Here is a 54,964-nt window from a genome sequence, read left to right as displayed (position 1 = left end):
CTTGCCGCGGGCAGCCCCACGGTGTTGCGCGGCAACGCCTCGGAGGTGCTCAGCGTCGCCGGGGTCCAGAGCGCCACTCGCGGAGTCGACAGCGCCATTGCGTCGGACGATGCCTTACACGCGGCGCAGGCACTGGCGGCGCATCTCGGCGCAGTCGTCTGCGTCAGCGGCGTCACCGACCACATCCTCGCGCCCGATGGCCGCCATGCGCGCCTGTCCAACGGGCATGTCTGGATGACGCGCGTGACCGGCGTAGGCTGCTCGGCCAGCGCGCTGACCGGCGCGTTCTGTGCGGTACAGGCCGACGCATTCCACGCCACCACGGCGGCGATGGCCTACCTCGGCGTGGTCGGCGAGGTCGCCGCCGAGCAGGTGCGGGCACAGGGCCGCGGCGTCGGCCAGATGCAGATCGCCCTGCTCGACGGTCTGCAACTGCTCGACGCCCAGACCTTCAAAGCCCGGCTGAGGCTGCACCACGATGAATGAGCCACGCCCGCGCTGGCCGCTTGCCGTGCTGCGGCTGCACCTGGTCACCGATGCCGCGCTGTGCGGCCCGCGCGGGGTGCAGGCCGTGGCCGCCGAGGCAGTGCGCGGCGGCGCCACCTGCGTGCAATTGCGCGAAAAGCATCTGGACACGCGGCTTTTCGTCGAACGCGCCCGCGCGCTGAAAAGCCTGCTGGCACCGCTGGGCGTGCCGCTGATCATCAACGACCGGCTCGATGTGGCGCTGGCCGCGGGTGCGGACGGCGTGCATGTCGGCCAAAGCGATATGCCGCCCGAGGAAGTGCGCCGCTGGATGCCGCAGGCCCTGATCGGCCTGTCGGTCGAAAACCCCGAGCAGGTGCGCGCGGCCGCCGGGCTGCCGGTGGATTACCTCGGCGTCAGCCCGGTGTTTGCCACACCGAGCAAGTCCGACGCCGCACCCGCGCTGGGCCTCGATGGTCTGCGCGCACTGCGGGCGCTGACCGGGCTGCCGCTCGTCGCCATCGGCGGCATCGATCTCGACAACGCCGCACAGGTGATGCGCGCGGGCGCCGATGGCCTGGCCGTGGTGCGGGCGCTGTGCGCCGCGCCCGACCCCGCCGCCACGGCCCGCGCGCTGCGCCAATTCACCGACCGACCCGCTCTCCGATGACCCCGAAAGAACCTCAGCCTGACATCGTCCCGACGGCGCGCTACGCCCGCGTGCTGAGCATCGCCGGCTCCGACAGCGGCGGCGGCGCCGGCATCCAGGCCGACCTCAAGACCATCGCCGCGCTGGGCTGCTATGGCATGACCGCCATCACCGCCATCACCGCGCAGAACACGCTGGGCGTGCGCGCCATTCACGCACTGCCGCCGGAGCTGCTCGCGCAGCAGATCGACGCGGTGGTCGAAGACATCGGCGTGGATGCGGTGAAAATCGGCATGCTGCACGACGAAGGCGTGGTGCAGGTGGTGGCCAACGCCATCCGCCGCCACCGCTTCGCCCAGGTGGTACTCGACCCGGTCATGGTCGCCAGCAGCGGCGACAAGCTGATCACCGCATCCACCGTGGACCGGCTCGTCGATACGCTTTTCCCCCTGGCCACACTGATCACCCCCAACCTCGACGAAACGGCCTGGCTGCTGCGATTGAACGCCATAGACGCCGACGCGCTGGAGGGCGCGGCGAATCGACTGCATGATCTGGGCGCGCACGCCGTGCTGCTCAAGGGAGGCCACCTGTGCGGCCCGCAACTCACCGACCTGCTGCGTCTGCCCGACGGCCGCCTGCTGCGCTGGGAAGCGACCCGCATCCCCACGCGCAACACCCACGGCACCGGCTGCAGCCTGTCTTCGGCGATTGCCTGCCATCTCGCCCTGGGCGCGCCGCTGGCCGAGGCCGTGGCGCTGGGCCGCGACTACGTGCGCCAGGCGCTGCGCGCCGGGGCCGACATGCAGCTCGGCCACGGTCACGGCCCGCTCGATCACGGCCACGCGCCACGGGCGACCCGGCGGCTACCGCTTTAAGCTGTTCCGGGCCGTCTCGCAAAACCGGCTGGAGCCATGCGCTCTCACTGCGGTCCTGTGCTCGTGCGGGCGCATGATCGACCCCACAGTAAGTTATCTCGATTTATTGATATACATCAATCTATGCGATTCACAAACGCTTAGCCTCATCTCGAGTCAAACTTGGCTCAGAACTTTTTTGGGAGTTTGCCATGATGTCCACGAAACCCTTTTTAAGCGCTCTATCTCTGAGCATCCTGCTTGCAGGTGGAGGGCTGGCAGCAGGCTCGGCCTATGCCCAAACTCAAAAACAGGAAACCATTTACGGCAGCCAGTTGATGACGCAAAAGGAACGTCAGGAATATCGACTCAAGATGCGCGAGGCGAAAACCGCCGAGCAGCGCGAACAGATCCGGGCGGAACATCACAAGCTGATGCAGGAACGCGCCAAGGAGCGCGGCGTCCAGCTACCCGAAGTGCCCCCCGCGCAAGGCATGCATCAGGGGATGGGTCCAGGTGGAGGCATGGGCCCCGGTGGTGGAGGGATGGGACCTGGCGGTGGAGGGATGGGGCCAGGCGGCGCAGCGAAACCCTGAATCAGCCAACATTCAAGCACCCGCGACTCTCCGATAGACCTGCGCAAACCGCCCCTGCTCGACCACGCCGTAATCCCCCGGCGCGTATTGCAGCAACCAGTCGCCGGGCTTGCCATGCAGCAGATCGCCGCCTGCGCTGCGGGCCATGCGGAACGCGTGCGGCATTTGCCGCGCAAGTACCGGGATGGGCCGGTTGACGTAGGTACCATCCTGCCCCATCGATATCGCCTCGAGGGGTTGGTAGCGGGCTTCGAAACGGGCGCGCGACACACTCCAGCGGTCGCCGGTGGCGCTGGTGACGATGGCGTCGCCCGCGCCATAGCGATTCGGTCCTTCCCGGCTGCGCAGTTCACCAGCAGCCGTGGCAAACCGTACCTGTACGGTCTCGTGCTTGATGTAGGCAGCCGCCAAAGGGTCGTGGCGCAGATCCACATCGCCCGGCAGGAACGGCTGCGCATCTTGAGCAGACTTGCGGGTCGCATCACTTGCCATCGAGCACCTCCCAGCGTTCCAGCGCGTGAAGCAGTTCTTCATCGATCTGCGCGTAACGCTCCTGCATCTCGCTGATATTTGCAGCAACCGATGCATAAGTTGCCGGATCGGCCAATTGATCGGACAGCGCTTTCTGTTCCGCCTCGAGCGCGGCGATGCGGCCGGGCAGTTCCTGCAGCTCGCGCTGTTCCTTGTAGCTCAGTTTGCGCCTGGCCGGGGCCGTGGGAGGAGTCGCCTGTGCGGGCGCCGCTGCGGACTGCGATGCCCCACGCTTGCCTGCACTGCCTGCAGCCGACTTGTTCAACTGCGACTGCAAGGCGCGGGCGCGCTGCGACTGGGTGAGCCAGTCGGTCACGCCGCCTTCATACTCGCGCCAGCGGCCCGGGTCGCCCGCGGTGGATTCGCTGACGATCGTGCTGGTGACCACATTGTCGAGAAAGCGCCGGTCATGGCTGACCAGAAACACGGTGCCGGGAAAGTCCTGCAGCAACTGCTCCAGCAGTTCGAGGGTGTCGATGTCCAGATCGTTGGTCGGCTCGTCGAGCACCAGCACATTGGCCGGGCGGGCGAACAGGCGGGCAAGCAGCAGGCGGTTGCGCTCACCACCCGAGAGCGACTTGACGGGCGAGTTCGCCCGCGCAGGCGAGAACAGGAAATCGCCCAGATAGCTCATCACATGCTTGCGCTGCCCGGCCACTTCGACCCATTCGCTGCCCGGGCTGATGGTGTCGGCCAGCGTCGCCTCGGGGTTGAGCGCAGCGCGCATCTGGTCGAAATACGCCACCTGCAGGCGCGTGCCCTGCCTGACCGTCCCGCCATCGGGTTCGATCTCGCCCAGAATGAGCTTGAGCAGCGTGGTCTTGCCCGCGCCGTTGGGTCCGATGAGACCCACCTTGTCGCCACGCAGGATGGTGGCGGAGAAATCGCGCACCAGCACACGTTCGCCATAGGCTTTGTTCACACCTTGCAGCTCGGCCACGATCTTGCCGCTGGACTGCCCGCCATCCACATCGAGCTTGACTCGCCCGAGCGATTCACGCCGCGCCGCCCGCTGGCTGCGCAGCGCCTCCAACCGGCTGATGCGGCTCACGCTGCGGGTGCGCCGCGCTTCCACGCCCTTGCGGATCCACGCCTCCTCCTGCGCCAAGAGCTTGTCGGCGCGCGCGTTCATCACCGCCTCATCGGCGAGTTCCTGCTCCTTGCGCGCCTCATAAGCCGCGAAATTACCGGGATAACTCCGTAACTTGCCGCGATCGAGTTCGACAATGCGGGTCGCCACATCATCGAGAAACGCCCGGTCATGGGTGATGAGAATCAGGCTGCCGCGAAAACCGGTGAGCAATTCCTCCAGCCAGGCGATGGCGTCGAGGTCGAGGTGATTGGTCGGCTCGTCGAGCAGCAGCATATCGGGCGCGGCCACCAGCGCCTGCGCCAGCGCCACACGCTTTTGCATCCCGCCGGACAGACTGCCCACGCGCATGGCACCGTCGAGTTGCAGGCGCTGCAGGGTTTGATCGACCCGCGCTTCCCAATTCCAGCCGTCGAGCAGTTCGATGCGGGTCTGCAGAGCGTCGAGGTCGTCGTCCGGCGCGTGTTGCTCGAAGCGGTCGCGCAGGGCGCGGGCTTCGGCCACGCCTTCGCCCACCACGTCGAACACGGTGGCATCGGCGTCGAACTCGGCTTCCTGCGGCACATACACCCGGCGCAGGCCCTGCTGCACCTGCACCAGACCGTCGTCGGGCGGCTCCAGCCCGGCCAGAATGCGCAGCAGCGACGACTTGCCCGTGCCGTTGCGACCGATCAGGCCGACGCGCTCGCCCGCCTCCAGCGCCATCGCGGCGTGATCGAGCAGGGCCACATGGCCGAAGGCGAGCGACAAATCAGAAACGGAGAGGACGGCCATGCGCAGCTCGGCTTGCGAAAGAATGGACGCACATTGTGCCAGCCGGTCGACGCTACCATGCGCCGATGGATTCCCTACGCGCTGAACTCGCCGCGCTGGCCGCGCGGCTGATCGTCGAAGACGGTCTGGACTATGGCGCTGCCAAACGCAAGGCCGCCAAACGTCTGTTGGGCGAACGCCGGGCGCACGATGCCCTCCCCGGCAATGATGAAATCGAGCAGCAGGTGCGCGAAGAACTCGCCCTGTTTCATGCCGACACCCAACCGGCGCAGTTGCTGCAGTTGCGCCGCGCCGCCCTGAGGCTGATGGAAGAGTTTGCCGCGTTCAATCCTCATCTGGCCGGCGCCGTCTGGCACGGCACGGCCAACGAACACTCTGGTTTGCACGTACTGCTGTTCACCGACGACAGCAAGGGCGTGGAGATTCACTGCATCGACCGCAGAATCGCCTTTCAGTTGGGCCAGGCCCCGCACTACGCCGGGCGCGGCCGCGTCGAGCAACTCACTCTGCACTGGCTCCTGGAGCCAGAGAAAGGCCATGACGAACGCCCGGCTGTGCTTGCCCACCTCAGCCTTTACCCGGAAAAAGACCTGCGCGGCGCCCTGCTGCCCGATGCCCAGGGGCGCACGCCCAGAGGCACTTTGCATGCGCTCAGGCAACTCCTGAACGCAAGCGCCAGTACTGGGGAAAACCCGACAAACTAATGCACTTCTGCGGCCATGCACAATGCGGGCGGTCTGATTCGTACACCCCAGCCCCATGAACAAAGTCAACATCTGGATTTCTGCCGCCATCATCCTGCTCATCGCCGCAGTGCTCGGCAATGCCTGGTTTCAGCGCGAACGCAACGTGCCCGTGACCGTTGAGAACAATGCCGTCCAGTCGTTTTTTGCTGACAAACTCGACGATCTTCAGGGAAAATCCATCGATCTATCCCAATACCGCGGCAAACCGCTGGTGATCAACTTCTGGGCGAGCTGGTGTCCGCCCTGCATTGCCGAAATGCCCGATTTTTCCGAGTTTTACCAGCAGAACAAAGACAAAGGCATAGAGATGGTCGGCATTGCGCTCGACAATCCCGCCGCGGTGCGCAGCTTTCTGAAAGAACATCCGGTGAGCTACCCCATTCTGCTCGGCGGCATGAATGGCATCGCCCTGAGCACCAGCCTGGGCAACAAGCAAGGCGGGCTGCCCTTCACCGTGGTGCTCGATGGCAAAGGGGACGTCGTGTTTCAAAAGCTGGGAAAAACCTCTCTCGACGAGCTGAAAGAAGCGGTACCCTTCGGTCACTGAACCCCCTTGCATCACGCGCTCGTTTGTCAAATCCCAACCCTGTCATTGCTTCTCCATGAGCCTGCCGCGCATCCTCGTTCTCCACGGCCCCAACCTGAACCTGCTGGGGCAGAGGGAACCGCATATTTACGGCGCGACCACGCTGAGCGACATCGATCAGTCGCTGCACACGCTGGCTGCGGAGCTGGGCGTCGAAGTGCTGACCTTCCAGAGCAACCACGAAGGCGCGCTGATCGACCGCCTGCATGCGACGCGTCTGGACGGCACGCGCTTCGTCGTGATCAATCCCGCCGCCTACACCCACACCAGCGTCGCCCTGCGCGATGCCATCGCGGCCACCGATCTGCCCTTCATCGAGGTGCATCTGAGCAATGTGTACCGCCGTGAACCGTTCCGTCATCGCTCGTACTTTTCCGATCTGGCCACGGCCGTGATCAGCGGCTGCGGCGCTCACGGCTATGCCCTGGCCCTGCGTCACATCGTGGCCATTCTTGGGAATGGTAAAAATTGATGGTCTAATGCGACACTTATCAGCGACTTAACGACAGATCATGGATTTACGCAAACTCAAGACTTTGATCGACCTGGTCTCCGAATCCAACGTCTCCGAACTGGAGATCACGGAAGCCGAAGGCACGGTCCGCATCGTCAAGGCGCAGCCGCAACCCATCGTGCAATACGCCCCCCTGCCTGCGCAGATGCCGCTGCAATACGCACCGCATCAATACGCACCGCCCGTTGCCGAGGGTGCGGCGTCCGCAGCCCCGCCCTCCCCTGCTGCGGCACCTGCGGCCGAAGAGCATGTGCTCAAGTCTCCCATGGTCGGCACCTTCTACCGCGCGCCCTCTCCTGGCGCGGCTCCTTTTGTCGAAGTAGGCGACACGGTGAAGGTCGGACAGACGCTGTGCATCATCGAGGCGATGAAAATCCTCAATGAGATCGAATGCGACAAGGACGGCGTGATCAAGGCCATTCCTGCCGAGAACGGTCAGGCGGTGGAATTCGGTCAGCCGCTGTTCATCATCGCCTGATGGAGCGGCGCGGGGCTGCAATGCCTGCTGCCCTCGCGCTTGCCGTGCCGGCCATGCCCGCTTCCGACGGGTGTCTGGCCCTTCCCGGTTCCTGAACGGACAACGCGCATGTTCAAAAAAATCCTCATTGCCAACCGTGGCGAGATTGCTCTGCGGGTGCAGCGGGCCTGCCGCGAAATGGGCATACAGACCGTGGTGGTCTATTCCGAGGCCGACCGCGACGCCAAATATGTCAAGCTCGCCGACGAGTCCGTGTGCATCGGCCCGGCTCCTTCGGCGCAAAGCTATCTGCACATGCCGGCCATCATTTCCGCCGCCGAAGTGACCGATGCCGAGGCCATTCACCCCGGCTATGGCTTTCTGTCGGAAAACGCCGACTTCGCCGAGCGGGTGGAGAAGTCCGGCTTCGCCTTCATCGGCCCGCGTCCCGATTCCATTCGTCTGATGGGCGACAAGGTCAGCGCCAAACAGTCCATGATCCGCTCGGGCGTGCCCTGCGTGCCCGGCTCGGAAGGCGCTCTGCCCGAAGACCCGCGCGAGATCACCCGCATCGCACGCTCCATCGGCTATCCGGTCATCATCAAGGCGGCCGGCGGTGGTGGAGGCCGCGGCATGCGCGTGGTGCACACCGAAGCGGCGCTGCTCAATGCCGTGGCCATGACGCGCAGCGAGGCGGGGGCGGCGTTCGGCAATCCGGCGGTGTATATGGAGAAGTTTCTGCTGCAGCCGCGGCACATCGAAATCCAGGTGCTGGCCGACACCCACGGCAACGCGCTGTGGCTGGGCGAGCGCGACTGCTCGATGCAGCGCCGCCATCAGAAGGTGCTCGAAGAGGCCCCGGCGCCCGGCATTCCGCGCCGATTGATCGACCGCATCGGCACGCGCTGCGCCGATGCCTGCAAGAAGATCGGCTATCGCGGCGCGGGCACTTTCGAGTTTCTGTATGAAAACGGCGAGTTCTACTTCATCGAGATGAACACCCGCGTACAGGTCGAACACCCCGTCACCGAACTCATCACCGGCATCGACATCGTGGTCGAGCAGATCCGCATCGCAGCGGGAGAAAAACTCACCCTGCGCCAGCGCGGTGTGCAGTTCACCGGCCATGCGATCGAATGCCGCATCAACGCCGAAGACCCCTACAAATTCACCCCCTCGCCGGGGCGCATCACCGTGTGGCACGCTCCGGGCGGCCCTGGGGTGCGGGTCGATTCGCACGCCTATGCCAATTATTTCGTCCCTCCCAACTACGATTCGATGATCGGCAAGATCATCGTGCACGGCGCCACGCGCCAACAGGCGATTGCGCGCATGCGCATCGCCCTGTCGGAAATGGTGGTGGATGGCATCCAGACCAATATCCCGCTGCACCGCGAACTGATGGCGGATGCGCGCTTCAATGAGGGCGGCACCAGCATCCACTACCTCGAGGAATACCTCGCCGCGCGGCATTCCGCCTGAGATGCCCCGATGACGTATTGCGAAGTCACCCTCCCCGTCGGCGAAGAGCAGGCCGACCTGCTCTCCGACGCCCTGATGGAACTCGGCGCCTTGAGCGTGAGCGTCGAAGACCGCTTCGGCGACACGGCGCAGGAACAGGCCTTGTACGGCGAACCGGGCATGCCGCCACCCAAGGGTGCCTGGGCGCAGTCGCTATTGCGCGCACTGTTCGAGGGTGAAGCCCAGGCCGATGCCGCGCTGGCCGCCCTGCTCGCCGAAGACCTGCTGCCCGATCTGCAAGACGTGCAACAGTCCACGGTGGAAGATCGGGATTGGGTGCGGCTGACGCAGTCGCAGTTCCAGCCGGTGTCGATTGCCGACGCGCTGTGGATCGTGCCGAGCTGGCACGAGCCGCCCGCCGCCGACGTGCCCATCATCCGCCTCGATCCCGGCCTTGCCTTCGGCACCGGCACTCACCCCACCACGCGGCTGTGTCTGGAATGGCTGGCGCGCCAAAAGCTGCGCGGACAGAGCGTGCTCGACTACGGCTGCGGCTCGGGCATTCTGGCCATCGCCGCCGCCAAGTTCGGAGCCGACCCCGTGGTCGGCGTGGACATCGACACCGACGCGGTGCAGGCCACCGAAACCAATGCGGCCGCCAACGCCGTCACCCTGCAGTCCGGCCTGCCCGACAGAGTGGCTGGTGCGCGCTTCGACATCGTCGTCGCCAACATTCTGTCTGCGCCGCTCAAGCTGCTGGCGCCAGCGATAACCGCGCATGTGCGCCCAGGAGGATGGTTGGTGCTCAGCGGCATACTGGAGCGGCAGGCCGAAGAACTGATCGCCGCCTACGCGCCCCATTGCGCGCTGCAGATCGACAAATCGCTCGATGGCTGGGTCTGTCTCGCGGGCCGCACGCACCCCTGAACGACGCATGGCACAGGCCACCCGCTGTCCCCACTGCCAGACCGCTTTCAAGGTGGTGCGCGACCAGCTCCTGCTGCGCGAAGGCTGGGTGCGCTGCGGCCATTGCGGCCAGCCGTTCAATGCTGTCGATCACCTCATCGATCCCGCCCAGGAGCCGCCGCCCGCCCCTGCCGCCGAGCCCGAGGCCCGCGCAGAACCCGCACCGCCGCCCGCGCCGTATCCAGAGCCGCGAACCGACACGGCGCCGCTGGCAGCGGGCCTGCGCTGGAGCAACATCTCACTGGACCAGCCGCCTTACCAGGGCTTCCTGCCATTGAGGGCCCAACCCTACGACTTTACGCCCAGGCCTGCCGCCGCAGACGCGCCAGTGCGCGACGACGATGCCTGGCCACAACACGCGCCTTCGCCTGAGGGCGACCGCGCCGCCCCGGCGCCGCAAGCGGACGAACCGCCCCCGCAAGCCGATCTCGATCTCGATGCCGCGCCGCTATCCGAGTTCCATCTGGAGGACGCGCTCAACTATCGATTCGAAAACACCGATCCGCTGGAGAACCTCGCGCCGGGGGGCGCAACCACGGCCCAGGCCGAACCCGAATTTCTGCGCAAGGCCCGCCGCCAGGTCTTCTGGGACGGCACGCCGGCGCGCGCCGCGCTCGGCGTCATCAGCCTGCTGCTGCTTCTGGTGCTCGCCACACAGTCCGCGCTGCACTGGCGCGACAACCTGGCGCAGCAATGGCCCGCCAGCCGCCCGTGGCTGCAACAGCTTTGCGCCATGACCACCGGCTGCGAACTGGCCGCCCCGCGCGATCTTCATGCTCTGGTCATCGATTCCTCGGCGCTCAGCCCGTCCGCCAGTGGTCTGCAGCTCAGCATATTGCTGCGCAACCGGGCCGACCGCAGCGTGGCCTGGCCCGCGCTGGAACTGACCCTGACCGATGCGCAAGGCGTGACCCTGCAACGCAAAGTGGTGCAAGCCGCGCAGTATCTCCCGACTGCGGCGGCCACCGATCAGACCCTGCGCGAGGGCCTGGCCGCCGGTCAGCAGGTGCAATTGCTGCTGCATGTCGAGATCAGCGGCCCGGCTCCAGCGGGTTACAAGCTGGTGCTGTTCTATCCGTGAACGCGGAACACGGCGTCGAGCGACGCCTGGTAGGTGTCGTTCACCATCAGCTCGTCCCAGGGCAAGGGCGGCTGCGTGGGCAGCAGATCGAGCCGGCGCTGCGCGCTGCGGGCGTCGGGCGCCCACAATCGGCGCTCCAATGCTTGATCGAGTTCGCGCAACAGCCCGTCGAGCGGCCTGCCGCCGTCGATCACGCTCTGGTTGCACACCAGCATGGCGTCGCATCCGGCCTGCAAACCCTGCAACGCGGCCTGACTGAGACTTTGCCCTTCCGCCCGCGCCGCGGCCATACCGAGGTCGTCGCTGAGGATCGCACCGGTGAAGCCGATGCGCTCGCGCAGGATGTCGCGCAGCCATACGGCGCTGAAACCGGCAGGCTGCGCATCCACCTCGGGGTAGATCACATGCGCGGGCATGACGGCGCGCAGCTCGGGTGCGAGCCATTGGTAGGGCGCTGCGTCGGCGCTCAGGATGGCCTCCAGGGAGCGCGTGTCGCGGGCCACGGCCACATGCGTATCGGCGCGAACATGACCGTGGCCGGGGAAATGCTTGGCGCAATGCGCCATGCCGGCGCGCGCCAGACCCAGCATCAGGCTCTGCGCCAGCACCGTCACCACGCGCGCGTCGGCATGAAAGGCGCGATCGCCGATCACGCTGGAGCCGCCCCAATCGAGGTCGAGCACCGGTGTGAAGCTGAAATCGACGCCGCAGGCCCGAAGCTCCGAAGCCAGGACGAATCCGCACGCGGCCGCGCGCCGCATCGCGCCGGGCGCGTCGATCATCCAATGCGCACCCAGTTCGCGCATGGCCGGAAGCGGCGTGTAGCCATCGGTGCGAAAGCGCTGCACCCGCCCGCCCTCGTGGTCGACGGCGATCAGCAGATCGGGTCGCACCGCCTTGATCTGCGCGCACAGGGCGCAGAGCTGCCCGCGGCTTTCCCAGTTGCGCGCAAACAGCACCACCCCGCCCACCAGCGGGTTGCGCAGCCGCTTACGCTCGGCAGCGCCGAGCTGCAGCCCGGCCACATCGACGATCAGCGGTGAGTGCATCGGCAAAGGCACGGATTCAGGTCTTGAGCTGAACGGTCACTTCCGCCACGACCATGGCCAGCGCGGTGTCGGCCTCGTCGGAGACCGAGACGTGAAAGCGCAGCTGGCGCGCCTCGCACCAGTCCTTGAGCGCATCGTGCAGCACGATGACCGGCTGTCCGCTGGGGCGTTTGAGAATCTCGCAATCGCGCCAGCGCATCGGGCCGTGAATACCCAGGCCGATGGATTTGGAGAACGCCTCCTTGGCGGCGAAGCGCGTGGCCAGATAGTGGATGCCGCGCAGCCGCAGCAAGGCCTTGCGCCGGTGGTATTCGACGAGCTCGTCCGCACCGAGCACGCGCTGTGCGAGCCGGTCGCCGTTGCGCTGCACGGCGGCGTCCATGCGCGAAATGGAGCAGACATCGGTACCGATGCCGTAGATCATGCAGACCTCGGCACAGCCTTCAGTGTGCGTGCGCGGCGGCAACCGCGCCGGCGATCGCTGCCCGGAAGTCGCGCACCGATTGCTTCAGCCCGACGAACACCGCGTGGCCGATGATCGCATGGCCGATGTGCAGCTCGCTCACTTCGGGCAAGGCGGCAATCGCCGGGGTGCTTTGCAGGCTCAGGCCATGACCTGCGTTGGTCTGCAGACCCAGGCTGCGCCCCAGCTTCAGTCCGGCAACGATGCGATCGAATTCACGCTGCCGCGCGGCCTCGTCACCCGCGTCGAAAGCATTGGCATAGGCGCCGGTATGCAGTTCGATACAGGGCGCACCGGCCTTGGCGCTGGCCTCGATCTGCAGAGCGCTGGGCTCGATGAACAGCGAGACGTGACAGCCACAGTCGGCCAGCCGGGCGCAGGCTGCACGCGCGCGCTCGAACTGCCCCGCCACGTCCAGCCCACCTTCGGTGGTCAGCTCCTGTCGACGCTCGGGCACCAGGCAAACCCTCTGCGGTCGCACCGTGCAGATGATGTCGAGCATCTCCGGGGCGAGCGCAGATTCGAAGTTCAGCGGCGCCGAGATGACGGCCTTGAGCCGCTGCACGTCGGCGTCACGGATGTGTCGCCGGTCTTCGCGCAGATGGAAAGTGATGATGTCAGCCCCGGCTTCGACCGCCTGCTGCGCCGCCATCACGGGATCGGGAAAACGGCCGCCGCGTGCGTTGCGCAGCGTGGCGACATGATCGATATTCACCCCGAGCAGCGGAGCGGCGTCGGGGGCGGTAGCCATTGGATTCATAATTTGTGGAGATCGATGAGAAGCTGGCGGGTGCGCAGCGTCTTTCCTGCAAGATGATAGTGAAGCAGGCTGCGCATCAGCGTCTTCGCGGCCCGCGCGAGAACGACGTCGCCTTCTGTGGGCGGGCCTTCGCGCAGCGCCAGCAACACCTCGCCGCGAACCGCCTGCACGTCGGATGCGGGGCAGGCCGATACCCCCTGATCGGGATCGACGCGGTAATGGCCATCGGGCCGCACCGGCTCGGATGTGGCGCCTTCGAGGTGCAGATCTGGCAAAAAACCCAGTTCGCGCAGCAGCGCAAACTCGAAACGGCGCAGCACCGGCTCCAGTTCGGCGGCCTGCGCCTGCGGGCGCTGCGCCAGCGCGGCAATGCCCGCGTGATAGGCGTCGAACAGGCCTTCGTGGGCATCTTCGCGCGCCAGCAGACGCACGAGCAATTCATTGAAATAGAAGCCGCAGAGCAAGGGCAGGCCCGACAGCGGTGCCAGTCCGCCCGACCATTCGGCGCGGGTGAGGGTGCGCACCTCGCCACGGCCGCTCCAACTGGCATGGCAGGGCTGCAAGCCCAGCAGCACGGCGCGCAGCGCGGAAGTCGGCCGCTTGGCGCCCTTGGCCACCAGCGCCACACGGCCATGCCGGCGGCTGAAGACGTCGAGCAGGAGGCTGGTTTCTTTCCAGGGATAGCTGTGCAGCACGTAGATGGGTTCGTCGTGCACACGCTCCACCGAAGCCGTGCGCCGTGGCGCGCGCGGCACGGGTCGCGTGGCGGTCGGCTCGGCGCCCGGCTCAGTCCTCATAGCCGAAGGCGCGCACGGCGGCCTGATCGTCGGCCCAGCCCGAACGGGTTTTCACCCAGACCTCCAAAAACACCGGGCCGCCGAACAGGGCCTGCATGTCCTGCCGCGCTTCGGTCGAGATGCGCTTGAGGCGCTCGCCGCCCGCGCCGATCACCATGGCCTTGTGACTGTCGCGATCGACGATGATGGCCGCGGAAATGCGGCGCAGATCGCCTTCCTGGGCGAATTGCTCGATGACCACGGTGCTGCTGTAAGGAAGTTCGTCGCCGGTCAGGCGAAACAGCTTTTCCCGCAGGATTTCGCTCGCCAGAAAGCGCTCGCTGCGGTCGGTGAGCGCATCTTCCTCATAGCCCCACTCGCCTTCGGGCAGGTAGGGCTCCATGATGGCGAGCAGCCGGGAGGCATCGGCTTTTTTTTGTGCCGACATCGGCACGATTTCGGCAAAGGGGCGCAACTGTCCCAACTCGGCCAGCCAGGGCAGCAGCTTTTCGCGCGGGGTGATGCGGTCGAGCTTGTTGACCACCGCGATCACCGGCCGGTCGTTGGGCAGAACTTCGAGCACGGTGCGATCCTGCGCAAGCAACTTGCCCGCCTCCAGCACCCAGAGCACGAGGTCCACCTCGCTCAAGGCGCCGGTGACGGTGCGGTTCATCGCCCGGTTGAGCGCGTGCAGGTGCTGGGTCTGGAAGCCGGGCGTATCGACAAACGCGAACTGCGAAGTCCCTTGCGTGGTGACGCCGAGAATGCGGTGCCGCGTGGTCTGCGCCTTGTGCGAGGTGATGCTCACCTTGGCACCCACGAGCGCGTTGAGCAGCGTGGATTTGCCCACGTTGGGGCGTCCGACTATTGCCACAGTGCCGAAGCGGCGCGTCGATTCAGGGGGTGATGAGGTCATGGCGTTTGGGTGGGTTTGCGCAGTCGTCGCGCAGGCGCGCAACGCTGATTTTGCGTCTGCGAGGTCAAAGCTGCATCACCGCGTTCATCCACCAGCACGGGGCGGCCGCCACGGCGCAAGGGTTTGGCGCTGCCCCGACCGATGCGCTCGATCATGCGCGCGGCGGCGTCCTGCTCGGCGCGGCGGCGGCTGTCGCCTTCGCCCGTCACCTTCAGCCCGAGCGCGGCGACCTCGCATTCCACCCTGAATTTCTGCTGGTGCGCGGCGCCGCGCACATCGAGCACGGCATAGCTCGGCAAGGGCAGGCGCTGGCCTTGCAGAAACTCCTGCAACTGCGTTTTGGCATCCTTGCGCACGACCTCGGCATCGAGCGAATCGAGCAGCGGCGCAAACAGGCGGCGCATCACTTCCTGTGCCTTGTCGAACCCGGCTTCGAGATAAATCGCGCCGAGCAGGGCCTCCACCGTATCCGCAAGAATGGACTCGCGCTGCGCGCCCCCGCTCTGCAGCTCGCCCTCGCCCAGCCTGAGAAACCGCCCCAGATCGATCGCTCGGGCCACATCCGCCAGTGCCTCTGCACGCACCAGCGCCGCGCGCAGACGCGAAAGCTGCCCCTCGTCCTGGCGCGCCGCCTGGTGGTACAGCCAGGCGGCTGCGGAAAGATTGAGCACCGAATCGCCCAGGAACTCCAGACGCTCGTTGTGGTCCGCGCCGAAGCTGCGATGCGTCAGCGCCCGCTCGAACAGTTTGCGATCGCGGAAGACATAGCCCAGCCGCGTTTCCAGTGCCGTGCTCACCCGGGTATCAGTGCGAATGTCCGGCGTACTTGATCAGCAGATACACCGGCCCGGCGATGTGAATCTCCTTGTTGTACGCGAAGGAGATCACCACCTTGTCGTTGACCTTGGTGATGTCGAGATCCTGCGCCGTGACCGAGGAGATGTAGTCGACATCGGCCATTTTGGAATAGGCCGAGCGAATGTCGGCCACCGTCGGCCCGGCCTTGGCGGCCTGATCGACCGCTTTCTGGATGGCGAAGTATTCGGTCGCCGTGGGCACGGCCTGCGCGCCGATGACCACGATGAACGCGAGGATGGCGCCCCAGAAAATCAATCCGATGAGGGTGATGCCGCGCTGCCTGTCATGCTGCCTCATAGTTGTGCCCCGACTCTTCAAACCGACAAGACGATCCCTGCGATCAATGAATCAGCCCGATGTTTTTCGGTGCGCTGAAATTCATCCACACCACAAAGGCTTGGCCGATGATATTGCGCTCGGGCACGAAACCCCAATAACGTGAATCCAGCGAGTTGTCGCGGTTGTCGCCCATGACGAAATAATTGCCCTTGGGCACCTTGCAGACGAAGCCTTCGGCGTTGTAGTGGCACATGTCGCGGTGCGGGAAGCTCTCGGGCCCGCCAATGACGTAGGGTGGCGCCATCGGGTTGATCATGATGCGGTGCTCGTGCGTGCCCAGCTTTTCCATGTACTGCTTGTAATACGTCATGGTGCTCGGATCGAAATAATCGGGCAGCGGGGTTTCCTTCACTGGCTTGCCGTTGATCACCAGTTGCTTGTTTTCGTACGACACCGTATCGCCCGGCAGTCCGACGATGCGCTTGATGTAGTCGATGCGCGGATCCTTGGGCAGGCGGAACACGATCACATCGCCGCGCCGGGGCAGTTCGCCCGGGGTGAGGCGGGTATCGAGCAGCGGCAGGCGCAGGCCGTACTCGAATTTGTTCACCAGAATCAGGTCGCCGGGTACCAGCGTCGGCTCCATCGATCCGGAGGGAATCTTGAAGGGCTCGGCCACGAAGGAGCGCAGCAGGAACACCACCAGAATGACCGGAAACAGCCCCGCAGTCCACTCCAGCCACCAGGGCTGGCGCTGCACCCGCTCGCGCGCCGCCTCGATGTCGGCATCGGTCGCCACGGCGCCATCAGCGGCCAGGCCCTGTTTCTGCAGAGCCGTGCGCCTCTCCTGCAACTGCGCCACGGCCGACTTGGCCGCACGCCTGCGCTGCGGTGCGAAATACCAGCGCTCGGCAAACCAGAACACGCCGGTGACGACCAGAAGGATGAACAGCAAAAGGGTGAAGTTGACGCTGGGCGCGGTTTCCATACGGGCTATTTTTTGGGGGTGCGAATCAGTCTTCGACTTGCAGGATGGCGAGAAAAGCCTCTTGCGGGACTTCAACCGTGCCGATCTGCTTCATGCGCTTCTTTCCCGCCTTCTGCTTTTCCAGCAGCTTGCGCTTGCGGGAAATGTCCCCCCCGTAGCACTTAGCCAGCACGTTCTTGCGTAGCGCCTTGATTGTCTCACGCGCGATGATGTTGGCCCCGATGGCCGCCTGGATGGCGACGTCGTACATCTGGCGGGGAATGATCTCGCGCATCTTGGCCGCCACCTGACGGCCGCGGTACTGGCTCTGGCTGCGGTGCACGATGATGGACAGCGCATCCACCCGGTCGCCGTTGATCAGCATGTCGACCTTCACCACGTCGGCCGGGCGGTATTCCTTGAACTCATAGTCCATCGATGCATAGCCGCGCGACACGCTTTTGAGCTTGTCGAAAAAGTCGAGCACGATCTCGGCCAGCGGCATGTCGTAGGTGAGCATCACCTGGCGGCCGTGATAGGCCATATTGAGCTGCACCCCGCGCTTCTGATTGGCCAGGGTCATCACCGGGCCGACATAGTCTTGCGGCATGTAGAGATGCACCGTGACGATGGGTTCGCGGATTTCGGCGATGCGCCCTTGATCGGGCATTTTCGATGGGTTTTCGACCTCGATCACCTCGCCACCCGCGAGCATCACCTGATAGACCACCGAGGGCGCGGTGGTGATGAGGTCCTGGTCGAACTCGCGCTCCAGACGCTCCTGCACGATCTCCATGTGCAGCAGGCCGAGAAAGCCGCAGCGAAAGCCGAAACCCAGCGCCTGGCTCACTTCAGGTTCATAACGCAGCGCGGCATCGTTGAGCTTGAGTTTTTCCAGCGCGTCGCGCAGTTGGTCGTATTCGCTCGCTTCGGTGGGATAAAGCCCGGCAAACACCTGCGGCTGGATTTCCTTGAAGCCGGGCAGCGCCTCGGCTGCCGGGCCGAGGTTGTTGGGCAGCTTTTTTTCGAGGGTAATGGTGTCACCGACCTTGGCGGCCTGCAACTCCTTGATGCCCGCGATGATGAAGCCCACCTCGCCTGCGTTGAGCACCTCGCGCTGCACCGACTTGGGCGTGAACACCCCGAGTTGCTCAACGTTGTAGGCCGCATGCGTGGCCATCATCTTGAAACGCTCGCCCTTTTTCAGGCTGCCATCGACCACGCGCACCAGCATGACCACGCCGACATAGGTATCGAACCAGGAGTCGATGATCATCGCGCGCAGCGGCGCATCCATCTTGCCTTTGGGCGGGGGCATGCGGGTGATCACGGCTTCGAGAATGTCGTCGATGCCCATGCCGGTCTTGGCGCTGCAGGCAATGGCGCCGCTCGCATCGATGCCGATGACTTCCTCGATCTCCTCCTTGGCCCGCTCCGGGTCGGCCTGCGGCAGATCCATTTTATTGAGCACGGGCACGACTTCCACGCCCAGATCGAGCGCGGTGTAGCAGTTCGCCACGGTCTGCGCTTCGACCCCCTGGCTGGCATCGACCACCAGCAGTGCGCCTTCGCAGGCCGAGAGCGAGCGGCTCACTTCATAGCTGAAATCGACATGGCCCGGGGTGTCGATCAGATTGAGGTTGTAGGTCTTGCCGTCCCGCGCGGTGTATTGCAGCGCCGCAGTCTGCGCCTTGATGGTGATGCCGCGCTCGCGCTCGATGTCCATCGAATCGAGCACCTGCGCTTCCATCTCGCGGTCCGACAAGCCGCCACATCGCTGAATGATGCGATCCGCAAGCGTGGATTTGCCGTGATCGATATGGGCAATAATTGAAAAATTACGAATAGGGTTCATGCAGTGGTCTGCTGGGGCGACCGCTTCGCGCCCTACGGATCAGACGGGAAACAGGGGATGCACAAGAAAAAAAGGCGCGACAAGCGTGACGCGCCTTCCAACAAATCGATCTGGCAACTGCTTGAGCTTGTTGGGCGGCCATTCTAACCCGGGGCAACTCCGGGTCTGACGCCGCCTTACGCCCTTCAGCCAGATTCAGTTCTGCGGTCGCAGCAGGATATACAAGCCCGAATCGCCGCGCCGCACCAGCACCGCCACCTGTTTGCCCGGTGGCAGTTGCGCGCTGATCGCATTGAACTGGGCTGCGCTGTTGACCGCCGTATTGCCCACGGCCAGCACCACATCGCCCACACGCAGACCGTCGCGTGCGGCCGACTCGCGCACGGCCTCGACCAGCACGCCGCTGCTCACGCCGAGCTGACGTTTCTGCGCCTCGTTGAGGTCGATGACTCTCACTCCCAGCGCATTGGCCTTGCTGACGGGCTCGGGCTTTTGCTCCTCGGCCGGTTTGGCGCCGGGCTTCCTGTCCATCACCCATTCGCCCACCGTGACGTTGAGCGTCAGGCTCTTGCCCATGCGCAGCACCTGCATGGGCACGGTGGTGTCGGGCTTGGTTTCACCCACCAGGCGCGGCAGATCATTGGCCCGTTCAACCGGCTTGCCGTTGAAGCGGGTGACGATGTCGCCGACCTGCACGCCGGCCTTGTCCGCCGGCCCATCCTTTTCCACCACGCGCACCAGGGCGCCCCGTGCCTGTCCCAGCCCAAGCGACTCGGCCAGATCGCGGCTCACGTTGTCGATCTGCACCCCGATCTTGCCGCGCACCACATAGCCCTGCTTCTTGAGTTGCTCGACCACGCGCATGGCTTCGTCGATCGGAATGGCGAAGGAGATGCCCATGAAGCCGCCGGTGCGGCTGTAGATCTGCGAATTGATGCCGATGACATTGCCGCGCATATCGATCAGCGGGCCGCCGGAATTGCCCGGATTCACCGCCACATCGGTCTGGATGAACGGCGTGTAGTCGCCGGTGTCGCGTCCCTTGGCGCTGACGATGCCCGCGGTCACGGTGTTTTCCAGCCCGAATGGCGAACCGATGGCCACCACCCATTCACCCACCTTGACCCTGGAAGAATCGCCGATGCGCACGGCAGGCAGCGGCTGCTTGGCGTCGATCTTCACCAGCGCCACGTCGGTGCGCTTGTCGGCGCCGATGAGCTTGGCCTTGAACTCGCGCTTGTCTGTCAGCGTGACCATGATCTCGTCCGCGCCGTCCACGACGTGGGCATTGGTCATGATGTAGCCATCCGGGCTGATGACGAAGCCCGAGCCGACGCCAGTGGGGCGCTCTTCCTCTTCATCCTGCGGCCCGTTCTTGCCACCCTTCGGTTGATCGGGGGCGGGAATGGGCACGCCAAAAAACCGACGAAGCAGCTCGCGCGTCTGTTCGTCCATCTGATCGCCGCTGCCCACGGGCACCTTCTTGAAAGTGCGGATATTCACCACCGACGGGCCGGCCTTTTCCACCAGACCGGTGAAATCCGGCAGGCCGCAGGCTACGCAAGGCTGCTGCGGCGCTGACCCGGCCGCCTGCGCCGGAACCGCGATACCCGCCATGGCCAACAGGCCCGCACTCAAACAGGTCAACAAGACTTTTTTCACCGATTTCTCCCTGATACATCGCGCCTGATTTCAGGCGGAATACTGCAATTCGATCATTCATTCATCGCGCGAGCAGCATACGCAAAAGGCCGCAACCACGCTGCGGCACGGCTACCTGAACCCGCAGTCATTGCACGCGAACGATGGCGTCGCTGATGCGCCGCAGCGTGTGTTCGGGCACCGCCCCCATCACCGTCAGCCAGGAGTCGCCGATGCGCCGCGACAGCGCCAGGGTACCCCCGACACGCTGCTCCGGCGCGACCGGCTCGCTCAGATCGGCGGCAGGCTGGACGAAGATGGATACCGAAGCCAGACCGTCGCTGAGCAGCCACTGCAGCACTTCGGAGGGCTTGCCGCCCAGCGACATGCTGCGGCGAAACACCCCGACCGTCTTGAAACCCGGCACCGGAGCGGACAGCGCCCAGCCCTGCGATTGCAGGCTCACCGGAACGACCTTCATCTGCTCCACCACATACCCTGGCGGTTGGTGCAGACTGTCACGCACCAGCGACAGGCGTGGCGGCACGTTGATCTTGAGTTCGGTGAACGCCACCTGATTGATGACATGACCCGCCGCATCGAGCGTTTGCGCCTTGACCAGAAGCTGCGCATCGCGCAGCGACCACAAGCGGTAGCCCCAGCGCAGATCGTCGCGCGGCAGCAGCGTGGAAACGCGGCACTCATAGCCCGCGCAGCGCTGCAGCCCGCCCCGTTCCAGCCGGTAATTGCGGTCGACCTCGCCGTCGGTGGTCTTGAGCAGGCGGGGGAAACTGGCCTGCCCGGACTGATCGTCGATCAGCGTCAGACGGTAGTCGGGCCAGATCGTGCGCACTTGGTCATTGAGCGAAACCATGATGCGGCGCTGCCCGTCCAGGGTCTCGATACGCTCGAAATGCCCCTGCGGCAGAACATAATGCACCAGACTGGATGTGCTGATCTCGTCGCCGCGCTGGGTGATGAATACGCCGCTGTAATTCAACGAACGGGCGGCCGCGCTCACCGTCTGCAGCCATTGCTCCAGGTTCTGCTGAGATGCGGGCACATCCGCGGCTTGCACCGCGGCCGACGCGTTTGTCGCGTCAGGTGCGTGTCCCTGCTGTGCGGCAAGGATGGGCGCGGCGAACGCTGGCGTGAGCCCTGGTGCGCTGGATAGACCGATCAGTGCGCCAATCCAGACCGCCCGACGCCACCGGCGCGCGCCCAATACCCCCAAGCGCGCCATCAGTGAGATTGCGCTGCAGGCGCGGCCAGATGGAGGCCGCTGGCCTCGGCAGACCGATTTCGAACCCATTGCAGCGTAGCCGGAACGGCGGGCATCATCCCCCCGGCCATCTGTTGATGCGCCAGGAGGTATTCGACCATGGGCATTTGCTCCGACACGGGAACGATCTGAGCCGTCTTCTGGCCGCTTCCGCCCCCGAGCGGGCTCTGCGTCGAAAGATCCACCTGGACCAGGCCCGCCCGGGCGAGCTGGTTGACGGCCGGGTTGGCGGGCGCAACAACCCGGGTATCGGCTACGGGCATCTGCCCCTTCGCCCCGGAATCTGCGAGAGATGCCACCGTCGGCATTCCCCCAGAGGGCGCGGTCGTCTGCAACCCGGGCAGCGCCACCCAGGCCATGACGGCCACCCCCGCCACGGCCGCCATGCCTGCAGCCATGCGCGTGCTCCAGTGCGGACGGTTGCGGGAGACAGGAGCAAGGCGCGCCGCCTGCCCTGCCATCCCAACAGCCACCGCAGCCGATCGTGCGGCGGCTTGCGGCAGCAGCACGATCGGTTCGCGCGCGATCGCCGCGCTGACGCGCTGCAAAAAATCGACTTCATCGGGCAGGGGCGTGAGATCGGAGGAACGCAGGATGTCGCCGATCTGGGCATAAATCAGCCAGTCACGCCGTGCGGCGTCGTCGGCTGCCACCCGGCGGACGAAAGCCTCCGAAGCGTCCGTCCACGCGGACTGCCCATGACCAGCCCCCTCTCCATCCATCAGAGCGGAGAGTTGCTCGCGCGACATGTCTTGACTCATTTTTCGTCTCCTACAAAACTCCACAGCCGATCCACCGCAGGCTCACCACCGCTTGCCACCCTTGTGCTCGATCACCGGACGCAGACGCTCGGCAATGGCTTCGCGGGCGCGAAAAATCCGCGAGCGCACCGTACCGATAGGGCATTGCATGGCTTCGGCAATATCCTCGTAACTCAATCCCTCGATTTCACGCAGGGTAATCGCCATGCGCAAATCTTCCGGCAAAGACTCCATGGCGGCATTCACCGTTTGCACGATTTCTTTCGAAACCAGAATGGACTCCGGCGTTTCGTGGTTGGTTAGTAGCTCGGTCGGGCTAAAAGTTTCTTCATCATGGCCGGACCCATCACCTTCGGACACCGTCGGATCGCGCATGTCGTCGGAAATGGCTTTTTTGGCTGTATTGACCGCGATGCGATAGAGCCAGGTATAGAACTGACTGTCGCCGCGGAACTGCCCGATGGCGCGATAGGCGCGCAGAAAAGTCTCTTGCGCCACGTCTTCCGCCAGCGACGGATCACGGATGAAGCGCAGCACCAACCGATAGATCCGGCGCTGGTATTTGGCCACGAGGAGATCGAAGGCCTTTTGCTGCCCGGCCTGGACCTGCTGGACCAGAAAGGCATCACTCTGGGTGTCCTGCTCCACTGCAACTCAATGAGACAGAGCACCCAAGCGCAGTCGCAGTTCGCGAAAAATGCCGGGTTGGATATCGCTGGGCACGGGCAGAACCACACGCCCTTTCGCCGTCAGGCCAAGCACCAGCAACAGACCCGGCAGCACCATGCCCCGCACCTGAAGTACATCTTCCAGGCCGTGGCCCCGCTGCAGTTTCCAGCCCCGTTCATCGTGAAACAGGGTGAACGGGCGGATGGTCCAATAGGGATATTGCGCCGACAGAATGGCCAGGAATAGGGCGGCCGCAAAAGCCGCCATCAGGCTGAGCGTATCGGTATTACGCCAGACCCAGACCGTCCACCCGGCGGCGAGCAGTGCCGCCGCACTGAACAACCCAAGCAGCAGATGCCAGCGGCCGAAATGTTCGACCCGGATCTGCAAGGGTGCTAGGGTCTTCATGCCGCTCGGTCGGAAAAGGAAAATGAAGGGACGCGGAAAAGCCTGGTGCGCTCAGAGCGCCCCCAGACCTGCCACTTTCGCGTCAGGCCCCCAGAGGGGGATGAGAAAACTTGGGACGGCCCGGCGTTTTCTCATGAGGCGTTCAAACGCGCTTGAACAGCACCGATCCGTTGGTGCCGCCGAAACCGAAGTTGTTTTTCAGCGCATACTCGATGCGCATGTCGCGTGCGGTGTTGGCGCAATAGTCCAGATCGCACTCAGGATCGGGCGTGTGCAGATTGATGGTCGGCGGGCAGACCTGGTGATGCAGTGACAACACCGTGTAGACCGCCTCCACGCCGCCGGCGCCGCCTAGCAGGTGCCCGGTCATCGACTTGGTGGAATTCACCACCAGTTTGTAGGCATGGTCGCCAAAAGCGAGCTTGATGGCATCCGACTCGTTCTTGTCGCCCGGCGGGGTGGAAGTGCCATGCGCGTTGATCATCTGCACCTGATCGGTCGCCACGCCAGCGTTCTTCAGCGCCAGCAGCATGCTGCGGCGCGGGCCATCGGTATTCGGCAACGTGATGTGCCCGGCGTCACCGCTCATGCCGAAGCCGACCAGTTCGGCGTAGATCTTCGCGCCGCGTTTCACCGCGAACTCATAGTCTTCGAGCACCATGACGCCAGCGCCTTCGCCGAGCACGAAGCCATCGCGGTCTTTGTCCCACGGACGGCTTGCGGTCTGTGGGTCATCATTGCGGGTGGACAGGGCGCGAGCCGCAGCGAAGCCGCCGATCCCCAGCGGGGAAACCGTGGCTTCTGCGCCGCCGGCCACCATCACGTCGGCGTCGCCGGATTCGATCAACCGCGCAGCCAGACCGATGGCGTGCAGACCTGTGGTGCATGCGGTGACGACGGAGAGGTTCGGCCCCTGGAACCCGTATTGGATGGATACATAGCCGGAGATCATGTTGATGATCGAGGCCGGCACGAAGAACGGGGTAATGCGACGCGGGCCGCGCTTGAGCAGCTCCTCGTAGGTGTTTTCGATCAGCGGCAGGCCGCCGATGCCCGAACCCACCAGCACGCCCACCCGCTCGGGATCGAGTCCGGCCTGGTCGATGCCGCTGTCGCGCACGGCCTGAGTCGATGCCGCGATGCCGTAGTGGATGAAGGTATCCATATGCCGCGCTTCCTTGGCGGCAATGTATTGCGTGACATCGAAATCACGAACTTCGCCTGCGATCTGCACGGAATAGGCGGAGGCATCGAACTTGGTGATGCGTCCGATGCCCGATTTGCCCGCGAGCAAATTGGCCCAGTTGTCATCCAGCGTGTTGCCCAGCGGGGAAACCGCGCCAAGGCCAGTAATCGCAATTCGTCGGCGAAGGGTCATGTGAAATCAGGCAGGCCGCACCAGCGCAGACGCACGGGCACGAGCAATAGAGAGCCAAACAAAGGTGAGTCAAAACGAGGTGGGTTCAAAAAAGCTCAGAGCGCACATCGGGCAGACAAAAAAGCTGGCGAAAAAGGCTGACGAAACCGTCAATCGACAAAGCTCTGCGGCCCAACAAAATCCGGCTCTGCTTGCCGACCTTTCATCAGGCCTTGTAGTGCGCCTTGGCGTAATCGACAGCCAGTTGCACGGTGGTGATCTTCTCGGCGTCTTCGTCGGGAATCTCGATGTGGAATTCGTCTTCCAGCGCCATGACCAGTTCGACGGTGTCCAGCGAATCGGCGCCCAGATCATCCACGAAGGATTTTTCGTTGGTCACCTGATCTTCTGCAACACCCAGTTGCTCGGCGATGATTTTCTTGACGCGCTGTTCGATGTCACTCATTGAAGCCTCCAGTGGAAATATGAAAATTTTAGCAAGCGCCGAGGCGGGCTTGGCCATAGGCCCAAAAGCATAACCTCGTCCGGCGACAACGTCGTTGCGTTTTGCCAAGGGCTTATTGCATGTAGAGGCCGCCATTGACGTGCAGCACGGCCCCGGTGATATACGCCGCCAGCGGCGACGCAAGAAAAGAAACGGCATGCGCGATCTCCTCGGGCCTGCCCAGACGGCCCAGGGGAATTCGCGCCAGCATGGGCTGGGTTTGCGCCTCGGTCAGCGCCCGGGTCATGTCGGTATCGATGAAGCCCGGTGCGACGCAGTTGACGGTGATGTTGCGACTGCCCAGTTCCTGCGCCAGCGCCCGGGTCATGCCCGCCACACCGGCCTTAGCCGCCGCGTAATTGGCCTGGCCGGGGTTGCCAGAGGCGCCGACCACCGAGGTGATGTTGATGATGCGGCCGTAGCGCTGCTTCATCATGGGGCGGATGACGGCGCGCGACAGGCGGAACACGCTGCTCAGATTGGTCGAAATCACCGCATCCCAGTCAGCATCGCTCATGCGCATGGCCAGCGTGTCGCGGGTGATGCCGGCATTGTTCACCAGGATGTGCAGCCCGCCTTCGGCCTTGACGGTCTCGTCGACCAGCGCGGCGCCCGCATCGGCGTCGTTCACGTCGAGCACCGCGCCGCGCCCGCCAAAAGACTGCAAGGCTGCGGTGATGGCCTGGGCGCCCGACTCCGAGGTGGCCGTGCCGATGACGCGAACACCCGCAGCCGCCAGAGCCGCGGCGATGGCCGCGCCGATGCCGCGCGAAGCGCCCGTAACCAATGCGATCTGGCCAGCGAACGCTTGGGCGGTTGAAGTGTCAGCAGATGAATTGCTCATGCCAGGGCCGTTTGAAGGGAAGGAATCGCGGACAGATCGTCCAGGGCAAAAGACTGCAGTGCGGGGTCGATCCGGCGCGTGAGCCCGTGCAGCACCTTACCCGGGCCGCACTCGACCAGCGTGGAGCAGCCCGCCCTGGCAATGGCCTGCACGCACTCCACCCAGCGCACCGCATGGCAGGCCTGACGCGCCAGCGCGTCGCGGATCGACTCGGGGTCGGTCGGGTGCGCCACATCGACATTATTGATCAGGGTGATCTGTGGCGCCTTGATCGCCACCCCTTGCAGATAGGCGCGCAACCGGTCGGCCGCGCCCTGCAGCAGACTGCTGTGAAACGGCGCCGAAACGGCCAGCGGCAAGGCGCGCTTGGCGCCTGCGGCCTTCAGCACCTCGCAGGCGCGGGCGATGGCGGCCTGCGTGCCGGCGATCACCACCTGACCCGGCGCATTGAAATTGACGGCTTCCACCACCTCCCCCGTCTCACGCGCAGCCTGGGCACATCCGGCGCGCACCGCGGCATCGTCCAGACCGAGCACGGCGGCCATGCCGCCCGCGCCGACGGGAACCGCCTCCTGCATGGCCTGGGCGCGAAAGCGCACCAGGGGCAAGGCGTCGCCCAGCGTCAGGCTTTCGGCCGCCACCAGCGCGGTGTATTCGCCCAGACTGTGTCCGGCGACGCAATCGGGCTTGCGCCCGCCCTCGGCCAGCCATAGGCGGTAAAGCGCCACGCCCGCAGTGAGCATGACGGGTTGGGTGTTGGTGGTGAGATTGAGTTGCTCGGCTGGACCCTGCGCGATCAGGGCGCCCACATCCTGCCCCAACGCCGCGCCGGCTTCCTCCAAGGTGGCGCGCACGGCAGGGTGAGCGGCCACTTTGTCGAGCATGCCGACGGACTGTGAACCTTGTCCGGGAAAAACGAAGGCGAATGTCATGGCGGAAGGGAGTAGAAAAAACTCAGTAATCGACGACCGCAGCGCCCCAGGTCAACCCGCCGCCGACCGCCTCGAACAGCAAGGTGTCGCCGCGGTGTATCTGCCCGCTGCGCACCGCGACATCGAGCGCCAGCGGAATCGAGGCGGCCGAGGTGTTGCCGTGCTGATCGACCGTCACGACGATTTTGTCCAGCGCAATGCCGAGCTTCCTGGCCGTATGCGTCATGATGCGGATATTGGCCTGATGCGGCACCATCCAGTCCACATCGGCGGGAAGGCGGCCGGCCTTGGCCAGTGCCTCGCGGGCCACGTCTTCGAGCACATGCACCGCCTGCTTGAACACGGCCTGCCCATCCATTTTCAGGAAGGGACTGCCCGCGACCTGGCCGCTGGCCACGCACCCAGGGGTGCACAGAATGGACGCTTGACGGCCATCCGCATGCAGCGCGCTGGCCAGCACGCCCGGCGTCTCGCTCGCGCTGAGCACCACGGCGCCCGCGCCATCGCCGAACAGCACGCAGGTGGTGCGATCGTTGAAATCGAGAATCCGCGAAAAAACCTCCGTGCCTACGATCAGGGCATGCTGCGCCATGCCGCTGCGCACGAATTGGTCGGCCACGGTCAGGGCGTAGACGAATCCGGCGCAGACCGCCTGCACATCGAAGGCGGCGCCTCCGGCCGCACCGAGACGTCCCTGGATGAGCGCGGCATTGGACGGAAAGATCATGTCCGGCGTGGACGTGGCCACGATGATCAGACCGATGTCCTGGGCCTGCAGTCCCGCCGCTTCGAGCGCACGGCGGGCGGCTTGTTCCCCCAGATCGACGCTGGTCGTCCCTTCTTCTGCGAAGTGGCGGAAGCGGATGCCGGTGCGCGCCACGATCCACTCGTCGCTGGTTTCGACGCCGCGCCTGGCCAGATCGGCGGCGAGCTCGTCGTTGCTGATTTTGCGCGGGGGCAGCGCGCCACCAGTGCCGGAAATTCGGGAATAGGAAGGCATGGAGCAGATCGTTCGGAAAGGTGCGAAGCGGAGTCGCTCAACTCGCCGGAGCGAATGGGGCCCCGTGGGGTGATGACTCGTGCATCACTTCGAGAATACGTTCGGTATGGCGCACCACATCGCCCTGCACCGCCTCGTGCGCGCGCAGCAGCGCCTGCTCGAAGCCGAAGGCATCCGCCGAGCCGTGGCTCTTGACGACCAGGCCGCGCAGGCCCAGCAGGGCCGCGCCGTTGTAGCGGCGGTGATCGACGCGCTTGCGCAATCGCTTGAGCACCGGCATGGCCAGCAGCGCCATCAACTTGCTCAGCGGCGTGCGGGTGAACTCCTCGCGGATCATGCCGGAAAGCATCTGCGCCAGCCCTTCGGAGGTCTTGAGCGCGACATTGCCGACAAAGCCATCGCACACGACGATATCGGTCGTGCCCTTGAAGATGTCGTTGCCTTCGACATTGCCATAAAAACGCAGGCGTCCGAGCGCATCGGCTTCGCGCAGCAGTTCGGCAGCGCGCTTGATGGTGTCGTTGCCCTTGATCACCTCTTCGCCGATATTGAGCAGACCCACCGTCGGCTGCGCATGCCCGCCGGCCGCCGCATACGCCGTGCCCATGACGGCGAACTGCAGCAGGTGCAGCGGCTCGCAATCGACGTTGGCGCCCAGATCGAGCATCAACGTGCCCTCGCCCTTCTGGTTGGGCAGATAGGTGGCGATGGCCGGCCGCTCGATGTCGAGCAGGGTCTTGAGCAGATAGCGCGCCAGCGCCATCAGGGCGCCGGTGTTTCCTGCCGACACGCAGGCCTGGGCGCGGCCGTCGCGCACCAACTCGATGGCGCGGCGCATGGACGAGTCGCGTTTGCGGCGCAGCGCGACCTCGATGGGATCGTCGGAAGTCACCAACTCGCTCGCCGCGACGAATTCGACGCGCGCATCGCCATTGAGTCGCAGCGATTCCAGCAGCAGCATCGACATCTCGGCCTGGCCGACCAGGATCAGCCGACTGTCCGGATGAGCGTGCAAGAACCGTGCACAGGCCGGCAGGGTCACTCTCGGACCATGGTCTCCGCCCATCAGATCGACGGCCAGAGTGGAACTCATGACGCAGCGCTCGCGAGCATCGAAAGCGCCTTCGCAAGCGCGCATGGCAACCGTTCGCCCCGCATTTGCTGGCCGCACGTGATGCGCAGGGTGCGCGAAGGCAAGCGCTTACTCGTCAGATTTGGTCTTGACCACTTTGCGCCCACGGTAAAAACCGTTCGGGCTGATGTGGTGGCGCAGATGCGCCTCGCCCGTAGTCGGCTCCACAGCCAGCGGCGGCGCGCTCAAGAACTGATGGGCGCGGTGCATGCCGCGTTTCGAAGGTGATTTCTTGTTTTGCTGGACGGCCATGGCAATCCCCTGTGAAAAAGCCAATCATTATATGCGAGGGCTTTCTTGCGATACAGGCCCCCTATCGATTCTTTTTTTCACCCTCGATCAGTTCGCGCAGGTTGGCAAAGGGGTGCTGTCGCGGTTCGGCAGACGGCTCATTCAGGGTATGTGTCGGCGCCGCGACGGACTCACCTTGCGACGGGCAGCGATCATGCAAAGGCACGGTGGGGAGGGCGAGAATGAGCTGATCCTCAATGAGGCTGAGCACGTCCACGGGCTGGGCCGCGGGCAAGGCCTCGTCTTCGGCCTCGATTTCGGCCTGAGTCAGTTCCGGCTCCGCGGTCACCAAGCGAAAATCGACGGCCTCGTCAACCGGATGGCGCATTTCCTGCAGGCAACGCTGGCAAATCAGCGGGAGCTCGGCGCGAACCTCCAAAGTCACCATGGCCTGCGGTCGCATGCCGATCCGTTCTCGCTCAAAGCCCTTGAGCGCCCATTGCACCGCGGCCCCTTGCGTGCTCGACAATAGTTCGAGCAGACGGGGCAGGTCCGTCAGCGGAACCCCGCCTTGCAGAGCGCCTTCGGAGCGGGCGAAATCGAACAAAGCCAGCGCGCGAGGCGGCATCGCCCCCTTGTCGGCAGAGTTTGTGGCGGGAAGTTGGGACATGACTCAAGTTTACCGACTGCTACATCTCGCCGAGACAGCAGGCAGGCTCGCTCTTACACTGTGGAGTATGTATAGAGAGTGATCCATATCACTTCCACCCACCAAAGAGGATGAGACATATGACCAGTATCGCGCAGTGGTTCCCGACGGGATGGGAACATTTTCTGATTGGCGGCTTGTTCATCGGCCTGGGCGTGAGCGTGCTGTTCTGGCTGACGGGCCTGATCGGCGGCATCAGCACGGCCTACTCGGCAGTCTGGTCGCTGATTTCGCGCCATCCGTTCTTTCAACACGAAAAGTTCATCTCGACCCGTAACTGGCGTTTGATGTATGGGCTGGGTCTCATCATGGGCGCGGTGGTGTTCACCTACACCCTCGGTCACGGCGAGGGCTTCGTCACCAAGGTGCCGCTGTGGCAGTTGTTCGCTGGCGGCATCATCGGCGGATTCGGCGCCCGCATGGGCGGGGGCTGCACCTCGGGACACGGCATCTGCGGCGTGGGCTCGGGACAGTTGCCTTCCATCCTCGCGGTCCTCATTTTTCTGTGCACCGCCATTGTCACGGCGCATATGGTCCGTGCTTTGGGAGGGTTCTGAGATGCAGCGCGTTCCTCCTTTCGCCGTGATGCTCTCGGCCTTGTTCGCAGGCACGCTGTTCGGTTTCGGGCTGGCGCTGTCCACCATGGTCAAGCCCGAGGTCATTCTGCAGTTTCTGCTGCTCAAGAATCTCGGCCTGCTGCTGGTGATGGGGGGCGCTGCGGGCGTGACCTTCATCGCCTACCACCTGCTGCCGCGATTGATGAAGCGACCCGTGTTCGGTGTGGTGTTCGGCAAGCACCCCTCGCACCTGGATGCGCGCACCCTGATCGGCGCGGCGATCTTTGGCGTGGGTTGGGGTCTGAGCGGCGTGTGTCCGGGTCCGGCCATCGCGGGACTCGGCGTGGGCAACTGGCCACTGCTGCTGAGCATCGCAGGCATCCTCATCGGCGCGTGGCTGCACGGCCGGTTCTTCGGCGAGCATTGATGACGCAGCCCGCCGATTCCGCTCTGGTTCTCGCCTCGACTTCGCCCTATCGCGCCGAATTGCTGCGGCGTCTGCGAGTGCCGTTTTCGATCCGCGCCCCCGGTGTGAACGAAACGCGCCGGGCCGGCGAGTCCGCGCTCGATCTGGCGCTGCGGCTGGCTGCGGAGAAAGCCTCTGCGGTCGCGCGCCACTCCCCAGGCTGCTGGGTGATCGGCTCCGATCAGGTGTGCATGCTGGGCGACGAGACGCTGGGCAAGCCAGGCACACATGCGGTTGCGGTCTCTCAGTTGCAGCGCCTCAGCGGACGTGACGCCGTGTTTCACACCGCGGTTTGCGTCATCGCGCCTGACGGCGGCATGCAGTTGCGCAACTGTCCCACCGAAGTGCGATTCCGCACCTTGAGCCCGGTGGAAATCGAGACCTACCTTGCGCTGGACGCACCCTACGACTGCGCAGGCAGCGCCCGCTCGGAATCGCTCGGACCCGCCTTGCTCAAGCACATGCGCAGCGACGATCCGACCGCCCTGACCGGCCTTGCGCTGATCGACCTGTGCGACATGCTGCGCCTGAGCGGTTTCGATGTACTGGCGCGGGCGCAGCGATAAGAATCGGATCAGCGCAAGGACCACCCCAGGTTTGAAAGCTCGCGCACCGCGCCCATGCCCAGCGAGGCGCCGAAACGCTTGGCCAGTCGCTCGGCCACGTTTTCCTGCAGGGTGTAGTCGACGATTTCCGGCGCCTTGATCTTGTCGCGCGCAATCTGGTCCACGTCGCCGTAGCCGTCGGCCAGGCCTTGCTGCACCGCGGATTGCCCCGTCCACACCAGACCGGAGAAGGTCTGGTCATTCACCTTCAGGCGCGCGCCGCGCCCCTTCTCCACGGCCGCGATGAACTGCTTGTGAATCTGCTCCAGCATGCCCAGCGCGTAGGCCTTCTGGTCTTCTGGCATGGGCGTGAAGGGGTCCATGAACCCCTTGTTGGTGCCCGCGGTGAGCAAGCGGCGCGTCACACCCAGTTTGTCCAACAGGCCGGAAAAACCAAAACCGTCCATCAACACGCCGATGGAACCCACCAGACTGGCCGGATTCACATAGATGTCATTGGCCGCCGCCGCCACGTAGTAGGCGCCCGAGGCACAGACCTCCTCACACACGGCATAGACCGGCTTGTCGTATTTGGCACGCAGCCGCTCGATCTCGGCAAAGATCTGGCTGGCCTGCACCGGGCTGCCCCCCGGGCTGTTGATGCGCAGGATGACCCCGCGGGTCTGCGGATTGGAGAACGCATCCCGCAGGGCGGTGTTGATGTTGTCGGCGCTGGCCTGCGAATCGATGGCAATCTCGCCGTTGAGCTCGATCAGCGCCGTATGCGGCCCGGTGATGGTGCCGTTGCCGAACTCCGCCACCATGCCGCCGAAAAAGATGAGCGCCACGATGCCGAGCAGTACAAAGCGGAAAAAAATCGACCAGCGCCGCGCGCGGCGCTTTTCGGTCACCACTTCCAGCACCAGCTTTTCCAGCACCTGCCGCTCCCATGCACCGGGTTGGGCAGGCGGCTCAGAACGCTGCGAAGGATGATCGGGGGGCGATGCGCTCATGTTTCGGACTCGGAGAATGAGAAAACGGGACGGGCCGTCAGAATACCAGCGCTTCATGGACGCTCACTGGACTGCCCTCCGGTCGCTCAGGCGGCGGCGAGCTTGTCGGTTCCCGACACGCCGGATTGCGATTCGACAAGGATCAGATTCGCTAATTGTGTGAGAATTTCCCACAAATAAAGGATTTGGCCTTTTCGGTCGATTCGTCTTCCTCATCCCTTCTCGCGCGAGATCACACCATGGCCCTTCGTCCCACCCTCATCGCCGCCCTGCTTGCTCTGGGCGGCGTTTGCACCGCCCATGCCGAACCGGCGCTGACCGTCGGCAACACCTTGTCCTTTTTCCAGGGCAAGTTCGGCACGAACAACAACATCAACATCCGCTACGACGCCACCGACATTCAGTATGGCGACGGCAACGACTGGCGCGTCAAACTCACCGTCCCCTATGTTTCCGAAAGCGGCCTTCCCGTGGGCTCCACCCTTTCTGGAAACACCGTCGTGGGCGGCGGCAGTTCCACGCAAACCCATTCTGCCAGCGGCCTGGGCGATGTGTGGCTGGCTGGACATTACAAGATTTTCCAGGGCGTGGGTCTCACGCCGTCGATCACGCCTTACGCCAAGATCAAATTCGGCACCGCTTCATCCGACAACGGTCTGGGAACCGGCAAGAACGACTATGAGCTGGGCGTGGGCTTGCAGCAGATCATCGGCAACAACTGGTTCCCGTTCGCCAATCTGGGCTACCGTTTCGTGGGCAACCCGACCGGACAGAATCTGCGCAATATCGCCGTCTATCAGTTGGGCGCCAGCTATGCGGCCAGTCAGCAGAACATCTTCACCCTGATGTATGCCGCTCAGCAGGCTCTGGTTGCCGGCGCGCCCGCTCCCTCCGACCTGATCGCCGCCTGGAATTACAACCTCACCCCGAACGGCAGCGGATTTCAGGTGTATGTCGACAAGGGACTGAGCCACAGCAGCGCCAACTTCGGCGTCGGCATCGGCGGCCAGATCGTGTTCTGACCTGTCCCATGCCCATGAAAAGGCCAGCGCAAGCTGGCTTTTTTCATGGGCGCGGCATGCTGGGCATCTGCACGCCGCTGGGCAAGGAGGGCGGGGTGACGCTGGGCATATTCACCGCAGGCGGGGCCACTGTCGGTGGAGTGACTGTCGGCACTTGCGGCGGCGAAACGCTGGGCGGCGCGACGGAGGGCACGTTGACCGTGGGCATTTGCGGCACGGCGGGCATGGCGGGAACCGCAGGCATTGGTGGCGCGATGAACCCCGGTGGGTTCACTGCGGGCAGCGCCGGGACTGCAAAGGAGGGGACCTGGATGTTCGTCTTCGCCCCATTCGACATGAGCGAAGGCACCGAGCTCACATCGCCCGTTTGAGTGTCAGTCGTCCGTGCGCCGCCCAGAGGAGGCAGTGCAAATTGCATGGCATTCACATTCGGGATCACGCGCTCGGCCACAACCGTCTGCGACGCCGTGAGTGTGCCGACGATGAACACCGGCGCGGCCCGCGACCGGGCAGCGGCCTGCAACTGCGCGTTCATCAGCGCATCGGCTGCGTTGATGCGCAAGCCCTGCGAGGCCCAACCTTGTGCAGTCGGCCGCAGATAGCCCACCATCGCCACACGCGACCCTATGGGCGCGTCGATCGCCGTCATCGGCCGCAGCGACTCGATCACATTCGTCCGACTCTGCTGACGCCCACGCGCCACGACCTCGGCGCCGACTGCCAGCCCGGATCGAGCCAGGCCGATGCGCAGCGAGAACCAGACGCCGTTGATCCTGATCCGCCGCGGATCAGACGCCTGCGCCTCGATCCTGCCGCGCAGCAGGAACGGCGAGCCGTCCTTGGCGGGCGACGCAGTGAGTCGCGTCAAGCGCGTCGCCAGCCAATGCCCGCCGCCTTGATCGAGCGCGCTGACGCGCACCACGTCGCCCACGGCCAACCGGGAAAGCGACAAAGGCTGATCGTCTGCCGCGCGCAGCAAGGTAGCGGGCTGCAATTGAAGGGTCTGTCCCAGCACGACCACCCGACCCGCAGACCGGTCCAAGTGCGATACCCGACCGATCACCGCATGGTCCACGTCCACCACCAGAGATTCCAGACGCCCGCGCTGCTGCACAGCGCGCACGCGCACCATGTCGCCCAGATGCAGGCTGCCCTCGGTCGCAGGCTCTCCATCGACGCGATAGCGCGTGTTCGCCGGTAATTCGTACTCGCCTCCATTGACGAAAATACTGCCAAAGCGCTGAATCGGGCCAATGGCAACGATGCCCGTGCCGCCGATGCCGCCGGGGCTGATGCCGGTACCGCCGATACCGCCGGGCTCGATGCCCGTTCCACCTATGCCGCCCGGCGTCGCCGCGATCGACACCGCCAGACCGAGCGTCAGCCCGATGCACGCTGCGCCCAGCAAACGCAGCACGGACCACCCGGCCCGGATTAGGGTTTTCATTGCTTCGCTCCGTCCGAAGGGTCTGCGGGCATGTCGTCTTCGTAGTAATAAACCCCGAGGCGCAGGCGTTTGCTGCGGGTTTCCGGCGCCGTGGACAGATCAGACTGCGCGGCTTTTTCGGCCCGCGCAATGCGTTGATAAGCCTCCTGCAACACCTCCTCGCCAAGTTGCCGCAGATCGCCGCGCACCTCGTCCGGCACGGCAGGCGGCAGATGGTCGAAATACACCGATTGCTCCAGAAAGGCAGGCGTTCTTCCCTCCAGGTTGTGCACCGTGGCGCGCAAATGATCGCCGATGTGCGCGCCCATGAAGGCCAGTCTGTCCTCGGGCAGATCGGAGACATAGCCGCTGCGCACCAGCTTCACCACGTCATCCTGCTGCGCCACGACGCCGGCGCGCAGCAGTTCATCGAGCACGGTACGCGGGCGCATGTCCGCCTTGACCAGCCGCACCAGTTTTTCGAAGCTGACTGCCTCATCCGCCGCCCGCAGGGGCAGATCGCGCGGCGCGCCCTGCGCATCTCGATAAGCCTCGCAGGCCACCCAGGCGGCCACGACCTGCGCCGACATATTGGCGCCATGCCGCAGAGCGATCTCACCCGATCCGCCCTGCAATTCCTCGCGCAGACGCCGCACTTCCTTGCGATGGATGCCGCTGAGCAGGCTCACCCGGCTGTCTGTCGGTACGGGTTTGCCCTCGCGCTGGTCGAGCGCGATGACTTCGCCCACATAGACAAATTTGAGCAGTTCGGCCAGAGCGCCATAAGTCCAGCCCTGCGTGATGAGATAGCGCACGAAGGGCCGCAGGATGGACAGCGCGGCGGATTTGAGAGCGTCGGACATGGACACAGGATAAAACGATGCGGGTGCAGTTGACGTGGGAAATTTTGCCACTATTATAGACCCAAGCGCTTGTAGTAATTTTTCCCACTAGCGTGAAGCAACCCACCCTCTCTTTCAGGAGAACATCATGTCCAAGACCCGTACCCTCACCATTCTGTCCGCTGCCATTGCAGCCGCTTCGCTGTCCATCGGACTCGCCTACGCGCAAACCGCCGTAAGCGCCGCGCAGGACGGACAAACTCTGACCACCGCCACGACGCGCACGATCGATTCGCAGACCCAAACCAAGACAAATGCCACGACCTCGGCAGGTACCGCCAATACCTCGACTTCGGCGCAGACCCGCACCTCGGTACAGAGCGGCACAGGCTCTGGAAACGCCGTGCAGACTTCCTCCATAGAGGCTACTGGCGCGCAATCGCGTCATGAGGTGCAACAACGCAATACGGTGCAGACCCGTACAGGCGCTCCGAGTCAGGTGAATACATCGACCCAGAACCAGGGCGCGCAAACCGCTGCGCAAATCCCCTCGGCCCAGGCTCCCGCCGTCAACGTACCCTCCACGGTCACACCTGCGATCACTGTGCCCGCAGTCAACACCCCCAGCGTGAACGTGCCGTCGGTGCAGACGCCAGCGATCAGCGTGCCGGTGGTGAACACCCCGAGTGTGAACGTGCCGTCGGTGCAAACGCCTGCGGTCAACATCCCGGCAATCAACACCCCCAGCGTGAACGTCCCGTCGGTACAGACGCCAGCGATCAGCGTGCCGGTGGTGAACACCCCGAGTGTGAACGTGCCGTCGGTGCAAACGCCTGCGGTCAACATCCCGAACGTGATGCGTCCGCAGATGTAAACCGCCGGGGTTCCGGCGCTGCTCGAATCGCCGGAACCCCGATCACCCGTGCTGGGTGAGAAAGCCCTGCAATTCCGCGACAGAATGCACCAGCCCGGCTGGGGACAGCGTTTCGAGCCGGGCCGCGTCGTGTGCGCCGTAGCTCACACCGATGGCATCGCACTGCGCATTGAGCGCCATTTGCAGATCGTGCGTGGTGTCACCCACCATCACGGTGCGCTGTGGCGGGCTGGCGAGTTCGGCCATGATCTCAAGCAGCATGGCCGGGTGCGGCTTGGAAAAGGTCTCATCCGCGGTGCGGGTGGCGTCGAACAGGCCGCGCAGCTCGGGCCGGTCCATCGCCCGTGCCAGTCCGATACGCGACTTTCCGGTGGCCACCGCCAGGTTGTAACCGGCCGATTTGAGTTCATGCAGCAAATCCAGCGCCCCGTCGAACAGCACCAACTCACCGTCCAGTGCGAAATAGTGCTTGCGATAGGCCGCAGCCAGCTTGGGATAGTCGGAAGGCGGCAAATCGGGCGCGGCATGCCGCAGGGCGTCTTCCAGCCCGAGGCCGATGACGTAGGACGCCGCCTCGCGACTGGGAACGGTCAGCCCCAGGTCTTGGCAAGCCTGCTGGATCGCCCCGGTGATGGCCGCTGTGGAATCCATCAGCGTGCCGTCCCAGTCGAACACAATCAGGTCATAGTTCTGTCGATGCATGGTGCGAGCGGAAATTCAGTGGTTCAGGACTGCGCGCATTGTGCCCGCAAACGATGAAGCCACTGCACGCAGTTCTCAGGCAGGGGCGCGCGCAGTTCCAGCCGCTCGCCGCTCGCAGGATGCGCAATCGCCAGCGACTCGGCGTGCAAAAACATGCGCCGCAAGGGCGGCACGCCCGCCTGACCCCGCGCCAGCAGGGCGTTGAGGCTGTCATCCCCGTATTTGTCGTCGCCGACGATGGGATGCCCGCAGTGCGCCAGATGCACGCGGATCTGATGGGTGCGCCCAGTCAGCAGCCGCGCCTGCATCAGGCTCAACCCACCCCACGGCTCCAGGTTGGGCAGCGCAAACTGTTCCTGAAGACGAAACTGGGTGCGCGACTCCTGCCCTTGCTGCGCGTCCACGCGCACGCGCCGCTCACCGCCAGCGAGCAGGTATTTATGCAGCGGCGCCTCAATCATCACCGCACCACGTGTCCACAGCCCGGCGACCAGCGCGAGGTAGCGTTTGTCGGCATGGCGCTCGCGCAACGCGGCGTGCAGCGCCGTCAGGGCGCTGCGCTTCTTGGCGATGAGCAGCAGGCCGGAAGTATCGCGGTCGAGCCGGTGCACCAGTTCGAGGAACTTCGCCGTGGGCCGCGCCGCGCGCAGGGCCTCGATCACCCCGAAGCTCACCCCCGATCCGCCATGTACCGCCACGCCTTCGGGTTTGTTGATCGCCAGCAGATGGTCATCCTCGAAAACGATGGGAAACTGCAGCGCCGGGGCGCTGCGCGGTGCATCCGGCTGCGCCACGCGCACCGGAGGAATCCGCACCAGATCGCTGGACTGCAGCTTCTGCTCGGCTCGGGCCCGGCCGCCGTTGACCCTGACTTCGCCCGAGCGCACGATGCGATGAATATGGCTGCGCGGCACCCCCTTGAGGTGACGTGCGAGAAAGTTGTCCAGCCGCTGCCCTTCACCTGCGTCACCGACCTGGAGGAGTCGAACCTGAGGGGAAGGCGCGGTGTGCATATAATCAGGCGTGAAGTCGTGAAGTTGGAAGAACGAATTTTGGCAATATTTCCGCGAAGTTGCGTGCAGTTGACAAGCCGCATCGGCGCGACGTGCCAAGAATGGACAGTCTGCCTCCTGACAGGTTTTCGTGCCGCGATTGTTTCGTGTCGCAATTGTTTCGTATCGCGATTGCAGCCGGGGTTGCGTACATCACCCGATCCGGGCCGTCTCGAAATCGACGAATCTGCCTTGGCCAGGCTGTCATTTTAGATTCAGCTTCACTCGGCCCCGTTTTGCCGCGCAACCGATTCCCGTCGGGGCAACCCGGACAGACTTCATCGAAATGAGCGTTGGCCCAAAGCCTGAATGATGCCGTCGCGCCTATGCGTTTGTCGCCCGCGACCACCGTCTGGCTTTGCCATCCCGGATCTGAAACCCTTGAATCGACTCTTCGCCCTCGACCGCCTCTCAGCGCTGACCCTGCGCTGCGTGCTTTCGTTGCTGGCGAAATCTGCTTGTGCCCACCTGCCGCGAAACCTCTCCTCTCCCGCTGTTGCGCCTGAGCGCTGCAACAGCCGGCGCATCGTCACGCCGAGGCCAAACGCCCGGCCTCGCAAAGACGACGCGCGCCGAGGCAGACCGATGGGCGGAGGCTTTTGCATGAGCACGGTCTGATTCTGCCCGCCGGGCGTGCTGCGCATCAGCGGCAAACCCGACCTGGTTTGGCTCCGGAGGTCAACGCATGGGGGCGCCTTGAGCGCCTGCTTTGTATCGGCCGCCATGCGGCCAGGAGCTTTGAAATGAAACGCATGTTGTTCAACGCCACGCAGTCGGAAGAATTGCGCGTGGCCATCGTCGATGGGCAGAAACTGCTCGACATCGATATCGAACAGGCCGGGCGCGAACAGCGCAAGGGCAATATCTACAAGGCCGTCGTCACTCGCGTCGAGCCCTCGCTCGAAGCCTGCTTCGTCGACTACGGTGAAGAGCGCCACGGCTTTCTGCCGTTCAAGGAAATCTCGCGGCAGTATTTCAAGGAGGGTGTTTCGCCGTCGCAGGCCCGCATTCAGGACGTGATCCGCGAGGGTCAGGAAATGCTGGTGCAGGTGGAAAAGGAAGAGCGCGGCAACAAGGGCGCTGCGCTGACCACCATCATCTCGCTGGCCGGGCGCTACCTGGTGCTCATGCCCAACAACCCGCGCGGCGGCGGCGTGAGCCGCCGCATCGAGGGCGAAGACCGTCAGGAACTGCGCGAGGTGATGGACCAGCTCCAGCACCCCGAAGGCATGAGCCTGATCGCGCGCACCGCCGGCATCGGCCGCAGCGCGGAAGAGCTGCAGTGGGACTTGAACTATCTGCTCAAGCTGTGGAGCGCGATCCGCGACGCCTCGGAAACGCAGAAAGGCGCTTTCCTGATCTACCAGGAATCGTCGCTGGTCATCCGCGCCATCCGCGACTATTTCACCAGCGACATCGGCGAAATCCTGATCGACACCGAGGACGTGTTCGAGCAGGCGCGGCAGTTCATGCTGCACGTCATGCCCGACACGGTCGAGCGCGTCAAGCGCTACCGGGATGATCTGCCGCTGTTCTCGCGTTTCCAGATCGAGCAGCAGATCGAGACCGCCTATTCGCGCACCGTCAATCTGCCCGCGGGCGGGGCCATCGTCATCGACCACACCGAGGCGCTGGTCGCGGTGGACGTCAACTCCGCGCGCTCCACCCGCGGCAACGCCATCGAAGAAACGGCGCTACGCACCAACCTCGAAGCCGCCGACGAGATCGCGCGGCAGATGCGGCTGCGCGACCTCGGCGGCCTGATCGTCGTCGACTTCATCGACATGGAAGAGCCGCGCAACCAGCGCGCCGTCGAAGACCGCCTGCGCGACGCGCTGCGCCAGGACCGCGCCCGCGTGCAGGTGAGCAAGATCTCCAAGTTCGGCCTGCTCGAACTCTCGCGCCAGCGCCTGCGCCCCGCCCTGTCGGAAGGCGCTTACGTCACCTGCCCGCGCTGCAATGGCACCGGCCATATACGCGATACCGAGTCCAGCGCGCTGCAGATCCTGCGCATCATCCAGGAAGAGGCGATGAAGGAAGGCACCGCTGCCGTGCATGTGCAGGTGCCGGTGGAAGTCGCCTCCTTCCTGCTCAATGAGAAGCGCGCCGAGATCACCAAGATCGAGCTGCGCCAGCGCCTGTCGGTACTGCTGATCCCCAACAAGCACCTCGACACGCCCAACTACAAGCTCGAACGCCTCAAGCACGACGATCCTCGTCTCGAGAATCTGCCCACCAGCTACAAGATGGCCGAAGAAATCGAGGAAGACACCGCGATCACCCGCCGTGAAAAAGAGCCGCGTCCGCGCCAGGAAGCCCTGGTGCGCGGCATCACTCCGGAAGGCCCGGCCCCGGTGATGCCCGCCCCGGCCGCAGACAAGACGCCGGCCCCGGCACCCGCCCCGGCCATCGCCACAAGCACGGCCCCGGTTGCTGCGGGCGCCGCGGCTGGTGGCGGTTTCTTTGGCTGGGTCAAGCGTCTGTTTTCTGCCGAAACTCAACCCGCAGCCACCGCAACACAGGCCCCGGTTGCCGCGCAACCGGCCACGCCCGCGCTGACCAAGGCGCAAGGGCAAAGCGGCAGCGGAACGCGCACGGCTTCCGGCCAGAACGGCAACCGCCGTCGCGGCGGCCGTGACCGCCAGCGCGAAAGCCAGGGTGAAAACCGGCAACGAGGCACCCCGGCCAGCAGCGTCGATGCTGCCGAGCCTGTGACAGAAGAAGGTGCCAACCCACGCAACCGGACGCCTCGTGGTCAACGGGGCCAGACCGAGCGCGCCAAACGCGAGCGCAGTCCGGAAGAAACCGCAGCCCGCAAGGAAAGCACGCAGGCCACAGCCGATCAAATTCGGGTACCCGCCGAAGAAGGGGTCACGGATACCGCCGAACGTGCATCAACAAACGGGCGAGGCAGCAGCCGCCGTCCGCGTCGCGAGCCTGTCGAGGCCGCACCTGAAGCCGAACGGATCGGCGCTCAGGCCGTCGAAACCCAGGCCGTGGCCGACGGCGATGCCCAAGCCGCTCCGATGCTGACCGAAGGCGCGGGCAACGAAGCGCAGACTGAGCGCAAATCGCGCAATCGTCGCGGTCGTGGCCGCCGTGGGGGACGCCGCGAAGGCGCCGCCGTCGACGAAAACGGTAGTCCGAGCGTCGAACCGACCGAGGCCGTTGCCGATACCGACGCAGGCGAAACGACGGGCCGCAGTTTCGGCTCGCTGGCTGCCCCGCTGGCACTGGGCGCCGTGGAAACCTCCGCTGCGCCCGCGCTGGAAGAGCGAACACCGCCGGTTCCCGCGCCCGAAGCGCCGACCGATCTTCCCGCGCCCGTCGTTGCTTCCGCCGCTCCTTCACCCGAAGAAGCGCCGCTCGTCGCAGCCGAGCCCGAACCCGCGGCGGCTGCATCCTCATTTCTGATCGTCGAAGCGGTCGAAAAAGCCGCTGGGGCGACACCCGCAGTCCAAACCGCGGCGGTTCTGGAGACTGCCGCCTATGTGCTGCCGGTCGAAGCCCTGCAGTCCACGGTGCAGGCCGCCGGACTGCAATGGGTGCAGTCCAACGCCGAAGCCATCCGCCGCGTGCAGCAAGAATTGGCCGCGCAACCCGCGCCCATTCATGTGCCGCGTGAACGCAAGCCCGCGCCCAGGCTCGACGACGGCCCGCTGATCTTGGTGGAAACCGTGCGCCCCCTGCCCACGCTGCAACTGCCGGAAAACAGCCAGCAGACGCATTGATCTATCGAGCTTGCCCAGCGCGCAGCCCCAGCGCCACATCGGGGTAGCGCAGGCGGGCGCCGAGCTCGGCTTTCATGCGCGTGTTGTCCAGCCGTCTGGACTCGCGCATGAAACTGAGCATCATCGGGCTCAAGCCCGCCGCCTGCGCCTCGGCGCGGGGCACGCGCGGGGGGCGCGGCAACCCATACAGATCGGCGGCGAGATCGAAGTAGTCTCCCATGCGCAGCGTGCTGTCGTCGCAGACGTTGTAAACCCGCCCCGGCAAGGCGCGCTCCAGCGCCAGCAGGCACAGCCGCGCCAGATCATCGGCGTGAATGTGGTTGGTATAAACGTCCTCAGCGGGCGTCAGCACCGGCAGGCCGCACTCCAGCCGCGCGCGGGGAGAACGCGCCCCGCCGTCGTAAATACCGGGGATGCGCAGCACACCCACGCGCCAGCGGTGCTGCACGCCCGCGCGTCTCCACTGGCGCTCGGCATCGCAGCGGCGCTGTGCGCGCTCGGTTTCGGGTTGGCATGGGCGCGTCTCGGGCGCCTGCTCGCCCTGGCAATCGCCATACACCCCTGTCGTGCTGGCATAGACCACGCGCAAGGTTTTTTTCCCGGAGCCAGATAAGATGCCCGACTGTTTCAGTCTGGAAATCAGGTGGCGACTGCGCAGATCGCGCGCGCCAAACGTGTCGCCCGGCGGGGCCAGCATCAGCACCCGCTGGGGGGCAAGCTGGGCGAGACGCCACAGGGTTTCGGGCTGGTCGAGATGACCGACGATGGGCACGATGCCTGCGGCGCGCAAGCTCTCCAATCGCTGGGGCGAGGAAGTCAGCGCCAGCAGGCGGTAGCGTCCGCGCGCCAGGGCCGCCACCCGCAGGCCGATGTCGCCACAGCCCACGATGAGCAGCCGGGGTCGGCCGCGCCCAGAATGATCGTTCACAGTTTCCACCTCATCCTTGTTCTCTCATGAGTCATCAAGTCACCGTTGAGCCCAGCGGCCATCAATACACCGCCGAGGGCGATGAAACCCTGCTCGCAGCCGCGATTCGCCAATCGGTCGGCCTGCCCTACGGCTGTCAGGACGGCGTCTGCGGTGCATGCAAATGCAAGCTGCTCCAGGGCGAGATCGAGCTGGGTGTGCACCAACTCAAGGCGCTGAGCGAAGCCGAGCGCGCGCAGGGCTTCATTCTCGCCTGCCGCGCCAAGGCGCTCAGCGATGTCGTGATCGAAAGCCATGAAGTGGTCGGCGCGGGCGAGTTTGCAGTAAAAAAAATGCCGGCCCGGGTCAGCCGCATCGAACACCTCGCCCCCGATGTGGTGCGGGTCATGCTGCAACTACCTGCAGCCGATCCGCTGCGCTGGCGAGCGGGGCAATACATCCAGTTCCTGCTACCAGGTGGCACGCGGCGCAGCTACTCCATGGCCAACGCACCGAGCGAAGCGCCGCAGATCGAGTTGCATCTGCGCCATATGCCGGGCGGCAAGTTCACCGATCATGTGTTCACTGCCATGAAAGAGAAGGAGATCCAACGCATCGAGGGGCCGTTCGGCAGCTTTTTCCTGCGCGACGACCCGCAGAACAAGCCGATCATCTTTCTCGCCTCCGGCACGGGTTTCGCACCGATCAAGGCCATGCTCGAACAAATGCAGGCCAACGCCGACTCGCGCGAGGTCACGCTGTACTGGGGCGGTCGCAAGCAGCAAGACCTTTACCTGTACGACTGGGCGGTGCGGCAATGCGCGGCCATGCCGCGTCTGCGCTTCATTCCCGTGCTCTCCGAAGCGGACGCCGACTGGAGCGGGCGCACCGGCTTGGTCCATCAGGCGGTGATGGCCGACTGGCCCGACCTGTCCGGTCATGCGGTCTACGCCTGCGGCGCCCCGGTCATGGTCGAGGCCGCGCAGCGCGATTTCACCAGCCAGTGCAGGCTTCCAGAAGACGCCTTTTTCGCCGACGCCTTCACCACCGAGGCCGACAAGGCGGGAGCAAAGGCCTGAAATCGGGCGCACCATCAAAAAGGAAAAGGGCCTGTTTTTTCAGGCCCTTTTTGATCGGCGAAGCGCTCATTCGCCCACGCTCATTCCCCCAGATAAGCCGCCCGCACGCGCGGGTCGTGCAGCAATTCGTCGGCCGGGCCGGTCATGGTGACCTGACCCGAGTCCATGACGTAACCGCGATCGGCCAGACCGAGCGCGCGCTTGGCATTTTGCTCCACCAGCAATATGGTCACACCCTGCCTGGAAATGTCTTCGACCACTTCGAAAATCTTGTCCACCATGATGGGCGACAGCCCCATCGACGGCTCGTCGAGCAACAGCACCTGCGGACGGCTCATCAGCGCCCGGCCCATCGCCAGCATCTGCTGCTCCCCGCCCGACATGGTGCCGGCGAGCTGGTCGCGGCGCTCCTTGAGGCGCGGGAAGATGCCGTAGACCTTGTCGATGTCGCTGTCGATCTCCTTGTCGTTGCGGGTGTAGGCGCCCATCTGCAGGTTTTCCTGGATGGTCATGCGGGTGAACACCCCGCGCCCCTCCGGCACCATGCACAGGCCCTGACGTACCAGCTCGTAGGCGCCCTGACCATTGATGGTGCGGCCCGCATAGTGCACTTCGCCGTCGGTGATGGGCTGCAGTCCGGTGATGGCCTTGAGGGTAGTGGTCTTGCCCGCGCCATTGGCGCCGATGAGGCTGACCAGTTCGCCCTTGCGCACTTCGAGGTCAACCCCCTTGACCGCCTGGATGCCGCCGTAAGAGACGCGCAGGCCGGTGATTTTGAGTACGGTTTCGGACATGCTCAGTGCTCCCCTGCGCCCAGATAGGCTTCGATGACTTTCGGATTCTTCTGCACTTCGGCGGGCACGCCCTCGGCGATGATCTTGCCGTAATCGAGCACGGTCACGCGGTCGCACAGACCCATGACCAGCTTCACATCGTGTTCGATGATGAGAATGGTGCGGCCGTCCTTCTGGATCGCGCTGAGCAGTTCGCGCAACTGCAGCTTTTCCGTGGCGTTCATTCCGGCGGCGGGCTCGTCGAGCGCCAGCAACTGCGGATCGGTCGCCAGGGCGCGGGCGATTTCCAGACGGCGCTGGTCGCCATACGACAGCGTGCGCGCGCGAAAATCGGCATACCGCTCGATGCCCACATAGGCCAGCAGCTCGCGGGCGCGGTCACGGATGGACTGCTCCTCTTCGCGGAAATGCCGGGTGCGAAACACCGCGCCGATGAGCGCGCTGTTGGTGCGCACGTGGCGCCCCACCATCACGTTTTCCAGCGCCGTCATGTCCGGGAACAGGCGGATGTTCTGGAACGTGCGCGCAATGCCCTCGCGCGCCACCTGATGCACCGCGGCCGGTTTGTAAGGCTTGCCCGCCAGGATGAAATCGCCCGAATCCGGCGGATACAGCCCGGTGATGACATTGAAGAACGTGGTCTTTCCCGCCCCGTTGGGGCCGATCAAGCCATAGATCTGGCCATGATCGATCTGGATGCCGACATCGCTCAGGGCCTGCAGGCCGCCAAAGCGTTTTGATGCGCCGCTCACGCGCAAAACTGAAGTCTCGCTCATGCCTTGCCTCCTTCCTGCAGCGGAGTGGGCAGCTTGCTGAAGCTCTTGCCATGCTCGGGCGCCGGCCACAGGCCCTTGGGCCGCATGATCATGATGATGATCATGGCCAGGGCGTAGATGAGCTGACGCAGAATGCCGCTGTCGACATACACATGGCCGAAGGCATGCTGCTGCCAGTCGGAGATGAAACCCATATAGCGCAGCGCTTCAGGCAGCACCGACAGCAGCACCGCACCGAGGATGACCCCGGGAATGTGCCCCATGCCGCCGATCACCACCATGGCCAGCACGATGATGGACTCCAGCAACGAGAACGACTCGGGCGACACAAAGCCCTGGAAAGCCGAGAACATCACCCCAGCCACGCCCCCGAAAGTCGCCCCCATCGAAAACGCCAGCAGCTTCATGTTGCGGGTGTTGATGCCCATGGCCTTGGCGGCGATTTCATCTTCGCGCATCGCCATCCAGGCGCGGCCGATGCGCGAGTCCTGCAGGCGGTAGCTCAGAATCACCACGCCCACCACCAGCAGCAGGAACAGGTAGTAATACTGCGCCACCGACGAAATGGTGAGATTGCCAAGGTCGATGTTGTGGTTCAGATCCCAGCCGAACAACCGGATACCGTGAATCCCCGAAATGCCCTGCGGCCCGTTGGTGATGTTCACCGGCGCATTCAGGTTGTTCATGAAAATGCGGATGATCTCGCCGAAGCCCAGCGTCACGATGGCCAGATAGTCGCCGCGCAGCCTGAGCACCGGCGTACCCAGGGCGATGCCCGCTCCGGCCGCAAGCGCCGCGGCCATCGGAACGACCAGCCAGATCGACACATCGAAACCGTTGGGAAACATTGCCCCCAGCGCATCGAAATTGCTCGTGAGCTGGTTGGACGACAGCAGCGCGTACAGATACGCCCCCACCGCATAGAACGCGATATAGCCCAGATCGAGCAGCCCAGCCAGGCCGACCACGATGTTCAGCCCCAGCGCCAGCATGATGTAGAGCATGGCGAACGCCGCGATCCGCACCCAGGCGTCGCCCGCGATCTGCAGCACCATCGGCAGTGCGATGAGTGCGGCGGCGCCCGCGACGACCCACATCCAGTTCTTTTGTTGGTTCATGTTCGGTCTCCTCAGGCGCGATCGGCCACGCGCTCACCCAGCAGGCCTTGCGGGCGCAGGGTCAGCACCAGAATCAGCACGATGAAGGCAAAGATGTCCTGGTAGTTGCTGCCGAACACCCCGCCGGTCAGCGTGCCGATATAGCCCGCGCCCAGCACCTCGATCAGCCCCAGCAGAATGCCGCCCAGCATGGCCCCCGAAAGATTGCCGATGCCGCCCAGCACCGCCGCGGTAAACGCCTTCAAACCCGGCGTGAAGCCCATGTAGAAGTTGGCCGTGGCGAAGTTGGCAAACCACATCATCCCGGCAATGGCCGCGAGCATGGCGCCGATCACGAAGGCCGAGGAGATAACGAAGTTGGGATTCACCCCCATGAGCGAGGCCACACGCGGGTTTTCCGCCGTAGCGCGCATCGCCCGGCCCAGCTTGGTGTGGTTGATCAGCCAGGTCAGCCCCGCCAGCAGCACGGCGGTGACCACCAGAATCATGATCTGCACCGGCGTGATGACGATACCGCCGACATCGATCACATTGCTCGGCAGCAGCCCGGATGGGAATACCTTGTAATCGCGCCCCCAGATGATCATGGCCAGCGTTTCGAGCAGGATGGACATGCCGATGGCCGTGATCAGCGGCGCCAGCTTGGGCGCATTGCGCAAGGGCCGGTAGGCAATGCGCTCGATGAAGTAATTGAGCACTCCGGTGGCCAGCATGGCGATGACCAAAGCGATGACCAACACGAGCCAGCCCGGCATATGCGGCGCGACATGATCGAGCAGCTTGAACACACTGTAGGCCGTGAGCGCCCCGACCATCATCACGTCCCCATGCGCAAAATTGATGAGGTTGACGATGCCGTACACCATGGTGTAACCGAGAGCGATCAGGGCATACATGCTGCCCAAGACCAGACCGTTGACGATCTGTTGAAGAAAAATATCCATACCTGTGATCTCCTGACGAGCGGATGGCTAGTGAGTGACGGCCGGACTCTTGTGGAGCGGCCGAGGTGAAACAAATGAAGCGGTTTGATAAGCAAAGCGCGTGCCGGAGCTGCCGCACGGGTTGAGTGCGTCCTGGCTTTTGCGGGAAATGGAAACGCCGCCGCGCGCGCAAGGGACGGTGCGTCTCTTGGGCGCAGCGGCACCCGGGCATGGCGCTGCCGGGTGGGGGTGAACAGGCTTCATGGGTATGTCTGGAGGCCGGGCTATCCTGACCCCCTGTTTTTTGGCTGGCGCGATGATAACCGCCTGCCTCGGGCCACCCTGCACCGGGTCAACCCGCGGTTTGAGATGGGTTTAGTCAACCGCCCCTTTGTCGTCATCCGAACGAGAAGGCGACACCACACTGCCCTGGGTATTGCGCTCGGCCAGATCGTGCAGGCGCCGGGCGATGCGCTCTTCCACCCCGCGCGAGGTGGGCTGATAGAAGCGCGGCGGCGCCATGTCGTCGGGAAAATAGCTTTCCCCCGCGGCAAAAGCATCGGGCTCGTCGTGGGCATAGCGATAGTCCCGACCATAACCCAGATTTTTCATCAACCGGGTGGGCGCGTTGCGCAGGCGCAGCGGCACCGGCTGCGTGCCGTGCTCGCGTGCAAACGCGCGTGCGGCGTTGTAGGCCTTGTAAACCGCGTTCGACTTGGGGGTGACGGCCAGATAGACCACCACCTCGGCCAGCGCCAGCTCGCCCTCCGGACTGCCCAGGCGCTCGTAGGTCTGAGCGGCCTCCAACGCCAGGGTGAGCGCCTTGGGGTCGGCCAGACCGATGTCTTCCACCGCCATGCGGATCAGCCGTCGGGCCAGATAGCGGGGATCGGCGCCGCCTTCGAGCATGCGCGCGAACCAGTAGAGCGAGGCGTCGACATCCGACCCGCGCACCGATTTGTGCAGCGCCGAGATCAGGTCATAGGTCTGCTCGCCCCCCTTGTCGAAGCGCAACAGGGTTGCGCCCAGGGTTTGTTCCAGCAGTTCGGCGGTGAGCAGTGATTGCTCGGCGCGCACTGCGGCCTGCAGCGCCAGTTCGAGCGCCCCCAGTAGCCTCCGGGCATCGCCGTCGGCATGCCGAATGAGCCTTTCCTGCGCCGCGACCTCGATGCTCTGGACCGCACTGCCCGCCAGCGCGCGCTGCATCAGCAAGCGCAGATCGTCGGCGTCCAGCGGTTCGAGCACATACACCACGGCGCGCGACAGCAGGGCGCTGTTGACCTCGAACGACGGGTTCTCGGTGGTCGCACCGATGAAGGTGAACAGGCCCGATTCGACATGCGGCAGAAAGGCGTCCTGCTGGCTCTTGTTGAAGCGGTGCACCTCGTCGACGAACACGATGGTCGAGCGCTCCCGCTGCAGCGCGGCCTGCGCCTGGGCGACGGCATCGCGGATGTCCTTCACCCCGGCGAGCACAGCCGAAAGGGGCAGGAAATCAGCGTCGAAGGCGTCGGCCATCAAGCGCGCCAGCGTGGTCTTGCCCACGCCCGGCGGCCCCCAGAACAACATGGAGTGCAACCGCCGGGTTTCAAACGCCACGCGCAGCGGCTTGCCGGGCCCGAGCAAGTGGCGCTGGCCCACCACTTCGTCCAGATGATGCGGGCGCAGGCGTTCGGCCAGTGGCGCATTGGCGGCGGGTGCAAGCTTAGACGCTGAAGGCGGGCGGACGGGCGCGGGCAGTTCCGCGTCGTCGAACAGCCCAGGGCTGCTGCTCATGGCTGGCTGATGACCGAAGCCCCCTTGGGCGGGGTGAAGCGGAAACTGCCGGGCGCGAAGGTCGGGTTGCGCTGGATGGCGGTAAAGCGCAGGGTGGAAATCTGGCCGAAGGCATCGCGCAACTGAAGCTCGGCGACTTCCGGGCCCTGGGTCGTGTTGCGCAGTCCGATGCGGATCCAGTCGAAATTGCTGTCCTTGGCCTTGGGCGTGGCCTGCACCCATTGCAGACCGCCCGCATCGGGCTGGGCCTGCAGGGTGAACAGCCGGGTCAGGTCGGTTCCGGCGAAGATCGCGGCCGGCGTGCCCTTGAACGCCTGTGTGACCGGGGTGATCGTCACCTGGTCGAGGTCGTGGTCATACGTCCAGAGCTGCCTGCCGTCGCTGACGATGACCTGGGCATAGGGCTGGGTGTAGTCCCAGCGAAACCGATCGGGACGTTCGAACGCGAACCGCCCGGAAGCCGGCGCCTGCGCCGGGCCTTTGGGATTGCTCACGGTCTGTGTGAACTGGGCGCTGCCGCCCCGCGTCTGCTGCAGCCACTGTTCGAGCAGTTGCACCGAACTGGCCGCGAAGGCCGCGTGCAGGCTGGCCACGAGCAGTCCGCCGGCGAGAAAAAGCCGCATCAGCGAGGTGCACCAGCGCGTGTTCATGGACGTCATCATTCGGTCTTTCAAGAATTCCATTCAGGGTGAGCGCCGTGTCACAGAGTCACTCCGACCGCACCGGCACCAGGATGTCGCGGTTGCCGTTGGCGGTCAGCGCCGATACCAGCCCGGATTGCTCCATCTGCTCCAGCAGTCTGGCGGAACGGTTGTAGCCGATGCGCAGATGACGCTGCACCAGAGAGATCGACGCCTTGCGGTGCTGCAGCACGATCTGCACGGCCTGATCGTAGAGCGGGTCGCTCTCGCCATCCGCATTGCCCGCACCTGCAGCCGCGCCAGCCCCGTCGAGATCTTCCTCGCCGGTGAGAATGCCGTCGAGATAGTTCGGCCCGCCGCGGCTCTTGATGTCTTCGACCACGCGGTGCACTTCGGCGTCGCTGACGAAGGCGCCGTGCACCCGCTGCGGCATGCCCGAGCCGGGCGGCAGGTAAAGCATGTCGCCCATGCCCAGCAGACTCTCCGCGCCCATCTGGTCGAGGATGGTGCGCGAATCGATCTTGCTCGATACCTGGAAGGCGATGCGGGTGGGGATGTTGGCCTTGATCAGCCCGGTGATCACGTCCACGCTGGGGCGCTGGGTGGCCAGGATGAGATGGATGCCCGAAGCCCGCGCCTTCTGCGCCAGACGGGCGATGAGCTCCTCGATCTTCTTGCCCACCACCATCATCAGATCGGCCAGTTCGTCGATGACGATGACGATGTGCGGCAGCTTTTCCAGCGGCTCGGGCGACTCGGGCGTGAGGCTGAACGGGTTGGTCAGCGGCTCGCCGCGCGCGCGCGCCTCCTGCACCTTGTTGTTGTACCCCGCCAGGTTGCGCACGCCGAGCTTGCTCATGAGCTTGTAGCGCCGCTCCATTTCGCCCACGCACCAGTTCAGTGCCTGCGCCGCCTGTTTCATGTCGGTCACCACGGGCGCGAGCAGATGCGAAATGCCGTCGTACACGCTGAGCTCGAGCATTTTCGGATCGATCAGGATCAGCCGCACGTCGCCGGGCTCCGCCTTGTACAGCAGACTCAGGATCATGGCGTTGACGCCCACCGACTTGCCCGAGCCGGTGGTGCCGGCCACCAGCAGGTGGGGCATCTTGGCCAGATCGGCCACCACCGGGTTGCCCACGATGTCCTTGCCCAGCCCCAGGGTCAGCATCGACGCGGCTTCGTGATAATTGTTCGAACCCAGAATCTCCGACAGCTTGATGGTCTGCCGCTTGGCATTGGGCAATTCCAGCGCCATGGTGTTCTTGCCGGGGATGGTTTCGACCACGCGGATGCTCACCAGCGACAGCGCGCGCGCCAGGTCGCGCGACAGGTTGACGATCTGCGCGCCCTTCACGCCGGTGGCCGGCTCCACTTCATAGCGCGTGATCACCGGGCCGGGGTAAGCCGCCACCACGCGCACCTCCACGCCGAAATCCTTGAGCTTTTTCTCGATCAGCCGCGAAGTGAACTCCAGGGTTTCGTGGCTGACGGTCTCGGCCTGCGCCGCAGGCACCAGATCGAGCAGACTCAGGGCAGGCAGCGCCGAATCGGGCAGTTCGTGGAACAGCGGCTGCTGCTTTTCCTTGAGCACGCGCGGAGATGGCGGCACGGAACCCACCGAAGGCTCGATGAGCACAGGGGCCAACACCTCGCGCTCCTCCACCAGCGGGCGCTGCAGCTCGACTTCCTTCTCGCGCTCCTGCATGGCCTGCCGGCCCGCCTGCACGTCGTCTTCGCGCCCGCGGCGATCGCGCTGCCAGGTCCACAGCCGCTCGATCCAGCCGCCCACCCGCTCGGCAGCGTCTGCCCAGGAAAAATGCCCCACCCAGCTCAGTGAAAACAGAAAAATCGCCAGCAGCACCAGGGTGCCGCCGGTGTCGCCCAGCAAGGTATCGACCGCGATTCCAAGGCCATGCCCGAGCAAACCACCGGCTTCGCCCGGCAGAGCGGGGGCCAGGCTCCAAAGTCGCATCGACTCCAGCGCAGCACTGGAGAGCGGCAACAGCAGCAGGCCCGCTGCAGCCGCCAGCGGCTGCAGTCTGCGCCACCTGCTCACGGGCGTTTGCTCCTCGGCGGCAGGCGCCTGCGCCTGGGTGTTGCGCCACATGAGCAGCAAGCCGTACAGTCCCAGAGGAATCAACCAGAGCGCCGAAAAACCGAGCAGGAAATAGGCCACATCGGAAAACCAGGCCCCCGCCACGCCGACCCAGTTGGCCACATGCCCATCTACGCCGGAACTGGACCACGAGGGATCGGACTTGTGAAAGCTCAGCAAGCTCAGGCTGAGCAAGATCCAGCCGATGAAGGCGGCGGTCAGGCGCACCTCGCCAAAAAAACGCTGCAGGCGACTGCGCGGCTCGGAGCGGGAGGCGGTCGTGGAGGGGCGGCGTCGTGTATCGATTTTTGGCATACACGCATCACAGCAAGCTGGCCAGGTGTTCGCGGATCAGCATACTGCCATCCTCGCGCTCGACCACGAAGCCCTGCTGTTCAAAGTCTTTCATCACGCGGCTGACCATTTCACGCGAGGCGCCCACCATCTTGGCCAGATCCTGGCGCGAGAGCTTGTTGCGGATGATGTGCTCGTCCTGCATCACATCGGTGAGTTCCATCAGCGCGCGCGCCACACGCCCATAGACATCCATCAACGCCAGAGATTCAATCTTGCGGTCGGCCCGGCGCAGGCGCAGCGCCAGCCCGCGCATGATGGCAAAGGACATGCTGGTGTTCTCGGGCAGGCACTGCAGAAAGGCCACGCGGCCGAGCATCATCACGTCGGTCTGCACCTCGGCCTGCACCGTGGCGCTGTGCGGCTCGCCGTCGATCAGACTCATCTCCCCGATGTAGTCGCCAGGATGCAGCACGGCGATGATGACTTCTCGGCCCTTGGCGTCCATGCTGATCACCCGCGCCCGGCCTGAGAGCAGGATGAACAGGGCGTTGGACTTGCTGCCCTGCTCGACGATGTTTTCCCCGCGCTTGTAGCGCCGCTTGACGATGGACTGCGAAATCGCCCAGGCCTGCGATTCGGTGAGCACGGCAAACAGCGGCACGCGCCGAACCAGGTCTATATCGGTGATTTGCGACATCAGTTTCTCCAGTTTGCGAATCTGCCGGGTGGGTGCGAATGATGGGCGGGAGCCGACAGGAATGGGCCTCGAAGCAACGTTCAACGCCAAGCGCTCCTAAAATCTTACGTATTGTGCGGTCGCGTGTGGTCGCGTATCGCAGACCCAAGCTGCGAACGGCACGGCGGGCGCTTTCCCTTTTCCCATTCGCTCAAGACTCAAGTTTCTCACACATCATGACATCCAAACACGCCAAAGTGCTCATTCTGGGCTCGGGCCCGGCCGGTTACAGCGCTGCGATCTATGCCGCCCGCGCCAATCTGAACCCGCTGCTCATCACCGGTCTGGCACAGGGGGGCCAGCTCATGACGACCACCGAAGTCGACAACTGGCCCGCCGATGTGAACGGCGTGCAGGGGCCCGACCTGATGGCGCGCTTCCAGGCACATGCCGAACGGTTCAACACCGAGATCGTGTTCGACCACATCCACACCGCTCATTTGAGCGAAAAGCCCATCCGACTCGAAGGCGACAGCGGCGTCTACACCTGCGACGCGCTGATCATCGCCACCGGCGCCTCGGCCAAATACCTCGGCCTGCCCAGCGAACAGGCCTTCATGGGCAAGGGCGTCTCCGGTTGCGCCACCTGCGACGGCTTTTTCTATCGCAACCAGCCGGTGTGCGTCGTGGGCGGCGGCAATACCGCCGTCGAGGAGGCCCTCTATCTGGCCAATATCGCCAGCAAGGTGACCGTGATCCATCGCCGCGACAAATTCCGCGCCGAACCCATCCTGATCGACAAGCTCATGGCACGCGCCGCTGAAGGCAAGGTCGAGCTCAAGCTCTGGAGCGAAGTACAGGAGGTTCTGGGCGACGATGGCGGCGTGACCGGCGTGCGCATCCGCAACAGCCAGACCGGGACAACCGAAGACATCGCGCTGAGCGGCTGCTTCATCGCCATCGGCCATCAGCCCAACACCGATATCTTCAAGGGCCAGCTCGACATGAAGGACGGCTACCTCATCACCCGCGGCGGCAATGAAGGCATGGCCACCGCCACCAGCGCGCCCGGCGTGTTCGCCGCAGGCGACGTGCAGGACCACGTCTACCGCCAGGCGATCACCAGCGCGGGCACCGGCTGCATGGCTGCGCTGGATGCGCAGCGCTATCTGGAGAATGCGCAGTCCTGATGCCCCGAGACGGCCCTTGTGTTGCCCACTGGAGAGTTGCCCATTGGGTTGCCCCCTGGGTCGGCCTGCTCCTGTCCGCCCAGGAAAGCCGTGGACAGGCAAATCTTTCCGGCTATAATCTTTAGCTTTTGTTCTACACAATTTCGAGGTGTGCCATGGCACGAGTGTGTCAAGTGACAGGTAAAGGGCCGATGGTCGGGAACAATGTGTCCCACGCGAACAACAAGACCAAACGCCGTTTCCTGCCCAATCTGCAATATCGCCGTTTCTGGGTGGAAAGCGAGAACCGCTT

General features: G+C 64.6%; 58 protein-coding genes (2 of these 58 cut by a window edge). 20 read left to right on the top strand and 38 right to left on the bottom strand.

All coding sequences use genetic code 11. The features are described 5' to 3' along the window. From thiM to RBR52_RS04100, 4 genes are all read left to right on the top strand, one after another. Positions 1-486: the 3' portion of a hydroxyethylthiazole kinase gene (thiM, locus tag RBR52_RS04115; protein WP_320375928.1), read on the top strand. 342 nt of this gene lie to the left of the window's left edge; only the last 486 of its 828 coding nucleotides appear in the window; its start codon lies beyond the left edge, outside the window; the stop codon is at positions 484-486. After that, positions 479-1,135 carry a thiamine phosphate synthase gene (gene thiE / locus RBR52_RS04110; RefSeq protein WP_320375927.1) on the top strand — a complete coding sequence of 219 codons (657 nt, stop codon included), beginning with the start codon at positions 479-481 and terminating at the stop codon, positions 1,133-1,135. Before thiM ends, thiE begins: the two co-directional genes overlap by 8 nt. Next, complete coding sequence (gene thiD / locus RBR52_RS04105; RefSeq protein WP_320375926.1) at positions 1,132-1,992, top strand: bifunctional hydroxymethylpyrimidine kinase/phosphomethylpyrimidine kinase; 861 nt, start codon at positions 1,132-1,134, stop codon at positions 1,990-1,992. Before thiE ends, thiD begins: the two co-directional genes overlap by 4 nt. Positions 1,993-2,183: 191 nt before the next feature. Next, positions 2,184-2,567, top strand: coding sequence for a hypothetical protein (locus RBR52_RS04100; protein WP_320375925.1), 384 nt, complete (start codon positions 2,184-2,186; stop codon positions 2,565-2,567). Between the two features lie 12 nt (positions 2,568-2,579). On the opposite strand, the gene RBR52_RS04095 is transcribed toward RBR52_RS04100, so the two are convergent. After that, complete coding sequence (locus tag RBR52_RS04095) at positions 2,580-3,059, bottom strand: PGDYG domain-containing protein (protein ID WP_320375924.1); 480 nt, start codon at positions 3,057-3,059, stop codon at positions 2,580-2,582. Continuing rightward, the gene (locus tag RBR52_RS04090; RefSeq protein ID WP_320375923.1) at positions 3,049-4,962 is read right to left on the bottom strand and encodes an ATP-binding cassette domain-containing protein; all 1,914 of its coding nucleotides are present in this window, start codon (positions 4,960-4,962) and stop codon (positions 3,049-3,051) included. Before RBR52_RS04090 ends, RBR52_RS04095 begins: the two co-directional genes overlap by 11 nt. A 65-nt stretch (positions 4,963-5,027) precedes the next feature. Between RBR52_RS04090 and RBR52_RS04085 the strand changes: the two genes are divergently transcribed. From RBR52_RS04085 to RBR52_RS04055, 7 genes are all read left to right on the top strand, one after another. Next, positions 5,028-5,666, top strand: coding sequence for a hypothetical protein (locus RBR52_RS04085; RefSeq protein WP_320375922.1), 639 nt, complete (start codon positions 5,028-5,030; stop codon positions 5,664-5,666). Positions 5,667-5,721: 55 nt separating this feature from the next. After that, positions 5,722-6,255 carry a TlpA disulfide reductase family protein gene (locus tag RBR52_RS04080; RefSeq protein ID WP_320375921.1) on the top strand — a complete coding sequence of 178 codons (534 nt, stop codon included), beginning with the start codon at positions 5,722-5,724 and terminating at the stop codon, positions 6,253-6,255. A 55-nt stretch (positions 6,256-6,310) separates the two neighbouring features. Next, positions 6,311-6,766, top strand: coding sequence for a type II 3-dehydroquinate dehydratase (aroQ, locus tag RBR52_RS04075; protein WP_320375920.1), 456 nt, complete (start codon positions 6,311-6,313; stop codon positions 6,764-6,766). Positions 6,767-6,806: 40 nt separating this feature from the next. Then, on the top strand, positions 6,807-7,286 hold the full coding sequence (accB, locus tag RBR52_RS04070) for an acetyl-CoA carboxylase biotin carboxyl carrier protein (RefSeq protein ID WP_320375919.1): 480 nt from the start codon (positions 6,807-6,809) through the stop codon (positions 7,284-7,286). Between the two features lie 108 nt (positions 7,287-7,394). Continuing rightward, the gene (gene accC, locus RBR52_RS04065) at positions 7,395-8,747 is read left to right on the top strand and encodes an acetyl-CoA carboxylase biotin carboxylase subunit (protein WP_320375918.1); all 1,353 of its coding nucleotides are present in this window, start codon (positions 7,395-7,397) and stop codon (positions 8,745-8,747) included. Positions 8,748-8,756: 9 nt separating this feature from the next. After that, positions 8,757-9,653, top strand: a complete 897-nt coding sequence (gene prmA, locus RBR52_RS04060) for a 50S ribosomal protein L11 methyltransferase (protein WP_320375917.1) — start codon at positions 8,757-8,759, stop codon at positions 9,651-9,653. A 7-nt stretch (positions 9,654-9,660) separates the two neighbouring features. Further along, a complete protein-coding gene (locus RBR52_RS04055; RefSeq protein ID WP_320375916.1) occupies positions 9,661-10,773 on the top strand; it encodes a DUF3426 domain-containing protein in 1,113 nt (370 codons plus the stop codon). On the opposite strand, the gene nagZ is transcribed toward RBR52_RS04055, so the two are convergent. The 22 genes from nagZ to RBR52_RS03945 all read right to left on the bottom strand — a co-directional run bounded on the left by nagZ (position 10,764) and on the right by RBR52_RS03945 (position 29,963). Next, complete coding sequence (nagZ, locus tag RBR52_RS04050; RefSeq protein ID WP_320375915.1) at positions 10,764-11,822, bottom strand: beta-N-acetylhexosaminidase; 1,059 nt, start codon at positions 11,820-11,822, stop codon at positions 10,764-10,766. The two genes, RBR52_RS04055 and nagZ, sit on opposite strands and share 10 nt — an antisense overlap. A gap of 16 nt (positions 11,823-11,838) precedes the next feature. Continuing rightward, positions 11,839-12,246, bottom strand: a complete 408-nt coding sequence (gene acpS / locus RBR52_RS04045; RefSeq protein ID WP_320375914.1) for a holo-ACP synthase — start codon at positions 12,244-12,246, stop codon at positions 11,839-11,841. Between the two features lie 19 nt (positions 12,247-12,265). Next, entirely contained in the window at positions 12,266-13,045 is a 780-nt protein-coding gene (locus RBR52_RS04040) for a pyridoxine 5'-phosphate synthase (RefSeq protein WP_320375913.1), read from the bottom strand. Beyond that, positions 13,042-13,842: a DNA repair protein RecO gene (gene recO / locus RBR52_RS04035; protein WP_320375912.1), complete on the bottom strand. Its 801-nt coding sequence runs from the start codon at positions 13,840-13,842 to the stop codon at positions 13,042-13,044. The genes RBR52_RS04040 and recO overlap by 4 nt, the downstream gene beginning before the upstream one ends. After that, positions 13,832-14,737, bottom strand: a complete 906-nt coding sequence (era, locus tag RBR52_RS04030; protein ID WP_320375911.1) for a GTPase Era — start codon at positions 14,735-14,737, stop codon at positions 13,832-13,834. The genes recO and era overlap by 11 nt, the downstream gene beginning before the upstream one ends. Continuing rightward, a complete protein-coding gene (gene rnc / locus RBR52_RS04025; RefSeq protein ID WP_320375910.1) occupies positions 14,734-15,534 on the bottom strand; it encodes a ribonuclease III in 801 nt (266 codons plus the stop codon). The genes era and rnc overlap by 4 nt, the downstream gene beginning before the upstream one ends. Before the next feature lie 7 nt (positions 15,535-15,541). Continuing rightward, positions 15,542-15,892, bottom strand: a complete 351-nt coding sequence (locus RBR52_RS04020) for a DUF4845 domain-containing protein (RefSeq protein ID WP_320375909.1) — start codon at positions 15,890-15,892, stop codon at positions 15,542-15,544. Between the two features lie 43 nt (positions 15,893-15,935). Further along, entirely contained in the window at positions 15,936-16,862 is a 927-nt protein-coding gene (lepB, locus tag RBR52_RS04015; protein WP_320375908.1) for a signal peptidase I, read from the bottom strand. A gap of 25 nt (positions 16,863-16,887) precedes the next feature. Beyond that, positions 16,888-18,696 carry a translation elongation factor 4 gene (gene lepA, locus RBR52_RS04010; RefSeq protein ID WP_320375907.1) on the bottom strand — a complete coding sequence of 603 codons (1,809 nt, stop codon included), beginning with the start codon at positions 18,694-18,696 and terminating at the stop codon, positions 16,888-16,890. A 195-nt stretch (positions 18,697-18,891) separates the two neighbouring features. After that, entirely contained in the window at positions 18,892-20,358 is a 1,467-nt protein-coding gene (locus RBR52_RS04005) for a DegQ family serine endoprotease (RefSeq protein ID WP_320375906.1), read from the bottom strand. 127 nt (positions 20,359-20,485) lie between these two features. Further along, positions 20,486-21,400: a MucB/RseB C-terminal domain-containing protein gene (locus tag RBR52_RS04000; protein ID WP_320375905.1), complete on the bottom strand. Its 915-nt coding sequence runs from the start codon at positions 21,398-21,400 to the stop codon at positions 20,486-20,488. A gap of 179 nt (positions 21,401-21,579) precedes the next feature. Continuing rightward, positions 21,580-22,380: a sigma-E factor negative regulatory protein gene (locus RBR52_RS03995; RefSeq protein ID WP_320375904.1), complete on the bottom strand. Its 801-nt coding sequence runs from the start codon at positions 22,378-22,380 to the stop codon at positions 21,580-21,582. Between the two features lie 42 nt (positions 22,381-22,422). Beyond that, positions 22,423-23,028, bottom strand: coding sequence for an RNA polymerase sigma factor RpoE (rpoE, locus tag RBR52_RS03990; protein WP_320375903.1), 606 nt, complete (start codon positions 23,026-23,028; stop codon positions 22,423-22,425). Between the two features lie 6 nt (positions 23,029-23,034). Then, the gene (locus RBR52_RS03985; RefSeq protein ID WP_320375902.1) at positions 23,035-23,457 is read right to left on the bottom strand and encodes a hypothetical protein; all 423 of its coding nucleotides are present in this window, start codon (positions 23,455-23,457) and stop codon (positions 23,035-23,037) included. Positions 23,458-23,599: 142 nt separating this feature from the next. Then, positions 23,600-24,835, bottom strand: a complete 1,236-nt coding sequence (fabF, locus tag RBR52_RS03980) for a beta-ketoacyl-ACP synthase II (protein WP_320375901.1) — start codon at positions 24,833-24,835, stop codon at positions 23,600-23,602. A gap of 205 nt (positions 24,836-25,040) precedes the next feature. Continuing rightward, the gene (acpP, locus tag RBR52_RS03975) at positions 25,041-25,280 is read right to left on the bottom strand and encodes an acyl carrier protein (protein WP_013106675.1); all 240 of its coding nucleotides are present in this window, start codon (positions 25,278-25,280) and stop codon (positions 25,041-25,043) included. 112 nt (positions 25,281-25,392) lie between these two features. After that, positions 25,393-26,163 carry a 3-oxoacyl-ACP reductase FabG gene (fabG, locus tag RBR52_RS03970; RefSeq protein WP_320375899.1) on the bottom strand — a complete coding sequence of 257 codons (771 nt, stop codon included), beginning with the start codon at positions 26,161-26,163 and terminating at the stop codon, positions 25,393-25,395. Continuing rightward, positions 26,160-27,095 (bottom strand): ACP S-malonyltransferase, encoded by a 936-nt coding sequence (fabD, locus tag RBR52_RS03965; RefSeq protein WP_320375898.1) that lies wholly within the window; start codon positions 27,093-27,095, stop codon positions 26,160-26,162. The genes fabG and fabD overlap by 4 nt, the downstream gene beginning before the upstream one ends. Before the next feature lie 22 nt (positions 27,096-27,117). Beyond that, the gene (locus tag RBR52_RS03960; protein WP_320375897.1) at positions 27,118-28,095 is read right to left on the bottom strand and encodes a beta-ketoacyl-ACP synthase III; all 978 of its coding nucleotides are present in this window, start codon (positions 28,093-28,095) and stop codon (positions 27,118-27,120) included. Positions 28,096-28,132: 37 nt separating this feature from the next. Next, positions 28,133-29,188, bottom strand: coding sequence for a phosphate acyltransferase PlsX (gene plsX / locus RBR52_RS03955; protein ID WP_320375896.1), 1,056 nt, complete (start codon positions 29,186-29,188; stop codon positions 28,133-28,135). A gap of 108 nt (positions 29,189-29,296) precedes the next feature. Continuing rightward, a complete protein-coding gene (gene rpmF, locus RBR52_RS03950; RefSeq protein ID WP_320375895.1) occupies positions 29,297-29,479 on the bottom strand; it encodes a 50S ribosomal protein L32 in 183 nt (60 codons plus the stop codon). Positions 29,480-29,540: 61 nt separating this feature from the next. After that, a complete protein-coding gene (locus tag RBR52_RS03945; protein WP_320375894.1) occupies positions 29,541-29,963 on the bottom strand; it encodes a YceD family protein in 423 nt (140 codons plus the stop codon). A 284-nt stretch (positions 29,964-30,247) separates the two neighbouring features. Here RBR52_RS03945 and RBR52_RS03940 point away from each other — a divergent pair, with 284 nt between their 5' ends. Genes RBR52_RS03940 through RBR52_RS03930 form a run of 3 tightly spaced genes read left to right on the top strand, consistent with a single transcriptional unit; the run spans position 30,248 to position 31,756 of the window. Next, on the top strand, positions 30,248-30,724 hold the full coding sequence (locus tag RBR52_RS03940; RefSeq protein WP_320375893.1) for a YeeE/YedE family protein: 477 nt from the start codon (positions 30,248-30,250) through the stop codon (positions 30,722-30,724). Between the two features lies 1 nt (position 30,725). After that, positions 30,726-31,151, top strand: coding sequence for a DUF6691 family protein (locus tag RBR52_RS03935; RefSeq protein WP_320375892.1), 426 nt, complete (start codon positions 30,726-30,728; stop codon positions 31,149-31,151). Further along, positions 31,151-31,756 (top strand): Maf family protein, encoded by a 606-nt coding sequence (locus RBR52_RS03930; protein WP_320375891.1) that lies wholly within the window; start codon positions 31,151-31,153, stop codon positions 31,754-31,756. Before RBR52_RS03935 ends, RBR52_RS03930 begins: the two co-directional genes overlap by 1 nt. Before the next feature lie 8 nt (positions 31,757-31,764). On the opposite strand, the gene RBR52_RS03925 is transcribed toward RBR52_RS03930, so the two are convergent. Beyond that, on the bottom strand, positions 31,765-32,748 hold the full coding sequence (locus RBR52_RS03925) for a S49 family peptidase (protein WP_320375890.1): 984 nt from the start codon (positions 32,746-32,748) through the stop codon (positions 31,765-31,767). Positions 32,749-32,987: 239 nt separating this feature from the next. On the opposite strand from RBR52_RS03925, the gene RBR52_RS03920 reads away from it, so the two are divergent. Next, entirely contained in the window at positions 32,988-33,770 is a 783-nt protein-coding gene (locus RBR52_RS03920) for a hypothetical protein (RefSeq protein ID WP_320375889.1), read from the top strand. A gap of 43 nt (positions 33,771-33,813) precedes the next feature. On the opposite strand, the gene RBR52_RS03915 is transcribed toward RBR52_RS03920, so the two are convergent. Then, positions 33,814-35,217, bottom strand: a complete 1,404-nt coding sequence (locus tag RBR52_RS03915) for a DUF5666 domain-containing protein (protein ID WP_320375888.1) — start codon at positions 35,215-35,217, stop codon at positions 33,814-33,816. Further along, positions 35,214-36,059: a DUF6502 family protein gene (locus RBR52_RS03910; RefSeq protein WP_320375886.1), complete on the bottom strand. Its 846-nt coding sequence runs from the start codon at positions 36,057-36,059 to the stop codon at positions 35,214-35,216. The genes RBR52_RS03915 and RBR52_RS03910 overlap by 4 nt, the downstream gene beginning before the upstream one ends. Positions 36,060-36,186: 127 nt before the next feature. Here RBR52_RS03910 and RBR52_RS03905 point away from each other — a divergent pair, with 127 nt between their 5' ends. After that, positions 36,187-36,912 (top strand): hypothetical protein, encoded by a 726-nt coding sequence (locus tag RBR52_RS03905; RefSeq protein WP_320375885.1) that lies wholly within the window; start codon positions 36,187-36,189, stop codon positions 36,910-36,912. A gap of 42 nt (positions 36,913-36,954) precedes the next feature. Here the strand turns inward: RBR52_RS03905 and RBR52_RS03900 are convergent, their stop codons facing one another. Continuing rightward, positions 36,955-37,614, bottom strand: coding sequence for an HAD-IA family hydrolase (locus RBR52_RS03900; protein ID WP_320375884.1), 660 nt, complete (start codon positions 37,612-37,614; stop codon positions 36,955-36,957). 23 nt (positions 37,615-37,637) lie between these two features. Further along, entirely contained in the window at positions 37,638-38,627 is a 990-nt protein-coding gene (locus RBR52_RS03895; protein WP_320375883.1) for an RluA family pseudouridine synthase, read from the bottom strand. A 782-nt stretch (positions 38,628-39,409) separates the two neighbouring features. On the opposite strand from RBR52_RS03895, the gene RBR52_RS03890 reads away from it, so the two are divergent. Beyond that, entirely contained in the window at positions 39,410-42,397 is a 2,988-nt protein-coding gene (locus RBR52_RS03890; RefSeq protein WP_320375882.1) for an Rne/Rng family ribonuclease, read from the top strand. Position 42,398: 1 nt separating this feature from the next. On the opposite strand, the gene RBR52_RS03885 is transcribed toward RBR52_RS03890, so the two are convergent. Beyond that, the gene (locus RBR52_RS03885; RefSeq protein WP_320375881.1) at positions 42,399-43,325 is read right to left on the bottom strand and encodes an SDR family oxidoreductase; all 927 of its coding nucleotides are present in this window, start codon (positions 43,323-43,325) and stop codon (positions 42,399-42,401) included. A 26-nt stretch (positions 43,326-43,351) separates the two neighbouring features. On the opposite strand from RBR52_RS03885, the gene RBR52_RS03880 reads away from it, so the two are divergent. Next, entirely contained in the window at positions 43,352-44,383 is a 1,032-nt protein-coding gene (locus RBR52_RS03880; protein ID WP_320375880.1) for a CDP-6-deoxy-delta-3,4-glucoseen reductase, read from the top strand. A gap of 80 nt (positions 44,384-44,463) precedes the next feature. On the opposite strand, the gene RBR52_RS03875 is transcribed toward RBR52_RS03880, so the two are convergent. From RBR52_RS03875 to RBR52_RS03840, 8 genes are all read right to left on the bottom strand, one after another. Next, complete coding sequence (locus RBR52_RS03875; protein ID WP_320375879.1) at positions 44,464-45,177, bottom strand: ABC transporter ATP-binding protein; 714 nt, start codon at positions 45,175-45,177, stop codon at positions 44,464-44,466. A gap of 2 nt (positions 45,178-45,179) precedes the next feature. Beyond that, positions 45,180-45,953, bottom strand: coding sequence for an ABC transporter ATP-binding protein (locus RBR52_RS03870; RefSeq protein WP_320375878.1), 774 nt, complete (start codon positions 45,951-45,953; stop codon positions 45,180-45,182). Next, on the bottom strand, positions 45,950-47,071 hold the full coding sequence (locus RBR52_RS03865; protein WP_320375877.1) for an ABC transporter permease subunit: 1,122 nt from the start codon (positions 47,069-47,071) through the stop codon (positions 45,950-45,952). Before RBR52_RS03865 ends, RBR52_RS03870 begins: the two co-directional genes overlap by 4 nt. 11 nt (positions 47,072-47,082) lie before the next feature. After that, the gene (locus RBR52_RS03860) at positions 47,083-48,015 is read right to left on the bottom strand and encodes a branched-chain amino acid ABC transporter permease (RefSeq protein ID WP_320375876.1); all 933 of its coding nucleotides are present in this window, start codon (positions 48,013-48,015) and stop codon (positions 47,083-47,085) included. A 354-nt stretch (positions 48,016-48,369) separates the two neighbouring features. After that, positions 48,370-49,770 (bottom strand): replication-associated recombination protein A, encoded by a 1,401-nt coding sequence (locus tag RBR52_RS03855; protein ID WP_320375875.1) that lies wholly within the window; start codon positions 49,768-49,770, stop codon positions 48,370-48,372. Then, positions 49,767-50,420, bottom strand: a complete 654-nt coding sequence (gene lolA / locus RBR52_RS03850; protein ID WP_320375873.1) for an outer membrane lipoprotein chaperone LolA — start codon at positions 50,418-50,420, stop codon at positions 49,767-49,769. Before lolA ends, RBR52_RS03855 begins: the two co-directional genes overlap by 4 nt. A 58-nt stretch (positions 50,421-50,478) precedes the next feature. Further along, positions 50,479-52,824 carry a DNA translocase FtsK gene (locus RBR52_RS03845; RefSeq protein WP_320375872.1) on the bottom strand — a complete coding sequence of 782 codons (2,346 nt, stop codon included), beginning with the start codon at positions 52,822-52,824 and terminating at the stop codon, positions 50,479-50,481. A gap of 7 nt (positions 52,825-52,831) precedes the next feature. Beyond that, entirely contained in the window at positions 52,832-53,503 is a 672-nt protein-coding gene (locus RBR52_RS03840; protein ID WP_320375871.1) for a Crp/Fnr family transcriptional regulator, read from the bottom strand. A gap of 215 nt (positions 53,504-53,718) precedes the next feature. Between RBR52_RS03840 and trxB the strand changes: the two genes are divergently transcribed. Beyond that, a complete protein-coding gene (gene trxB, locus RBR52_RS03835; protein WP_320375870.1) occupies positions 53,719-54,672 on the top strand; it encodes a thioredoxin-disulfide reductase in 954 nt (317 codons plus the stop codon). A 155-nt stretch (positions 54,673-54,827) separates the two neighbouring features. Next, on the top strand, positions 54,828-54,964 hold the 5' portion of the coding sequence (rpmB, locus tag RBR52_RS03830) for a 50S ribosomal protein L28 (protein WP_320375869.1). The gene runs 97 nt beyond the window's last position; only the first 137 of its 234 coding nucleotides appear in the window; its start codon is at positions 54,828-54,830; the stop codon falls past the right edge of the window.

It is taken from the genome of Thiomonas sp., from assembly GCF_034007205.1.
Lineage (GTDB): Bacteria > Pseudomonadota > Gammaproteobacteria > Burkholderiales > Burkholderiaceae_C > Thiomonas.
Note: the sequence above shows the minus strand (reverse complement) of the source record. Positions and strands in the feature narration are given on the sequence as shown.

What these genes read in the sequence shown, in the direction of transcription:
- RBR52_RS03920 (WP_320375889.1), top strand. Translation starts at nt 32,988, where the DNA reads ATGGCCCTTCGTCCCACCCTCATCGCCGCCCTGCTTGCTCTGGGCGGC.
- RBR52_RS03860 (WP_320375876.1), bottom strand. Translation starts at nt 48,015, where the DNA reads ATGGATATTTTTCTTCAACAGATCGTCAACGGTCTGGTCTTGGGCAGC.
- nagZ (WP_320375915.1), bottom strand. Translation starts at nt 11,822, where the DNA reads ATGCACTCACCGCTGATCGTCGATGTGGCCGGGCTGCAGCTCGGCGCT.
- RBR52_RS03915 (WP_320375888.1), bottom strand. Translation starts at nt 35,217, where the DNA reads ATGAAAACCCTAATCCGGGCCGGGTGGTCCGTGCTGCGTTTGCTGGGC.
- RBR52_RS03930 (WP_320375891.1), top strand. Translation starts at nt 31,151, where the DNA reads ATGACGCAGCCCGCCGATTCCGCTCTGGTTCTCGCCTCGACTTCGCCC.
- RBR52_RS03905 (WP_320375885.1), top strand. Translation starts at nt 36,187, where the DNA reads ATGTCCAAGACCCGTACCCTCACCATTCTGTCCGCTGCCATTGCAGCC.
- RBR52_RS03895 (WP_320375883.1), bottom strand. Translation starts at nt 38,627, where the DNA reads ATGCACACCGCGCCTTCCCCTCAGGTTCGACTCCTCCAGGTCGGTGAC.
- RBR52_RS03890 (WP_320375882.1), top strand. Translation starts at nt 39,410, where the DNA reads ATGAAACGCATGTTGTTCAACGCCACGCAGTCGGAAGAATTGCGCGTG.
- RBR52_RS04020 (WP_320375909.1), bottom strand. Translation starts at nt 15,892, where the DNA reads ATGAGGCAGCATGACAGGCAGCGCGGCATCACCCTCATCGGATTGATT.
- RBR52_RS04055 (WP_320375916.1), top strand. Translation starts at nt 9,661, where the DNA reads ATGGCACAGGCCACCCGCTGTCCCCACTGCCAGACCGCTTTCAAGGTG.
- RBR52_RS03900 (WP_320375884.1), bottom strand. Translation starts at nt 37,614, where the DNA reads ATGCATCGACAGAACTATGACCTGATTGTGTTCGACTGGGACGGCACG.
- RBR52_RS03870 (WP_320375878.1), bottom strand. Translation starts at nt 45,953, where the DNA reads ATGAGCGAGACTTCAGTTTTGCGCGTGAGCGGCGCATCAAAACGCTTT.
- rpmF (WP_320375895.1), bottom strand. Translation starts at nt 29,479, where the DNA reads ATGGCCGTCCAGCAAAACAAGAAATCACCTTCGAAACGCGGCATGCAC.
- RBR52_RS03995 (WP_320375904.1), bottom strand. Translation starts at nt 22,380, where the DNA reads ATGAGTCAAGACATGTCGCGCGAGCAACTCTCCGCTCTGATGGATGGA.
- trxB (WP_320375870.1), top strand. Translation starts at nt 53,719, where the DNA reads ATGACATCCAAACACGCCAAAGTGCTCATTCTGGGCTCGGGCCCGGCC.
- era (WP_320375911.1), bottom strand. Translation starts at nt 14,737, where the DNA reads ATGACCTCATCACCCCCTGAATCGACGCGCCGCTTCGGCACTGTGGCA.
- RBR52_RS03840 (WP_320375871.1), bottom strand. Translation starts at nt 53,503, where the DNA reads ATGTCGCAAATCACCGATATAGACCTGGTTCGGCGCGTGCCGCTGTTT.
- lolA (WP_320375873.1), bottom strand. Translation starts at nt 50,420, where the DNA reads ATGAACACGCGCTGGTGCACCTCGCTGATGCGGCTTTTTCTCGCCGGC.
- RBR52_RS04100 (WP_320375925.1), top strand. Translation starts at nt 2,184, where the DNA reads ATGATGTCCACGAAACCCTTTTTAAGCGCTCTATCTCTGAGCATCCTG.
- thiD (WP_320375926.1), top strand. Translation starts at nt 1,132, where the DNA reads ATGACCCCGAAAGAACCTCAGCCTGACATCGTCCCGACGGCGCGCTAC.
- RBR52_RS03845 (WP_320375872.1), bottom strand. Translation starts at nt 52,824, where the DNA reads ATGCCAAAAATCGATACACGACGCCGCCCCTCCACGACCGCCTCCCGC.
- RBR52_RS03910 (WP_320375886.1), bottom strand. Translation starts at nt 36,059, where the DNA reads ATGTCCGACGCTCTCAAATCCGCCGCGCTGTCCATCCTGCGGCCCTTC.
- aroQ (WP_320375920.1), top strand. Translation starts at nt 6,311, where the DNA reads ATGAGCCTGCCGCGCATCCTCGTTCTCCACGGCCCCAACCTGAACCTG.
- fabD (WP_320375898.1), bottom strand. Translation starts at nt 27,095, where the DNA reads ATGACATTCGCCTTCGTTTTTCCCGGACAAGGTTCACAGTCCGTCGGC.
- RBR52_RS03985 (WP_320375902.1), bottom strand. Translation starts at nt 23,457, where the DNA reads ATGAAGACCCTAGCACCCTTGCAGATCCGGGTCGAACATTTCGGCCGC.
- RBR52_RS04095 (WP_320375924.1), bottom strand. Translation starts at nt 3,059, where the DNA reads ATGGCAAGTGATGCGACCCGCAAGTCTGCTCAAGATGCGCAGCCGTTC.
- RBR52_RS03865 (WP_320375877.1), bottom strand. Translation starts at nt 47,071, where the DNA reads ATGAACCAACAAAAGAACTGGATGTGGGTCGTCGCGGGCGCCGCCGCA.
- acpP (WP_013106675.1), bottom strand. Translation starts at nt 25,280, where the DNA reads ATGAGTGACATCGAACAGCGCGTCAAGAAAATCATCGCCGAGCAACTG.
- prmA (WP_320375917.1), top strand. Translation starts at nt 8,757, where the DNA reads ATGACGTATTGCGAAGTCACCCTCCCCGTCGGCGAAGAGCAGGCCGAC.
- acpS (WP_320375914.1), bottom strand. Translation starts at nt 12,246, where the DNA reads ATGATCTACGGCATCGGTACCGATGTCTGCTCCATTTCGCGCATGGAC.
- accB (WP_320375919.1), top strand. Translation starts at nt 6,807, where the DNA reads ATGGATTTACGCAAACTCAAGACTTTGATCGACCTGGTCTCCGAATCC.
- lepA (WP_320375907.1), bottom strand. Translation starts at nt 18,696, where the DNA reads ATGAACCCTATTCGTAATTTTTCAATTATTGCCCATATCGATCACGGC.
- RBR52_RS04080 (WP_320375921.1), top strand. Translation starts at nt 5,722, where the DNA reads ATGAACAAAGTCAACATCTGGATTTCTGCCGCCATCATCCTGCTCATC.
- accC (WP_320375918.1), top strand. Translation starts at nt 7,395, where the DNA reads ATGTTCAAAAAAATCCTCATTGCCAACCGTGGCGAGATTGCTCTGCGG.
- thiE (WP_320375927.1), top strand. Translation starts at nt 479, where the DNA reads ATGAATGAGCCACGCCCGCGCTGGCCGCTTGCCGTGCTGCGGCTGCAC.
- plsX (WP_320375896.1), bottom strand. Translation starts at nt 29,188, where the DNA reads ATGAGTTCCACTCTGGCCGTCGATCTGATGGGCGGAGACCATGGTCCG.
- fabG (WP_320375899.1), bottom strand. Translation starts at nt 26,163, where the DNA reads ATGAGCAATTCATCTGCTGACACTTCAACCGCCCAAGCGTTCGCTGGC.
- RBR52_RS04090 (WP_320375923.1), bottom strand. Translation starts at nt 4,962, where the DNA reads ATGGCCGTCCTCTCCGTTTCTGATTTGTCGCTCGCCTTCGGCCATGTG.
- RBR52_RS03925 (WP_320375890.1), bottom strand. Translation starts at nt 32,748, where the DNA reads ATGAGCGCATCGCCCCCCGATCATCCTTCGCAGCGTTCTGAGCCGCCT.
- RBR52_RS03855 (WP_320375875.1), bottom strand. Translation starts at nt 49,770, where the DNA reads ATGAGCAGCAGCCCTGGGCTGTTCGACGACGCGGAACTGCCCGCGCCC.
- RBR52_RS03935 (WP_320375892.1), top strand. Translation starts at nt 30,726, where the DNA reads ATGCAGCGCGTTCCTCCTTTCGCCGTGATGCTCTCGGCCTTGTTCGCA.
- fabF (WP_320375901.1), bottom strand. Translation starts at nt 24,835, where the DNA reads ATGACCCTTCGCCGACGAATTGCGATTACTGGCCTTGGCGCGGTTTCC.
- RBR52_RS04085 (WP_320375922.1), top strand. Translation starts at nt 5,028, where the DNA reads ATGGATTCCCTACGCGCTGAACTCGCCGCGCTGGCCGCGCGGCTGATC.
- RBR52_RS04040 (WP_320375913.1), bottom strand. Translation starts at nt 13,045, where the DNA reads ATGAATCCAATGGCTACCGCCCCCGACGCCGCTCCGCTGCTCGGGGTG.
- lepB (WP_320375908.1), bottom strand. Translation starts at nt 16,862, where the DNA reads ATGGAAACCGCGCCCAGCGTCAACTTCACCCTTTTGCTGTTCATCCTT.
- RBR52_RS03875 (WP_320375879.1), bottom strand. Translation starts at nt 45,177, where the DNA reads ATGTCCGAAACCGTACTCAAAATCACCGGCCTGCGCGTCTCTTACGGC.
- recO (WP_320375912.1), bottom strand. Translation starts at nt 13,842, where the DNA reads ATGAGGACTGAGCCGGGCGCCGAGCCGACCGCCACGCGACCCGTGCCG.
- RBR52_RS03880 (WP_320375880.1), top strand. Translation starts at nt 43,352, where the DNA reads ATGAGTCATCAAGTCACCGTTGAGCCCAGCGGCCATCAATACACCGCC.
- RBR52_RS03960 (WP_320375897.1), bottom strand. Translation starts at nt 28,095, where the DNA reads ATGCCTTCCTATTCCCGAATTTCCGGCACTGGTGGCGCGCTGCCCCCG.
- RBR52_RS03940 (WP_320375893.1), top strand. Translation starts at nt 30,248, where the DNA reads ATGACCAGTATCGCGCAGTGGTTCCCGACGGGATGGGAACATTTTCTG.